At 75.1% G+C, this 57,671-nt stretch carries 46 protein-coding genes and 1 pseudogene (2 of these 47 cut by a window edge); 24 read left to right on the top strand and 23 right to left on the bottom strand.

The window, feature by feature from the left end:
• The 11 genes from ACZ501_RS12600 to ACZ501_RS12550 form a co-directional block, all read right to left on the bottom strand.
• Positions 1-861 carry the beginning of a TOMM precursor leader peptide-binding protein gene (locus ACZ501_RS12600; protein WP_468794676.1) on the bottom strand. It extends 1,104 nt beyond the left edge of the window, so 861 of the gene's 1,965 nt are visible here — the first part of the coding sequence; it begins with the start codon at positions 859-861; its stop codon lies beyond the left edge, outside the window.
• Positions 858-1,613 (bottom strand): ABC transporter permease, encoded by a 756-nt coding sequence (locus tag ACZ501_RS12595; protein WP_361608991.1) that lies wholly within the window; start codon positions 1,611-1,613, stop codon positions 858-860. The genes ACZ501_RS12600 and ACZ501_RS12595 overlap by 4 nt, the downstream gene beginning before the upstream one ends.
• The gene (locus tag ACZ501_RS12590; protein ID WP_468794673.1) at positions 1,610-2,578 is read right to left on the bottom strand and encodes an ABC transporter ATP-binding protein; all 969 of its coding nucleotides are present in this window, start codon (positions 2,576-2,578) and stop codon (positions 1,610-1,612) included. The genes ACZ501_RS12595 and ACZ501_RS12590 overlap by 4 nt, the downstream gene beginning before the upstream one ends.
• Positions 2,579-2,706: 128 nt before the next feature.
• Entirely contained in the window at positions 2,707-3,813 is a 1,107-nt protein-coding gene (locus ACZ501_RS12585; RefSeq protein WP_468794670.1) for a peptidase M50, read from the bottom strand.
• Positions 3,810-4,838: a lantibiotic dehydratase C-terminal domain-containing protein gene (locus tag ACZ501_RS12580; RefSeq protein ID WP_361609003.1), complete on the bottom strand. Its 1,029-nt coding sequence runs from the start codon at positions 4,836-4,838 to the stop codon at positions 3,810-3,812. The genes ACZ501_RS12585 and ACZ501_RS12580 overlap by 4 nt, the downstream gene beginning before the upstream one ends.
• Before the next feature lie 26 nt (positions 4,839-4,864).
• Positions 4,865-7,627, bottom strand: coding sequence for a lantibiotic dehydratase (locus ACZ501_RS12575; protein WP_468794667.1), 2,763 nt, complete (start codon positions 7,625-7,627; stop codon positions 4,865-4,867).
• Positions 7,628-7,657: 30 nt separating this feature from the next.
• The gene (locus ACZ501_RS12570; RefSeq protein WP_361608999.1) at positions 7,658-9,202 is read right to left on the bottom strand and encodes a SagB family peptide dehydrogenase; all 1,545 of its coding nucleotides are present in this window, start codon (positions 9,200-9,202) and stop codon (positions 7,658-7,660) included.
• 48 nt (positions 9,203-9,250) lie between these two features.
• Positions 9,251-11,149, bottom strand: coding sequence for a TOMM precursor leader peptide-binding protein (locus ACZ501_RS12565; RefSeq protein ID WP_468794664.1), 1,899 nt, complete (start codon positions 11,147-11,149; stop codon positions 9,251-9,253).
• A complete protein-coding gene (locus ACZ501_RS12560) occupies positions 11,139-13,337 on the bottom strand; it encodes a TOMM precursor leader peptide-binding protein (protein WP_468794661.1) in 2,199 nt (732 codons plus the stop codon). Before ACZ501_RS12560 ends, ACZ501_RS12565 begins: the two co-directional genes overlap by 11 nt.
• 75 nt (positions 13,338-13,412) lie before the next feature.
• Positions 13,413-15,125: an AfsR/SARP family transcriptional regulator gene (locus ACZ501_RS12555; protein WP_468794658.1), complete on the bottom strand. Its 1,713-nt coding sequence runs from the start codon at positions 15,123-15,125 to the stop codon at positions 13,413-13,415.
• Between the two features lie 237 nt (positions 15,126-15,362).
• Entirely contained in the window at positions 15,363-15,983 is a 621-nt protein-coding gene (locus tag ACZ501_RS12550; protein ID WP_361611159.1) for an L-threonylcarbamoyladenylate synthase, read from the bottom strand.
• Positions 15,984-16,162: 179 nt separating this feature from the next.
• Here ACZ501_RS12550 and ACZ501_RS12545 point away from each other — a divergent pair, with 179 nt between their 5' ends.
• From ACZ501_RS12545 to ACZ501_RS12535, 3 genes are read left to right on the top strand one after another with little or no spacing between them, the layout of a single operon-like run.
• Positions 16,163-17,575 carry a L,D-transpeptidase gene (locus ACZ501_RS12545; RefSeq protein WP_362459645.1) on the top strand — a complete coding sequence of 471 codons (1,413 nt, stop codon included), beginning with the start codon at positions 16,163-16,165 and terminating at the stop codon, positions 17,573-17,575.
• Positions 17,576-17,588: 13 nt separating this feature from the next.
• Entirely contained in the window at positions 17,589-18,902 is a 1,314-nt protein-coding gene (locus tag ACZ501_RS12540; protein WP_468794655.1) for an MFS transporter, read from the top strand.
• A complete protein-coding gene (locus tag ACZ501_RS12535) occupies positions 18,899-20,083 on the top strand; it encodes an anhydro-N-acetylmuramic acid kinase (protein ID WP_468794652.1) in 1,185 nt (394 codons plus the stop codon). Before ACZ501_RS12540 ends, ACZ501_RS12535 begins: the two co-directional genes overlap by 4 nt.
• A gap of 3 nt (positions 20,084-20,086) precedes the next feature.
• Here ACZ501_RS12535 and ACZ501_RS12530 read toward each other — a convergent pair whose 3' ends face one another.
• Entirely contained in the window at positions 20,087-22,024 is a 1,938-nt protein-coding gene (locus tag ACZ501_RS12530; protein WP_468794649.1) for a glycoside hydrolase family 15 protein, read from the bottom strand.
• A gap of 471 nt (positions 22,025-22,495) precedes the next feature.
• Here ACZ501_RS12530 and ACZ501_RS12525 point away from each other — a divergent pair, with 471 nt between their 5' ends.
• The 6 genes from ACZ501_RS12525 (at position 22,496) to ACZ501_RS12500 (ending at position 31,471) form a co-directional block, all read left to right on the top strand.
• Positions 22,496-23,965: a multicopper oxidase family protein gene (locus tag ACZ501_RS12525; RefSeq protein WP_361608532.1), complete on the top strand. Its 1,470-nt coding sequence runs from the start codon at positions 22,496-22,498 to the stop codon at positions 23,963-23,965.
• 114 nt (positions 23,966-24,079) lie between these two features.
• Positions 24,080-27,274: an amidohydrolase family protein gene (locus ACZ501_RS12520; protein ID WP_468794646.1), complete on the top strand. Its 3,195-nt coding sequence runs from the start codon at positions 24,080-24,082 to the stop codon at positions 27,272-27,274.
• Between the two features lie 72 nt (positions 27,275-27,346).
• Positions 27,347-28,861: an alpha/beta hydrolase gene (locus ACZ501_RS12515; RefSeq protein WP_468794643.1), complete on the top strand. Its 1,515-nt coding sequence runs from the start codon at positions 27,347-27,349 to the stop codon at positions 28,859-28,861.
• Positions 28,862-29,008: 147 nt separating this feature from the next.
• The gene (locus ACZ501_RS12510; RefSeq protein ID WP_468794640.1) at positions 29,009-29,815 is read left to right on the top strand and encodes an MBL fold metallo-hydrolase; all 807 of its coding nucleotides are present in this window, start codon (positions 29,009-29,011) and stop codon (positions 29,813-29,815) included.
• Between the two features lie 112 nt (positions 29,816-29,927).
• On the top strand, positions 29,928-30,587 hold the full coding sequence (locus ACZ501_RS12505) for a DUF2278 family protein (RefSeq protein WP_362459626.1): 660 nt from the start codon (positions 29,928-29,930) through the stop codon (positions 30,585-30,587).
• A gap of 11 nt (positions 30,588-30,598) precedes the next feature.
• Positions 30,599-31,471, top strand: coding sequence for a class I SAM-dependent methyltransferase (locus tag ACZ501_RS12500; protein WP_468794637.1), 873 nt, complete (start codon positions 30,599-30,601; stop codon positions 31,469-31,471).
• Here ACZ501_RS12500 and ACZ501_RS12495 read toward each other — a convergent pair.
• Positions 31,374-32,435: an N-acetylmuramoyl-L-alanine amidase gene (locus tag ACZ501_RS12495; RefSeq protein WP_468794635.1), complete on the bottom strand. Its 1,062-nt coding sequence runs from the start codon at positions 32,433-32,435 to the stop codon at positions 31,374-31,376. The genes ACZ501_RS12500 and ACZ501_RS12495 overlap by 98 nt on opposite strands.
• Before the next feature lie 235 nt (positions 32,436-32,670).
• Positions 32,671-33,105 carry a CBS domain-containing protein gene (locus tag ACZ501_RS12490; protein ID WP_361611193.1) on the bottom strand — a complete coding sequence of 145 codons (435 nt, stop codon included), beginning with the start codon at positions 33,103-33,105 and terminating at the stop codon, positions 32,671-32,673.
• A gap of 181 nt (positions 33,106-33,286) precedes the next feature.
• Here ACZ501_RS12490 and ACZ501_RS12485 point away from each other — a divergent pair, with 181 nt between their 5' ends.
• Positions 33,287-33,871 (top strand): TetR/AcrR family transcriptional regulator, encoded by a 585-nt coding sequence (locus tag ACZ501_RS12485; RefSeq protein ID WP_361611194.1) that lies wholly within the window; start codon positions 33,287-33,289, stop codon positions 33,869-33,871.
• 115 nt (positions 33,872-33,986) lie between these two features.
• Complete coding sequence (locus tag ACZ501_RS12480) at positions 33,987-34,745, top strand: SDR family NAD(P)-dependent oxidoreductase (protein ID WP_468794632.1); 759 nt, start codon at positions 33,987-33,989, stop codon at positions 34,743-34,745.
• On the opposite strand, the gene ACZ501_RS12475 is transcribed toward ACZ501_RS12480, so the two are convergent.
• The 3 genes from ACZ501_RS12475 to ACZ501_RS12465 all read right to left on the bottom strand — a co-directional run bounded on the left by ACZ501_RS12475 (position 34,673) and on the right by ACZ501_RS12465 (position 37,791).
• Entirely contained in the window at positions 34,673-36,310 is a 1,638-nt protein-coding gene (locus ACZ501_RS12475) for an alpha/beta hydrolase (RefSeq protein ID WP_468794629.1), read from the bottom strand. The two genes, ACZ501_RS12480 and ACZ501_RS12475, sit on opposite strands and share 73 nt — an antisense overlap.
• 116 nt (positions 36,311-36,426) lie before the next feature.
• Positions 36,427-37,008: a heme-binding beta-barrel domain-containing protein gene (locus ACZ501_RS12470; RefSeq protein ID WP_361609924.1), complete on the bottom strand. Its 582-nt coding sequence runs from the start codon at positions 37,006-37,008 to the stop codon at positions 36,427-36,429.
• Between the two features lie 108 nt (positions 37,009-37,116).
• Entirely contained in the window at positions 37,117-37,791 is a 675-nt protein-coding gene (locus tag ACZ501_RS12465) for a hypothetical protein (RefSeq protein ID WP_361609925.1), read from the bottom strand.
• Positions 37,792-37,994: 203 nt separating this feature from the next.
• On the opposite strand from ACZ501_RS12465, the gene ACZ501_RS12460 reads away from it, so the two are divergent.
• Positions 37,995-38,546 carry a hypothetical protein gene (locus tag ACZ501_RS12460; RefSeq protein ID WP_468794626.1) on the top strand — a complete coding sequence of 184 codons (552 nt, stop codon included), beginning with the start codon at positions 37,995-37,997 and terminating at the stop codon, positions 38,544-38,546.
• A 253-nt stretch (positions 38,547-38,799) separates the two neighbouring features.
• Positions 38,800-39,876: a cation diffusion facilitator family transporter gene (locus tag ACZ501_RS12455; protein ID WP_468794623.1), complete on the top strand. Its 1,077-nt coding sequence runs from the start codon at positions 38,800-38,802 to the stop codon at positions 39,874-39,876.
• On the opposite strand, the gene ACZ501_RS12450 is transcribed toward ACZ501_RS12455, so the two are convergent.
• Entirely contained in the window at positions 39,873-40,841 is a 969-nt protein-coding gene (locus ACZ501_RS12450; protein WP_468794620.1) for an alpha/beta fold hydrolase, read from the bottom strand. The two genes, ACZ501_RS12455 and ACZ501_RS12450, sit on opposite strands and share 4 nt — an antisense overlap.
• Positions 40,842-41,018: 177 nt before the next feature.
• On the opposite strand from ACZ501_RS12450, the gene ACZ501_RS12445 reads away from it, so the two are divergent.
• The gene (locus tag ACZ501_RS12445; RefSeq protein WP_361609929.1) at positions 41,019-41,489 is read left to right on the top strand and encodes a hypothetical protein; all 471 of its coding nucleotides are present in this window, start codon (positions 41,019-41,021) and stop codon (positions 41,487-41,489) included.
• Positions 41,490-41,625: 136 nt separating this feature from the next.
• The gene (locus tag ACZ501_RS12440; RefSeq protein WP_361609930.1) at positions 41,626-42,480 is read left to right on the top strand and encodes an SDR family NAD(P)-dependent oxidoreductase; all 855 of its coding nucleotides are present in this window, start codon (positions 41,626-41,628) and stop codon (positions 42,478-42,480) included.
• A 21-nt stretch (positions 42,481-42,501) separates the two neighbouring features.
• Here the strand turns inward: ACZ501_RS12440 and ACZ501_RS12435 are convergent, their stop codons facing one another.
• On the bottom strand, positions 42,502-43,611 hold the full coding sequence (locus tag ACZ501_RS12435; RefSeq protein ID WP_361609931.1) for a mechanosensitive ion channel family protein: 1,110 nt from the start codon (positions 43,609-43,611) through the stop codon (positions 42,502-42,504).
• Positions 43,612-43,997: 386 nt separating this feature from the next.
• Between ACZ501_RS12435 and ACZ501_RS12430 the strand changes: the two genes are divergently transcribed.
• Entirely contained in the window at positions 43,998-44,906 is a 909-nt protein-coding gene (locus ACZ501_RS12430) for a hypothetical protein (RefSeq protein WP_468794617.1), read from the top strand.
• 60 nt (positions 44,907-44,966) lie between these two features.
• Here the strand turns inward: ACZ501_RS12430 and ACZ501_RS12425 are convergent, their stop codons facing one another.
• Positions 44,967-45,740, bottom strand: a complete 774-nt coding sequence (locus ACZ501_RS12425) for a polysaccharide deacetylase family protein (protein WP_361609745.1) — start codon at positions 45,738-45,740, stop codon at positions 44,967-44,969.
• Positions 45,741-46,046: 306 nt separating this feature from the next.
• Between ACZ501_RS12425 and ACZ501_RS12420 the strand changes: the two genes are divergently transcribed.
• The gene (locus ACZ501_RS12420; protein WP_361609757.1) at positions 46,047-46,679 is read left to right on the top strand and encodes an NADPH-dependent FMN reductase; all 633 of its coding nucleotides are present in this window, start codon (positions 46,047-46,049) and stop codon (positions 46,677-46,679) included.
• A 24-nt stretch (positions 46,680-46,703) separates the two neighbouring features.
• Here ACZ501_RS12420 and ACZ501_RS12415 read toward each other — a convergent pair whose 3' ends face one another.
• Positions 46,704-47,135, bottom strand: coding sequence for a VOC family protein (locus ACZ501_RS12415; protein ID WP_361609747.1), 432 nt, complete (start codon positions 47,133-47,135; stop codon positions 46,704-46,706).
• A gap of 501 nt (positions 47,136-47,636) precedes the next feature.
• On the opposite strand from ACZ501_RS12415, the gene ACZ501_RS12410 reads away from it, so the two are divergent.
• A complete protein-coding gene (locus ACZ501_RS12410; RefSeq protein WP_361609749.1) occupies positions 47,637-48,215 on the top strand; it encodes an RNA polymerase sigma factor in 579 nt (192 codons plus the stop codon).
• 920 nt (positions 48,216-49,135) lie between these two features.
• Positions 49,136-49,852: pseudogene (locus tag ACZ501_RS12405) on the top strand (IclR family transcriptional regulator domain-containing protein); the annotation flags it as partial.
• 202 nt (positions 49,853-50,054) lie between these two features.
• Here the strand turns inward: ACZ501_RS12405 and ACZ501_RS12400 are convergent.
• Positions 50,055-50,999, bottom strand: coding sequence for a nucleoside hydrolase (locus ACZ501_RS12400; protein WP_361609751.1), 945 nt, complete (start codon positions 50,997-50,999; stop codon positions 50,055-50,057).
• Between the two features lie 245 nt (positions 51,000-51,244).
• Here ACZ501_RS12400 and ACZ501_RS12395 point away from each other — a divergent pair, with 245 nt between their 5' ends.
• Positions 51,245-51,907 carry a DUF4360 domain-containing protein gene (locus ACZ501_RS12395; RefSeq protein WP_468794614.1) on the top strand — a complete coding sequence of 221 codons (663 nt, stop codon included), beginning with the start codon at positions 51,245-51,247 and terminating at the stop codon, positions 51,905-51,907.
• 635 nt (positions 51,908-52,542) lie between these two features.
• Complete coding sequence (locus ACZ501_RS12390; protein ID WP_468794611.1) at positions 52,543-53,973, top strand: nucleobase:cation symporter-2 family protein; 1,431 nt, start codon at positions 52,543-52,545, stop codon at positions 53,971-53,973.
• A gap of 90 nt (positions 53,974-54,063) precedes the next feature.
• Here ACZ501_RS12390 and ACZ501_RS12385 read toward each other — a convergent pair whose 3' ends face one another.
• A complete protein-coding gene (locus ACZ501_RS12385) occupies positions 54,064-54,735 on the bottom strand; it encodes a transcriptional regulator (protein ID WP_361606925.1) in 672 nt (223 codons plus the stop codon).
• Between the two features lie 741 nt (positions 54,736-55,476).
• Here ACZ501_RS12385 and ACZ501_RS12380 point away from each other — a divergent pair.
• The 3 genes in view from ACZ501_RS12380 to ACZ501_RS12370 are tightly spaced (at most 7 nt apart) and all read left to right on the top strand, a layout consistent with a single transcriptional unit that may run on beyond the window.
• Positions 55,477-56,265 carry an ABC transporter substrate-binding protein gene (locus tag ACZ501_RS12380; protein WP_468795490.1) on the top strand — a complete coding sequence of 263 codons (789 nt, stop codon included), beginning with the start codon at positions 55,477-55,479 and terminating at the stop codon, positions 56,263-56,265.
• Complete coding sequence (locus tag ACZ501_RS12375) at positions 56,262-57,062, top strand: amino acid ABC transporter permease (RefSeq protein WP_361606922.1); 801 nt, start codon at positions 56,262-56,264, stop codon at positions 57,060-57,062. The genes ACZ501_RS12380 and ACZ501_RS12375 overlap by 4 nt, the downstream gene beginning before the upstream one ends.
• A gap of 7 nt (positions 57,063-57,069) precedes the next feature.
• Positions 57,070-57,671 carry the 5' portion of an amino acid ABC transporter ATP-binding protein gene (locus ACZ501_RS12370; RefSeq protein ID WP_361606919.1) on the top strand. Its footprint extends 220 nt past the window's final position, so 602 of the gene's 822 nt are visible here — the first part of the coding sequence; the start codon lies at positions 57,070-57,072; its stop codon lies off the right edge, out of view.

Here is a 57,671-nt window from a genome sequence, read left to right as displayed (position 1 = left end):
CCGCTCCAGCCCCTCCAGGAAGGCGAGGTCGCGGCTGGCGGAGAAGCTGTTGGCCTGCCCGCTCCAGGTGACGTCCGTCAGCCCCGCGTAGCCCCGCATGAAGACGCTGCCCGCCACCGGAGCGGTGGTCGGCGAGGTCACGTTGATCCAGGTGCCCCCGCCGAGCACCCCCGTCACCGGGTTGGCCAGCGCCTCCCGCGGCACCGGGTACGAGGACGCCCCGCGCAGCCGCTGGGCGTCCGGGGCCGGCTTGGGCCGGGAGGCCGGGGTGAAGGGCCGCGGGGCCTCGGCGGTGCGCGGCCCGCAGTCGGGGCAGAGCGGGTCGGCGGCCAGCGGGTACGTGCGTACCTGGAGGGTCTCCAGGTCCAGGCGGGTCACCTGCGGCAGGGCCCGGTCGGCGGCCGCCTCGCCCGGCGCCCGCGCCTCACCGCCGGCCAGGGCCGTGTGCAGCGCCGCCACCGCGTCCAGTACGTACGGGGAGAGCCGGGGCCAGTGCGCCGAGACGGGGGTGCGCGGCCCGGTGCCGGTCTCCAGCGCGTCCCGTTCGCTCTTGCTGCGCAGCCGCTGCCAGCGCATGGCCAGGCACTGCCCGCAGGCGGGGGCGCTGCCGTCACCGCCCCAGGGCCCCAGCAGGACGGCCTGCGCGCCGAGGTGGACGCCGGCGGCGGGGCGGACCGCCGCGAAGGGGTCGCCGGTGCGCGGCCCGAGGGCGTCGTGCACCCCGAGCGTGACCACGTACGGGGCCGCCCCGGCGGGAGCCGCGGCGGCCAGCGCCCGCTCCAGCTGCCGGCGGGCCGCCTCCAGCGGGGTGCCGTCGGGGGCCGCGGCCGCCCGTACGGTCTCCACTGCGGTGCCGGTCATGACTGGTTGCTCCAGCGGAAGGTCTTCAGCCCGATCCCGCCGAACAGCAGCGCGAAGCCCGCCAGCACCGCGCAGCCGGTCCCGATCGTGGCGAGGGAGCCGGAGCCGGTGAGCGCCCCCGAGGCGGCGTCGTTGAGGTAGCGCAACGGCAGCACCCGGGAGACCGAGCGCAGCCAGCCGGGCATCATGTCGAGCGGCAGGAAGGAGCCCGACAGGAACGCCATGGGCACCATCAGGCAGTTGGCGATCGCGGCGACGGCCTCGGGCGTCCTGGCGTAGTTGCCGACGATCACCCCGATCGCCATGAAGGCGGTGATGCCGAAAACCAGCGCGGGTAGCACCAGCGGCCAGCGCCCGGCCGGTACGAGCCCGAACCCCGGCAGCATGGCCACGGCGACGAACACCGCGGCCTGCACCACGCCGACCACCAGGGCCAGTCCGTAGCGCGAGGCCAGCACCGTGGTCAGGGGCGTCGGGCTGAGCCGGATCAGCCGCAGCAGGTCGTCGCGGCGCCACTGCATCAGGGTGAAGGCGATCCCGAAGACGGCGGCGTTGGCGACGCCCCACGACATCACGCCCGGCGCGATGTACGAGATGTAGGGGCGGCCGCTCTCCTCGACGTCCTGGCCGCTGAAGATCAGGCCGAAGACCACGAGGAACAGCAGCGGGAAGGCGAAGGTGAAGAAGAGGGTGGCCTTGTCCCGGACCTGGGCCCGGTATCCGGCGGCGGTCAGTGCCGTGTAGGCGCTCATGCGCGGGACTCCAGGGTGTGTGCGGGGGTGTGGCCGCCGGCCTCGGTGCGGCCGGTCAGCTCCAGGTAGACGTCCTCCAGGGTGGCCGTGCGGGTCATCACCCCGTCGAGCCCGGTGAGCGCGTCGAGGGCCTGGAGCACCTTGCCGGGGACCGAGGTCTCCAGCACCAGTGAGCCGCCCTGTTCGACGACCTGCTCCACCCCGTCCAGGGCGGCCGCCTCGGCCCGGCCGATCCGCCCCGCGGGAACCAGCAGCCGGGTCCGGGCCCCGGCGGAGGTGATCAGCCGGTGGGGGGAGTCCAGCGCGGCGATGCGGCCGCCGACCAGGATGGCCACCCGGTCGCACAGGGCCTCGGCCTCGTCGAGGTGGTGGGTCGTGTAGACGATGGTGCGGCCCTCGCCCTTGAGGGCGCGCAGCACCTGCCACAGGTCGCGGCGGGCCTGCGGGTCCAGTGCGGCGGTCGGCTCGTCGAGGAAGATCAGCTCGGGGTCGTGGACCAGGGCGGAGGCGATGGCCAGCCGCTGGCGCTGGCCGCCGGAGAGGTTCTCCACGAGGACGTCGCGCTGCTCGGTCAGCCCGACCGTCGCCAGCGTGCGGTCCGCGGCGGCCGCGTCCTTGCGGTACAGCCCGGCGACGGTGGCGAGGTGCTCGCGCGCGGTCTGCCGGACGAAGAAGGCGGAGGCCTGCGTCTGGACGCCGATCCGTGGCAGCAGGGCCGTGTTCCGCGGCCAGGGGCTGTGCCCGAGGACCTCGACCGTGCCCGAGTCGGCCTGGCGCAGGCCCTCGACGATCTCGATGAAGGTGGTCTTGCCCGCGCCGTTGGGGCCGAGCAGGCCGAAGAACTCGCCGCGGCGCACGTCGAGGGAGAGCCCGTCCACGGCCGGGCGGTCACCGTAGCGCTTGCGGACCTCCCGGACGGCGACGGCCACGGGGGCGTCGGGCGGGGGAGTGCGGTCAGTTGTCATGGGCGTGCGGTTCCCTCGGTGTGGGTCGGAATCGGGTGGGAGGAAGGCCGTTCAGGGGCGGACGGGGTGACGCGGACGGTGGTCCGGGGTGGACGGTCAGGGGGCGGGGGAGCGGGGCGGACGGCGGGTCAGGAGCGGAGGACGTGCACGACGGCGGCCGCGAGCAGCCCGGCCAGCAGCACGACCAGCACGGCCGAGCCGATCCCGTAGCCGAGGTAGAGCCGCCGGGCCCGTACCGGGTACGCGGCCGCCGCGCCGCGGTCGCGCATCCGCAGCCGCAGGTAGGCCGAGCTGGCGGGCGCCAGGCGGGTCACGCGCAGGGCGTGCCCGAGCAGGGTGTAGCCGTCCAGCGGCGGCAGCGGGACCAGGTTGACCAGGGCCTGGGCGCTGCCGAGCAGCAGCAGCGCGCCCAGCACTCGGCCGGTGGGGTCGCCCGCGGGCAGCGCCGCCCACCAGGCGCAGAAGGGCAGCAGGAAGAGGAGGTTGGCGAAGGCGCCCGCACCGGCGACGGCCAGCTGGTCCCTGCGCCGGGGCAGGTACCGGTAGGTGTCGACCCGGCAGTACATGATCACCATCGGCAGCCGCCAGCGCAGCCCGATCTCCCCGACCCTGCCGCCCACGTGCCGGGCGGCGATCCCGTGGGCGAACTCGTGCAGGGCCGTGCTCAGCCACAGCAGCGTCGCCACGGCCAGCAGCGGTGCCGGGCGGGCCAGCAGCCAGCGCAGGTCGCCGAGCAGCTCGCCGGCCGAAGCCGCGAGCCACCCCTCCATGGCGAGGAACACGAGGAGCAGAGCGCCGAGCACCGCCGGCCGCAGCGCCGGCCGCAGGACGCGGTGCAGCCGCGCGGTCGTGGCGTCGGCGTCCGCGACCAGCCGCAGGGTGCCGCGCAGCAGGGTCCCGGTCCGCTGCGGCCCGGGACCGGCCTGCGGCTGCGGGGCCGGGCCGCCCGCCAGCAGCCGGCGGGTCCCGAGCAGCCCCAGCAGCTGCTGCCAGTTCCGCTCTCCCAGCCGGCGCCCGAAGGCCCGCCCGTACGCCTCGCCGATCTCCGCGAGGCTCCGCGAGCCGTCGAGGCGCGAGACGAGGAAGTACTCCTTCGGCCCGATCTCGAACGCCGCCCCGGACACCGGGTCCTTGACCAGGTGCACGACGGCGGGGCCGTTCAGCAGCGGCGGCGACAGCAGGATCCCGGGCCGCAGCGCCGGCCGGAGCGCCGACATCCCCGGGGGCGCGGTCACGGCCCGACCGCCCCGGCCGCCGGCACGCCCTCGGCGGCGCCCTCGCGCAGCACCCGCCCCAGCAGGTGCGCCAGGTAGGCCTCGTCCCGGATCGTCACGTGCAGCCGGTTGTTGGTCATGTGCATGTACGGGGACAGCAGCAGCGGCAGCGCCACCGCCGGGTCGGTCACCCGCTCGTCGCGGCTCCCGTCCCACGACCGGAACACCAGCTCCCCGCCCACGGCCAGGGCCTCCGCGCGCCGCCGCAGCTCCCGGCAGTGCTCGGCCCACCCGGCGAGGAACCCGGGCAGCCGGCCGGTCTCGCCCGAGCCGAGCGCCTCCAGCACCGCGCCGAACCGGCGGCCGAGCCCGGGGCCGGTCTGCTCGTACGTGCGGTCGTACTCGGCGGAGCCGATGAAACCGGTGCCGGGGAAGGCCCGGTGCCAGAACCGGTAGTAGCTGTCCAGGTACCTCCCCAGCTCCTCCCGGTCGGGCAGGAACACCCCGGCCATCACCATCATCAGCTGCGCGGAGGTGCCCAGCAGCACCGTCCGCAGGTGCAGGTTCATCGAGCCGAGGGCGTCCATGACGAGGTCGCTGGAGTGCGCGAAGTGCCACTCCGCCAGCTCCACCCCGGCCGGGCCGCCGTACTTCCCGTACTCCGGCTCGTACGGCTCGTAGGAGAAGGAGTTGTTGGGCCGCAGGTTCATCCGGCCGTCCTCGCCCATGAAGGCGGCCCGGTCCCCTTCGGGGAACTCGATGTCGAACAGGGTGTTGTAGAACTCGTTGAGGAAACCGGAGTCCACCTGGTACAGCGCGGGTCTGGCCTTCAGGAAGGCCCCCACCGCCTCCTCGGTACGCCGGCGCACCTCCTGCTCCGCCGCCGGGCTCGCCGGCCGCAGCCGCAGCCGCACGTGCGGGCCCTCCAGCCAGTAGTTGATGAAGAAGTGCCCCGCCAGCAGCCCGTCCGCCGTGAGGGAGGCGATCAGCGGCCGCACGCACTGCACCAGCAGCGGCTGCGGGTTGGCGGCGTAGAAGACGTGCATGGCCTGCCAGGCGCCACGCGTCGGGGTCAGCTCTGACACCGGGTTGCTCCCTCCGGGGTCGGGACGGTCGTGGTGAAGGTCTCGACGGCGAGTTCGGCGACGTGCGCCCCCCGCGCCGAGCGGGTGTGCAGGCCCCCGGGGTCCGGGAGCATCTCGCGGAAGACGACCCGGTGGCCGCCCTCCCGCAGCAGCGGCTCGAACGCCGCCAGCGACAGCAGGCTGGAGAAGTCCACGTACTGCGGTTTGGCCCCCAGCGCGGACGGGCCCGCCGACACGGTCGCGAACACCCGCTCCGGCAGCCCGTGCGCCCGGCGCCACCGCTGCCACTCCAGGAAGTGCCCGGCCTCCCGCGCACCGCGCACCGGCAGTTCGCCCGCCGTGGTGCTCCAGCTGCGCCGGCTCAGCACCAGGTCCCCGTGCACCACCCGCGGACGGGCCGTCACCCCGCCCTGCGGCGCGCCCTCCGGCACTCCCGCCCAGACGTCCAGCGGCGACATGGAGGAGGGCGAGAGCAGCAGCAGGGTGCGCGGTACGGCGGGCAGCGCGAGCGGCACCAGGTACCCCAGGTAGACCGGGATCACCTGCAGGCCCAGGCGGCGCGAGCGCAGCACCACCCGGCCCGTGGCGGGGACGTGCTCCGCGTAGAGGTCGTCCAGCCGCAGCAGCCGGTCCTCGGGCAGGGTCCCGCTCTCGCCCGGGCAGACGATCTCGTACTCGGTGAGCCGGCCGTGCAGGTTCAGGTTGGTGGTGACCGCCCCGCCCGTGACCTCGGCGAACACCGCGCCCGCAGGGGTCACTTCGGCGGCTGTCGCGCGCAGCTGCCCCTCCAGGGCGGCCGGCTCCGGGTAGAGGTGGGTGAACCGGCTGAACGGGAAGGAGAGCCCGCCGTACGAGCGGTTGAGCACGGTCAGCTCCGCACCCGTGCGGGGGTCCCGCGCGAACTGGAGGTGGTGGCAGCGCGGCGCGAAGCCGGGCACCACCGGGTCCAGCTCCCGCGCCACCGCCTCGACGTCCTCCCCGGAGAGCCGCAGGTCGCCGCCGGCGCCCCGCTCCTCGTACGCCGCCCAGCGCGCCCGCATCCGGCCCGTGAAGGCCCGCCGTGCCGCGTCCAGGGCCCGGATCCCGGCCAGGCCCAGCCAGTTCTCCTCCGGCACGTACTCGCCGCGCGCGTCGAAGGGCGTGCGCCGGGCGGTGAAGGACAGGTACTGGTCGAAGAAGTCCTCGTGGAAGTCGTGCACCAGGCCCAGCAGGTCCTCGCACCGTCCGCCCCGGCCGTAGCGGGCCGTGAAGAACCCCTCGAAGGTGATGCGCTGGGCCAGCGTCAGGTCGAAGGCGGGCAGGATCCGCTCGACCGAGCGCAGCGCGCCGCCGCCCGCCCCCGGCTCCGCCCAGGCCGGGCGCGGCGCCTCGAGGTCCCGGCCCGCGCTCGTGTCCTCGTACACCAGTGTCTGGGGCAGCGGCGCGTCCGGCGGCGCGCCCAGTTCCTCCTGTGCCCGGCGCAGCGCGGCGCGCAGGCCGGCCAGCAGCTCGCGGCGCTCGGCGCGTCCGGCGAGCGGGTAGCGCTCCAGCAGCCGGGCGGGCTCCTCCAGCAGCTCGGCCAGGCCGTCGGCCCAGGGCCGCTCCAGGCCGCGCAGGGCCCGCTGGAAGGCGCGTACCGGATCACCGCTGTGCACGCCGGTGTCCAGGCACGGCACCCGCACCATGCCGAGCTGGAGCAGCGCGCCGATGTACGCCTCGCACTCCGCCGGAGCCGCCCCGTGCTCGGCGGCCAGCCAGTCGGCCAGCTCGTGGTGGCGCAGCTCGGGCTCGCCCCCGCCCCCGGCCGCCCGCCCGGCGAACAGGGCGAGCAGCCGGTCCAGGGTGCCGCTGCGGCGCAGGAAGAACAGCCGGTCCTTGACCGCGTCGAAGGTGACGGCGGCCGTGTCGTCGCCGGCCGTGACCGAGCGGCGCACGTACCGGATCCGGTCGTCCTCCCGGCCCCAGCCCGGGGCCGGGCGCAGCGGCAGGTCCCGCCGGCGCACCGGGTCGGCGAGGACCAGCTCGGCGAGGCGCGCCAGCACCACCACGTTCAGCCGGACGTGGCTGCTCCAGGTGTCCTCCACCCGGATCCCGTCCGGGCCGGCCTCCGCGGTGAACCGGCCGGTCGCCACCCCCGTGAAGGTGCTGAAGGGACTGGTCTTGCAGGCGGTGCGGTAGAGGTACGAGAGCACCGAACGCTCGGCCTTGCGCGCCCGGCCCCCCGGCTCCCCGCCGTCGGCCGTGGCCGCCGTGTACGCGTCGAGCTGCCCCTCCAGCACCGGCGAGGCCAGCAGCAGCCCGTGCCGCAGCCGGTCGTCCTCCAGCAGCTCGCGCAGCGCGGCCCGGCCCCGCCCCAGATCGGCGGCGAGCAGCGGCTCGCCCTCGGCCAGCAGCTTCTCCAGCTCGCCGGACCGCTCCAGCCAGAGCGCCAGCCGCCCGCCCGCCGCCTCCCCCAGACCCTCGACCGCACGCAGGGCGGCCCCGGGTTCGGAGGGCACGCGCCCGTTGTGGATCTGGCGGCGCAGCCGCAGCAGTTCGCGCCGGTGCGCGGCGCCCGGCCCGCCCGGCTCGGGGTCGGTCGCGCCGACCGCCCGGTGCAGTGCCTCGCTCAGCCACTGCGCGTCCGCCCGCAGCGCGTCCTCGGCCGCGAGGACGTCGGCCGCCCAGCGCCCGGTGTCCGCGCAGCGCAGCGCGTCGGCCGCGGCCAGGGGCAGGCCGGCGACGCGCAGCATGAAGCGCTCGCCGGTGTGCCATGAGGTGGTGGTGTCCATCCTGGTCCCCCTGCTTCTCTCGTCGCCCGCTCAGGCGATCTCGTGGCGGAAGTCGGCGGGCCGCGGCCGCTCGTGGCCGAGCAGCATGATCAGCAGCGGTGCCTCGTCGGTGCCGGTCAGCCCCAGCTGCTCGGCGTACGAGACGTTGTCGAAGCCCAGCGCCACGCCCGCGCCCAGCCCGTGGGCGGCGGCGGTGGTGTAGAAGGTCTGCGCGACCGCGCCGACGGCCGCCCCCACGAGGCGGTAGCCCCGGTCGCCGACCGCGTCGAGGACCGCGGTGGTCCGCACGGTCGGCACCAGCACGGCGCCCGCCTGCTCCAGGTTGTAGTTGGACAGGAAGTAGTTCGCCTGGAGGAAGGGCCCGGGCGGCCCCGGCACCACCAGCCGCAGCGCGTGCGCCGCCGGGTCGTAGGCGTAGCTGCCCGGTTCGATCCCCTCGACGTGGTTGACGAAGGCGTACAGGGCGGTCAGCGGCGGCCCGTCGGGCCGTTCCGCCTCGCTCCCGGGCCGGGTCGCCGCGCAGTCCGCCAGCGCCGCCGCCAGCTGCTGCGCCGTCACCGCCCGGGTGGCGTCGAACCGGCCGAAGCTGCTGCGCCGGGCCCGCAGCGCGGCCGCCGGCTCCAGCGGGGGCGCCGCCGGGGCGGGCAGCGGGACCGGCCCCCCGCCCCGCGGCGGGTACGCCGCCGCCGCGTCCAGCGCGCCGGGCGCGGGGCGGTCGCCGGCCCGGCCGAGGGTGGCCGCGTGGATCCGCTCCAGGGTCTCGAAGGCCAGCACGGTGCGGGAGCGCTCGGCGTCGCGGTGGCGGACCCCGGCGCCCGTCGACGGCGCCCCGGCCGGCGGCTGCCCCCCGCCCTCCCACTCCAGGGGGAGCACCGCGAAGACGCCCTCCTCCTCCGGGGCCACGCCGAGCAGCCGGGCCAGCCGCTCCTCGTCGAACCACAGCGCGGGGGCGATCCGCAGCCCGTACGCCCGGGCCCACAGCCGCCAGGTCTGCACCAGCGCGCCCACGTCCATGCTGACGGCGTGGAAGGAGAAGCTGTTGTACTTGAAGGAGTTCTGCCAGTACTTGACGCTCAGCACCAGGTACTGCGTGCGGTCCCCGCCCGGGCCGCCGCCCAGCGCCTCCCGCACGTCACCGGTGACGTCACCGGCCAGCAGCCGCCGCAGCCCGTGCTGGTGCGGCGCGTAGTGGTACAGGCCCGGGGTGAGGGGCCCGCCCGCACCGGCCGCCCAGTACACGCCGACCGGGTACAGGCCGCCGCCCGAGGCGGTGCCGCGCGACCAGTTGGCCTGCGTGTAGTGGGGGAGTGCCGCCAGGTCGGTGTTGGCCTGCACGGCCAGGCGCCGGCCGGTCAGCCCGTACGACTCCTGGAGCATCCCGGACAGCAGCGGCAGGGTGAACCCCGGCGCGGGGTACGGCTCGGCCGCCGGCTCCGGCAGCGGAAGGGTCTCCGCCTGCGGGTAGTACTTCGCCTTGCGGGGGCGGTCGGCCCAGTCGGGTACGAAGTCGACGGGCTCCATGGGCACCCGGCCCCGGTACATGATGGCGCTGGCGTAGTCATGGGCGTAGCCCACGGGTCCTCCTCGGTTCGTGCGGCCGTGCCGGGCGCGCCGGCGGCGAGATCAGGGGAAGGGGTGGGGGGCCGGGTTGAGGTCGGCGGGCTCCAGATCGCGCTCGCGCAGCCCCGCCTCGCGCAGGGCCGTGCGCATGCGCGGCATGCCCAGCGCGCGCTGGCGCGACCACCCGAAGTCGATCGGCAGCAGCCCCGGCACCAGCACGCTCACGGTGTGCAGGCCCAGCGCCCGCTGCTCCGGCAGCGTCTGGTCGACCACCACCACGTCGAACCCCCGGGCCGCGACCGCCTCGACGCACCGCGCCAGGTCCTCCCGCACGTCGTCCGACACCGCGGGGCCCCGCAGCGCCGACACCGGCCGCAGCGGCCCCCGCGAGGGCCCGCGCAGCAGGAAGTCCGCGTGGCGGCCCATCTCCGGCACCCCGTACACCAGCGGATGGTCGTGCAGCGCGGTGACCAGGTCGAAGTCGGCCGCCATCGCACGCAGCCGCTCCTCGTCCCGCTCGGTGCGCCCGGGCAGGTTCACGGCGTCCGTGGCGATCTCGCACAGCGCCGAGTCCAGCGCCGACTCCGGGTCCAGCCCGGCCCCGGCCCCGAAGCACATCCGCCCGGTGCCGCCGTCGAACCGCTCGGCGACGGCGGTCACCACCGGGATCGGGAAGCTGATCCGCGTGTCGAAGAACCGCGCCCGGTAGCCGTACAGGGCGAGCCGGTCGACCATCGCCCGCGTCGAGGCCCGGTCGCTGGTGGCCGGGTCGATCTCGGGCAGCGGCTGGCGCCCGTACCAGGTGAGCAGGAAGGCGTCCCGCTCCACGACCTCCATCAGCCCGAAGTAGGCGGCCTCGGCCAGGCTCCCGCCCGAGGCGCAGCCGTTGGAGCTCTCCTGCACGAACCGGTTCTCCAGACCCGGCGCGTGGTAGTACGTCAGCACCTCGGGCACCAGCCTCGGCTGCCGATCGCGCAGCGACCACCCCCACACCCACGGGATCTCCCGGTCCGGGTCGAAGGGCCGCACCCTGGGGTTCTCCCGGTAGAACGCCTCGCCGTACAGGCCCACCCGCCGCGGGTCGACGGCGTCGGCCCCGAACCCGTTCAGCGAGCCGGTGACGCTGGTCGTACGCGAGCGGGAGCGCATGCCCGCGTACCGCTCCAGCCCCTCCAGCACCCCGACGCGGGCGCTGCGGTCGAAGGAGTCCGTGTGCCCGCCCCAGAAGGTCTCCCGCAGGTACTCGCCCGAGCGCATCGAGAAGCAGCCGATGGTCGCGGAGGTGGTGGTCGAGGAGACGTCCTGGACCAGCGAGGGACCCAGCGCCCCGCACAGCGGATTCGCGAACGCCGCCACGTCGATGGCGTACGCCTCCACCGGCCGCGTACGGAACGCCCCCGGCCGGTACTTGGGCGCCGGCCCCGGATCCAGCGCCCGGGCCGTGTCCTCCTCGGGCGTCCCGCACACCGGGCACTCCGGATCGGGCACCAGCGGGTACCCTCGCACGGTCCCGCTCCGCAGGTCCAGCACCCACACCCGCGGGAACACCCCGGACGTCTCCCCGGAGCCCGCCGAGACCACCAGCGCGGCCACCGCGTCGGCGGCGAAGGCGTGCGCGTACGGCGAGCCACCCGCAGCCCGGGTCCGCCCGCCCAGCTCCAGGGCGTCCCGCAGCGCGACCGACCGCACGGCCTGCCAGCGCCGCTCCAGGCACCGCGCGCAGCCCGCCCCCTCCGCCGGGAGGGGGCCGACCACGGCCTGGTGGCCGTAGAGCGCCACCGGCACGGCGCCCGCCGGGACCTCCCGCCCGGCGGCGGCGAAAGCGTCCCGCAGCCCCAGCGCCACCACGGCCACCGGGGGCCCGCCCAGCGCGGCCACCGCACGCTCCAGCAGGGCGGTGAACCGCCCGGCGGCCTCCTGCCCGAGCCCGTCCGCCGGCGCGGCGGAGCCACTACGCGTCATCGCCGGGCTCCCGGACCGCCGCCGAGGCCAGCAGCACCCGTACGGTGTGGATGCCCACCCCGGCCAGCTCCGCCGACCCGGTCGGCACCGCGTACGCGTCGAGCCCCGCCCCGGCCAGCCGCTCCAGCACCTGCTCCCAGGAGGTGCCCGGCCCCGCCGCCAGGGGGGCGGCCGCCGCGTCCGACACCGCCAGCGCGCGCGGGTCCAGGTCCCGCAGCAGGGGATCGCGGCCCGCGTCGGCCGAGGCCGCCCCGTACTGGGCCGCGCCCAGCAGCTCCCGCAGGGCCGCGACCGCCGCCGTCCGCCGGTCCAGGCCCTCGCCCAGCGCCCAGCGCTCCCCGGCGCGCGCCAGCAGCACCTGCACCCCGGATCGCGGGCCCTCACCGAGGTCCAGCAGCTCCGGCTCCAGCCCCAGCCGGTCCGCCGACCGCAGCAGGAAGACCAGTTCCGCGTCCTCACCGTCGCGCTCCGGCAGCGGCACCCGGTCCGAGGCCGCGCCGCGCACGGCCCGCAGCAGCGCCGCGTGCCCGAGGGCCGACAGCAGCCCGGCCGCCGCCGCGTCGGCGGGGGAGGGGCCGGCCCCGGCCCCGGCGCGGGTCCGCTCGAAGAGCCGCTCCGCGTTGTGCGGGCCGAACGGCCGCACCGCGCCCGCCGGGACCAGCACGGGCTCCTTCGTCAGCAGGGACACCGCCCGCTGGTACGCCGTAGCCGCGCCCGGCAGCCCGGAGGCCGTCGCCAGCCGCGCCGCGGCCACCGCGCCCGGCTCCCCGGCGCCGCCGACCACGTCCCGGGCGGGCACCACGTGCTCCGCGTACACCAGGGCCGCCGCGTCCAGGGCGCGCATCCGCGCCCCCGCCACGTGGTGGACGTCGAACGCGGCCACCGTGCGGGTCTCCCCGTGCCCGAGGCCCAGCTCCACCACCCCCGCCTTCAGCGGGATCTGGGTGAGCTCCTCGTCCGCGTACCGGGTGAACACCCCCGCGTACGGGCGCACCACGGCCGAACGCCGGTTCAGCTCCTCGACCAGCTCGTCCGCGTCCCGGGCGGTCTCCAGCGTCGGCAGCGCCGGCGTGCCCGAGGCGCCGGCGGCGGACAGGTCCAGGGGCGCCGCCTCCGGCTCCGCGGGCGCGCAGAACGGGCAGCGCGGGTGCGGGAAGAGCGGCTCGGCGGTCACGTCCAGCGAGGCCGTGTCCTGGACGAGCAGCCGCCCGGCCGTCTCGGCCGGCAGCGAGCCGGAGGTCACGCGGAACACCTCGTAGCCCAGCAGGTTGCCGATCATCGCGGCCAGCGGCCGCCCCGGCACCGGGCCCGCCGCTAGGGCGGCCTCCGGCAGCGCCAGGGCGCTCCACAGCTCGGCCGCCGCGGCGCCCCCGCGCGCCGCGCCCAGCCGCAGGGCCGCGCAGGACCAGCAGCCGGCGGTGCCGTGCGCCATGAGCGGGCCGACGACGGCGTCGTTCCCGTACGACCATGCGGGCAGCAGGGTGCGCCCCTCGGGTACGCCCGCGCGCAGCAGCGGCAGCAGCCGCGCCGGCGCCTGCGCGCCACCGGTCACCACGACGACGTCGTACGACCCCAGCCCGGCCCAGTCGAGGGGGCCCTCGGGCAGGGTGCGGATCTCCACCGGGCAGCCGTCGGTGACGGCCTCGGCCGCCTCGGCCCGCACCCCGCCGGCGTCCGCCCCCGGCAGCACGCCGACGACGGCGCAGCCGTTGCGCACCAGGCTCAGCGCGCACCAGCGGGCCACCGCGTCCTCGCCCAGGACGGCGACCTTGGTGTCGCGGAAGCGCAGGAAGCGGGCCTCGGCGTCATCGGCGTAGTGGTCGGCGTAGGCGATCTGCGGTGCGTATCTGCGCGCCACGTCCGGCGGCGGGGCCGCGGCCCGCCGCACCGGCCCGGGCACGGGGCCGGCGACGGAACGGGCGAAGTCCCGTTCGTAGAGGGTCTTGACGAGTTCGCCGACCATCGCGCGCTGTGCGTCGCCGAGGCCCCGGCAGAGCTCGGTGACGGTGTGCTCGCCCGTCAGGTGCGGGACGATCAGGGTGGCGAACCGGTACGCGGTCCGGGCGGTGAGGCGGAAGCCCCCGTCGGAGTTGTGGAACAGCACCCCGTCGGGCGTCTCGGTGAAGAGCACGTCCCGGCGGATCCTGGGGCGGGTCGCGGCGACGTGCTGGTAGCTGTCCAGGGACATGGAACACCTCTGGTTGCGGTCTGGTGGGGACGAAGGCGTGAGGTGGGAGATGTCGGGGAGGCGGTCGGGGCCGCCTCAGCGGGGCAGGAGGGCCGCGGCGCCGTCGCGGCCCTGGGCCAGCCACCGCGCGTAGACACGGAGGAAGGCGTGGATCCGGTAGGGCTCGCCGGGCGGCCCGTCCTCGAGCATCCCGGCCTCCACGAGCTGTTCGAGCACGCTCTCGCTCCCGGCTGTGGCCGGACCGGAGTGCGGCTCGAGCGAGCCCAGCCGAAGGAACGCCTCCCGCAGCGCGGGCGGCAGCGCCGCGACGGCCTGCCCGAACACCTCCGGCACCGACAGCCGGGGATCCTCGGCGAGGGCCAGCCTGCCCGGCGGGTCCTCCGCCAGCCAGGCGGCGCAGTCGGCGACGGACAGGCCCGGCCGGGTCAGCAGCCGCCCGGCGGCGATGCGCAGGGCGAGCGGGAAGTGGCCGCACACGCCGGCCAGTTCGCGGACGGCCGGCTCCTCGGCGGCGATCCGCCCGGCTCCGATGAGCCCGGCGAGCAGCTCGCGGGCGTCGGCCGGGGTGAGGACGTCGAGCCGGTGCACGAAGCCGCCGTGCGTGGCGACCGCCGCCGCGAGCCCGCGCCGGCTGGTCACCAGGACCACCGCGCCGCCGGTCTCCGGCAGCAGCGGCAGGACCTGCCCGGCCCCCGCCGCGTCGTCGAGGATCAGCAGCCGCCGGCCGCCGCCGCCGGGCTCGGGCAGCAGCTTGCGGGCCTCCTCGTGGTCGAGGGGGCTCCCGTCCGGCCGGGCCAGGCCGATGCCGAACACCCCTCCGGGGAAGGCCCGCCGCACCTCGTACGCGCTCTGGTGCGCGAGCGCCGACTTGCCGATCCCGGGAGCTCCGGAGACGACCAGCAGCCGGGGCCCGTCGGGGTCCGTGAGGCGCAGGGCCAGGGCCCGCAGGTCCGCCCCGCGCCCGGCGAACCCGGGCACCGGCGGTGGCCCGGCGGGTTCGGGGGCACGGCCGGAGGGGGCCGGCGCGGGACGCGGCGGGGCCGGCGCGAGGTCTCCGGCGCGGGTGGCCGGTCCCAGCTCCTCGGCGCGCAGGATCGACAGTTCCAGGCGCCGCAGCCCCGGCCCGGGGTCCACGCCCAGCTCCTCGCGCAGCCGTTCGCGGACGGTGCGGTACTCGGCGAGCGCCTCGGCCTGCCGTCCGGTGCGGTAGAGGGCCTCGACGAGCTGCTCGGTGAAGCGCTCGCGGACGGGATGGCGGCGGGCGCTCTCGTAGAGGTCGACCAGGACCTGATGGCAGTTCCCGGCGGCCAGTTCGAGATCGCACACCCGCTCCAGCACCCGCAGCCGCTCCTGTTCGAGGGCGGGTACCGCGTCCCGCTGGAGCATGCGCGAGGCCACGTTGGCCAGGGGCTGCCCCTGCCAGAGCGAGAGCGCCTCCCGCAGCCGGTAGAGCTCCTCGGCGGTCCCGGCGGCGGCCCGGGCCCGCGCGGTCAGCGAGCGGAACTGCGCGAGGTCGAGCGTCCCGGTGTCGTTGCGCATCCGGTAACCGCCCGGCACCGCCTCGATGGTGGTCGCGGAGATGCCGTACTTCGCGAACAGCCTGCGCAGCCGCAGCACACAGGTCTGGAGCGCGGCCCGGGCGGTCGCGGGCGGCTCCTCGTCCCATACGGCGCGCAGCAGGTAGCCGGTGGAGACCACGGCGCCCGGGTGGAGCAGGAGGGCGGCGAGGAGACTCGTCGGTTTGGACGGTTTGAGCACTACAGTCTCGGGGCCGTGGGCAATGCTCAAGGGCCCCAGAAGCTGGAACCGCATGGATGGTTCCCCCGTGTCGGATCGCGTGTGTCGCAGATGGGCGTGACGGGGGCGTCGTGCCCACGAGCCGCCGCACCGGTTCCGGCGCGCCGGGGGATCCCTTCCTCTCCGTCCCCCGGAATCCGTGCTGTTACCGCCGGTCCGCTCATTGTCTTCACACGTGGACGAGCCCCGATGGTCGGCCGCTCGAGGATCGCCGGAGGACCCGTTCCCCTATTCGAAGCGCGTGGTGTCGCCCGCCCCCCGGCGCAGGATCTCCGCCTCGCCGCCGGAGAAGTCGATGACGGTGGTCGGCCGGGTGCCACAGTCCCCGGAGTCGACCACCGCGTCCACCACGTGGTCGAGCCGCTCCTTGATCTCCCAGCCCTGCGTCATCGGCTCCTCCTCGCCCGGCAGGAGCAGGGTGCTGGAGAGCAGCGGCTCGCCCAGCTCGGTGAGCAGGGCCTGGGTGACCAGGTGGTCGGGGATGCGGACCCCGACCGTCTTCTTCTTCGGGTGCAGCAGCTGGCGCGGCACCTCCGAGGTGGCCTTGAGGATGAAGGTGTAGGGGCCCGGCGTCGCCGCCTTGACGGCCCGGAACACGTCGTTGTCCACGTGGACGAACTGCCCCAGCTGGGCGAAGTTCTGGCACACGAGGGTGAAGTGGTGCCGGTCGTCCAGGTTGCGGATCGACCGGATCCGCGTGATGCCGTCACGGTTGCCCAGCTGGCACCCCAGAGCGAAACAGGAGTCGGTGGGGTACGCGATGAGCGCGCCGGAGCGGATGCTGTCCGCCACGCTGGTGAGGGTGCGCCGCTGCGGGTTCTCGGGGTGCACGTCGAAGTATTTCGCCATCCGCCGAGCCTACGGGACCGGACCGCTGCGCTCCGCCCTCCCGCCCGTGCCCGGTGCCGTACTCCGTCCGGGTTCACTTGGGGTGCCCGTTCGGAGGCAGAGCCGAGTTTATGATCATCGTTTCGGCTTCCGGTCCTCTTTGATGCTGCCATCCGGCGTGGGACGACTGGGAGGGCTGCGTGGCGAAGTCACGGACGAAGGCGTGGAGTGCGGTCGCCGCGGTGACGGGGGCCGCGCTGGCCCTCGCCACCGCACCGGGCCGCACGGCCGAGGCGGTGGCGGCCCCCGGCCCCGCCCCCGAGGCGGCGGTCACCCTGCTGGTGGGCCACGCCGTGGAGGGGGGCGGCGGCGCGGACGCCGCCACGTGGTGCGCCGCCGGGGCCTTCCGCGGCGGCCGCTGCGGCACCTGGCAGCAGCAGCGGGTGCTCGCCACCGCGCGCGGCGGCTCCGTCCTGTGGGACCCGGCCCTCGGCGAGGCCGGCGAACTCCCCACGGACGCGGGCGCGCCGCTGGAGATCGCCCTCGCCCGCCCGGAGGCCGGCCGCCTCACCGACGTGACCGTCACCGACGGCCGCGGCCGCCACCTCGCCGGCGCCCTCGGCCCCGGCGGCGGACACTGGCGCAACACCGAACCGCTGCGCGCGGGGCAGGCCTACACCGTCCGGGTCGGCGCCCAGGACGGCGCCGGCGCCCCCGTCGGCGTGAGCCTGCTGTTCAGGACCGCACCGCCCGACGACGGGGGCAGGCTCACCGCCGAGTTCGGCCCCCGCCCCGGGACGTACGGCGCCGGCGAGATCGTCACCGCCGACCTCAGCCACCCCGTCCCCGCCGACGCCCCCGAGGCCCGCGCCCGCGTGGAGCAGGCGCTCCAGGTGACCTCGCAGCCCCACACCGAGGGAGCCTGGCACTGGGTCGACGACTCGACCCTGCACTACCGGCCCCGCACGTACTGGCCCGCCCACACCGTCGTCCGCGTCCGCAGCGGCCTCGACGGGGTCGAACTCGGCGAACACGGCTACGGCGGACCCTCCGAACCCCTCGAGTTCACCGTCGGCGACCGGATCGAGGCCGTCACCGACTCCGCCGCCCACGTGATGACCGTACGCCGCAACGGACGCGTCATCAGGACCATCCCGGTCACCACCGGCAAGGAGGGCTTCCGCACCCGCAGCGGGGTCAAGGTCGTCCTGGGCAAGGAGTACAAGGTCCGCATGCGCGGCGACACCGTCGGCATCCAGAAGGGCACCAAGGAGTTCTACGACCTCCCCGTCTTCTACGCGACGCGGGTCACCTGGAGCGGCGAGTACGTCCACGCCGCGCCCTGGTCGGTCGAGGCGCAGGGCGAGGAGAACGTCAGCCACGGCTGCACCGGCATGTCCACCGCCGACGCCGCCTGGTTCTTCGACACCGTCCGCGAGGGCGACATCGTCGAGGTGGTCAACAGCGGCGGCGAGAAGATGCCCCCCTTCGGCAACGGCATCGGCGACTGGAACCTGGACTGGCGCACCTGGCTCTCCGGCAGCGCCCTGACGCCCGCCGCCGCCCCGCACCAGCCGCCGGGCGGCCCCTCCCGCCTCGACCCGACGACATGAGGACCTGAGAGCGGTGGCCCCCCTCGCGGTGCGCCCCGCCCCGCCGGCCGCCGCGGGCCCGCGCCGGGTGCTGCTGGCGGGCGCCGCCGGGAACTTCACCGAGTGGTACGAGTTCGGCGTCTACGGGGCCTTCGCCACGGTCATCGCCGACCGGTTCTTCACCCCCTCGGCGGCGGCCGGCCAGGGCGGTGCCGGCCCGCTGCTCGCCACGTACGCCTCCTTCGCGGTGGCCTTCTTCTTCCGCCCCGCCGGAGCCCTCCTCTTCGGCCGCCTCGGCGACCGGACCGGCCGCCGGCCCGCCCTGGTCCTCGTCATCGCCCTGATGACCCTGGCCACCACCCTGATCGGCCTCCTCCCGTCCCGGGACACGCTGGGGGTCGCGGCCCCGTGGCTGCTCACCCTGCTCCGCGTCGTCCAGGGGCTGTGCGCGGGAGGGGAGTTCGGCGGCGCGGTGGCCCTGCTGACGGAATCCGCGCCCCCGGGCCGCCGCGGCCGCCACGGTGCCTGGCAGTCCTTCACCGTGGCCCTCGGCCTGCTCGCCGGCGCGGGCGCCGCCGCCCTCCTGGCCGCCCTGCTCTCCCCGGCGGCCCTGTACGCCTGGGGCTGGCGGATCCCGTTCCTGCTGGCCCTGCCGCTCGGGCTGGCCGCGCTCCGGCTGCGCCGGGGACTGCCCGACGCACCGCCGCCCGCGCCGCCCGCACCCCCGCCACCGGGAGCCGGCCCGCCCGCCGCAGCCGTCACCGCGCGGACCGTCGTCCTCGGCGTCGGGCGGCTCATGGGCTGGTCCGCGGCCGGGTACACCTTCCTCGTGGTGCTGCCCTCCTACCTCCAGGCCACCCTCGGCGCCTCCTTCCGGCAGGCCCTGCTCGCGACCACCCTCGCCAACCTCGGCTTCGCCGCCGCGATCCTGCCCGCCGGCATCCTCAGCGACCGCGTCGGCCGCCGCCCCGTCATGCTCGCCGGCGCCCTCACCGTCACCTTCTGCGCGCTCCCGCTCCTCCACCTCCTCCAGGACCCCGCCGCCCCCGCCCCCGCCCGGGCCGCCGCCGTCCTCGGCGCGGGCGCGGCCGTCGGCCTGCTCGCGGGCCCCGGACCCGCCATGCTCGCCGAGATGTTCCCCGCCCGGGTGCGCTGCACCGGCCTGGGACTGGCGTACGCCCTCACCGGCGCCGTGTTCTCCGGCTGCGCGGGCCTCGTCATCACCGCCCTGACCGCCGCCACCGGGGACCGCGACATCCCCGCCTACTACGCCGCCGGCACCTGCGCCCTCAGCGCCCTGGCCCTGTCCGGCCCGCGCGGGGACGACCACCGGAAGCCCCTGCGGTGAACGTGATCGGCCTGATGTCGGGCACCTCGTACGACGCGGTCGACGCGGCCGCCGCCCACCTCACGCTCGAGGACGGCGGCGAGACCCTTCGGCTGCTGCCGCTCGGCACGCTCAGCACCCCGTACGAGCCCGCCCTGCGCGACGCCCTCGCGGCGGCCCTGCCGCCCGCGCCCACCACCCTGGCCGACGTGTGCCTCCTCGACACCCGCATCGGCCAGGCCTTCGCGGCCCTCGCGGCCCGCGCCGACCGCGACCTGTGCGCGGGCCGCGCCGAACTGATCGCCTCGCACGGCCAGACCGTCTACCACTGGACGTCCGCCGGGCAGGTCCACGGCACCCTCCAACTCGGCAGCCCCGCCTGGATCGCCGAGACCACCGGCCGCCCCGTCGTCGCCGACTTCCGCCCCCGCGACATCGCGGCCGGGGGCCAGGGCGCCCCCCTCGTCAGCCTCGTCGACCTGATGCTGCTGCGCGGCCGCCCCGGCACGCCCGCCGCCCTGAACATCGGCGGCATCGCCAACCTCACCGCCGTACCCCCGGCCGGCCCGCCCGTGGCGTTCGACACCGGCCCCGGCAACGCCCTGATGGACGCCGCCGTACGCGAAGCCACCGGCGGGCGGCTGGCGTACGACGAGGACGGTGCCCTCGCCGCCGCCGGCCGGGTCCACGAACCGCTCCTGCGGCGCCTGCTCGCCGAGCCCTACTACCGGCTGCCCGCCCCCAAGACCACCGGCAAGGAGCTGTTCCACGCCGGCCACCTGCGCACCGCCCTCGCCGGCTGCGCCGCCCTCCCGCCGCAGGACCTCCTCGCCACCCTCGCCCGGCTCACCGCCCGCACCGTCGCCGACGCCCTGCGCCCGCTGCGCGTCACCGAGGTCATCGCCTCCGGAGGCGGCACCCGCAACCCGGCCCTGATGGCCATGCTCCGCGAGGAACTGCCCGCGCGCACCGCCCTGCTGGACTCGGCGGCGCTGGGCCTGCCCGCCGCCGCGAAGGAGGCGTACGCCTTCGCCGTCCTCGGCTTCCTCACCCTGCACGGCCTGCCCGGCAACGCCCCCGCCTGCACCGGGGCCCTGGGACCCCGGGTCCTCGGCTCCCTCACCCCGGGGCACGGGCCGCTGCGGCTGCCGCCCCGGCCGTCCCGTCCCCCGCTGCGGCTCGCCGTCGGCCCGCGGCCCTGAGCGTCACCGCGCCGCCCCGTCCGAGCTCCCCGCGGTACGAGGGGCCGGCGGCGTCGGCAGCGGAGCGCCCTCCTGCTGTACGAGGGCCAGCAGGACCAGCGCGTCGGTCCAGCCGAGGGGCGCGACGGCCTTCGGCAGGCCCTGCGCGTCCACCGTTTCGGGCAGTTCACCGAGGACGTTGCGCTGCGCCAGCACCCAGTCGAGCACCGCGCCGCCCTTCTCGCGCTCGCCCGTGGCCGACCAGGCGAGCGCGAAGAACGAGGTGCTCGCCGTCCACGTGATGTTCCCCCACCCCGCGTCCGGGTCACTGCCCGGCACCAGCCCGCCGTTGGACCGCAGCAGGGCCCGGTACGTCGTGTCGAGCGCCTGCGGCAGATCGGCCGGAGCCGTGTTGAACGGGGGCGCCATGAACGCGGCCGCGCTGTCATAACCGTGCCGCCCGTCGACGGTGCGCTGGTAGCCGAGCGGCGCGAACCGCCGGGCGATGCCCTGCTCCAGCCGCCCCGCGGCCGCCGTCCAGCGTGCGGCGTCCTGCGTCCGCCCGAGCCCGGAGGCGAGGTCGGCGGCGGCCCGCAGCCCCGACAGCAGCGGCGCCGCGGTGCCGATGTTCGCGGTGGTCGTGGGCAGCTCCCAGTAGTCGGGGGAGGCGGGCGGCAGCCCGTCGTCGTCCAGCGAGGCCGCCGTGTAGTCGGCCGCCTTCACGATCGCCGGGTACAGCGCGCGCAGCCGCTCCTCCCGGTCCGCCCGGGGAGCCGTGCGGTACCACTGCCAGGTCGCCCAGGGCACCCAGCCGTTCGCGTCCAGCTGCCACTGCCGGGAGTCCGGCGGCCCCGAGCCGTCCAGCAGCGTACGGGCCTCCCACGTGCCGTCGGGCCGCTGCGTGCGCGCGCTGTAGCGCAGGATCCGGTAGGCCTCCTCGTCGTGCCCGGTGTGCGCGAACGCGGCCGCCGCGAAGGCCGAGTCACGCGGCCACGAGTAGTCCCAGAAGGTGGACCACGCCGCGGCGAACGCCCCGTTCGGCCGCAGCAGCGCCCGCAGCGACAGCAGCGCCCGCTCCGCGGCCTCGCGCCGCTCCCGCGCCGCCCCGGGCACCAGCCCCTGCTCCAGCCACCGCCGCGAGGCGGCGATCTGCGCCAGCGCGCCCGCGTCCCCGGCCTCGACCACCCGGGACTTCGCCGCGCCCTCCGGCAGGTAGCGCCAGCGGCCCGACGGCAGCGCCAGCACGTTGCTGCCCTCCACGTAGCGGGCGCCGACCGCGAAGGGCGGGTCGACGGACTCCACCGCCTGCCCGTTGGACAGCAGCCCGGCCGTCCGGCCGGGCCGCAGCGAAACCGGCACGAAGCAGGCCTCGGTCTCCCCGCACCGCTCGGAGCCGGCCGGGTTCACGTAGAACGCCAGCCGGCCCGTGCCCGTCTGCCACCCGCCCCGCTCCCGGTCGTACGGCGCGCCCGCCGGCGAGCCGGCCGCGACGGCCCGGGTGCCGTGCCAGGTGACCGCCTTGTCCTCGGCGGCGGAGGCCTGAGCGAACAGGTAGTAGCGGGCGCCGGGCCGCAGCGCGGCCGTCAGCGGGACCTCGACCCAGCCCGTGCCCGGTCCGCCCAGGGCGGCCAGGTCGACGCTGCCCGAGGCGATGGCGGAGCCGGCGTCGTCCCGGGCGGTGCGCACCTGCACGTTCAGCCTCCCGGCCGCCGCCCCGCTGCTGAGGAACAGCGAGACCCGCGAGAGCCGGTCGTCGTCGGTGCTGAACTCCTGGGCGGCCGCGCGTCCGGCGCTCCCCGCACCCGTGATCCCGTACAGGGCCACATCGTGCCCCGCCTGCCCGTCGTACGCCGCCCGCCCGCCGGGGGAGCGGGATCCGCTCGCGGCGGCCACCCCGTCCGCCGTGTGCAACAGCGTCGCGAGCAGGGCGGTGGCCACCAGAACGGACCGTGTGCGCATCACGCATTGCCTCCACTGTGATGAAGCGTCAAGAAGCCTGGCAGAGCGCGTGGGCGGCGCTATTCATCCAATATCCCCGGCCGTGCCGCCCTGGAAGGGGACGCGATCGCTCCTGCCGCGCATGACACCCCGAACGCCGCCCGGATGGTCCAACGTCCGCTCACCAGCCGGGGTAACGGTCCAGCCCGTACGGGTCCCGGCCGTCCGCGTACCCGCTGCCGCCCGGGGGCCCCCGCCGCGCTCCGACAGCCAGGGCCCGCCCCACCTCCCCTCGCCCCGGAGCGAAGCCGCCGCGTACAGCCCCCCCAGGAAGAGCGGCGCACGCCGACGGCCCGGGCGCCTCACCGTCCCTCCACAGCCGCACCAGCGCGACACCACCGCATGCGAACAGGCTCTCCCCGTCCACCAACGCGCACACGCGCCCACCCGAACCGACCGGCACACGAGGCGCCGGGCCAGACCCACGGGGGAACAGTGATCACTCGACGGACCGCACTCCGGGCAGGCGTCGCCGCCACCAGCATCGTCGGCACCGGCGGCATGCTGCTGCCCGTCGTGAACGCCGTCGCGACCGAGCCGGCCGGCACCGCCGCGGCCGAGCTCGACGCCGCGTCCATAGCCAAGTTCACCCAGAGGATGCCGCTGCCCCCGGTCCTCCAGCCCTACCTGAACACGGGCACCACCAGCTACTACCGCATGACCCTGAAGGAAGCCTCCAAGGAGATCGTGCCGGGCCTGAGAACCCCCCTGCGCACCTTCAACGGCTCCTTCCCCGGCCCCGTCATCAAGGCCGAGTCGGGCCGGCGCGTCGTGGTCAAGCAGACCAACTCCCTCTCGGTCCCCACCTCGATCCACCTCCACGGTGCCCACGTCCCCCAGGACAGCGACGGCTCCCCGATGGACCTGATCGCGGCCGGCGGCGGTACCAAGACGTACACGTACCCCAACACCCAGCCGCACGCGAACCTGTGGTTCCACGACCACGCCCACCACATGGAGTCGGAGAACGTCTTCCGCGGGATGACGGGCACCTACATCCTCACGGACGACACCGAGCGCCGCCTCGGCCTGCCCTCCGGCCAGTACGACGTGCCGGTCTCGCTGCGCGACGCCCGCTTCCTCGAGAGCGGCGAGCTCGTGTACGCGATGGGCGACTTCATGAAGCGCAACGTCGTCCTCGCCAACGGCAAGGCCTGGCCGTTCTTCGAGGTCGCGGCGCGCAAGTACCGCTTCCGCCTCACCAACACCGCCAACCAGCGCTTCTTCGACCTCCACCTCGCCGACGACTCCGAGCTCGTCCAGATCGGCACCGACGGCGGGCTCCTCCCCGCCCCGCACCGCACGAACGTGGTGTCCATCAGCCCCGGCGAGCGGGCCGACGTCGTCATCGACTTCTCCCGCTACCCCGTCGGCACCGTCATCGAGCTGCGGAACAAGGAGGTCGCGCCCTTCGAGTCCGCGGACGTGGTCGGCCGGGTGCTCCAGTTCCGGGTCACCCGCACCGCGCAGGACCGCAGCGTCGTCCCGGACCGGCTGCGGACCCTGCCCGTGCTCGGCCAGGCCACCGTCAACCGCGAGTTCGACATGCGGATGGACGAGGCTCCCGGCGGCAGCGCGTACATCAACGGCAAGACGTACGAGATGGACCGCATCGACACCGAGATCGCCTACGGTGCCACCGAGATCTGGACCGTGACGAACAGCAACAAGGTCGCCCCGCACAACTTCCACATGCACCTGGTGCAGTTCCGGGTGCTGGAGCGCAACGGCAAGCCGGTCACCTCCGGCCCCGAGACCGGTCTGAAGGACACCGTGCCCCTCAAGCCGGGCGAGACCGTGAAGCTCCAGGCGACCTTCGACGGCTACCGCGGCACCTACGTCTACCACTGCCACCTGTTCGACCACGGCGCCATGGGCATGATGGCGAACATGCGCATCTCCTGACCCCCGCCCCCGCTCCGCCCCGGCCCCCCGTTGCCGAACCCGGGCCGTGATCGTTTGGCCGTCCGACGGGCGGTCGGGCAGGAACGACACACGAGACGGGTGGCCGGGGTGCGGATGAGGCGCAGGACGGTTCTGCGGGCGGCTTCGGCCGGAGCGCTGACGGCGGCCACCGGGCTGCGGCCCCCGTCCGGGGCGGCGGCCGCCCCGCCGGCCGGTCCGCCCGCCGGGCCGGAGGCGGGGGAGCGGGCCGTGCTGCGCTTCACCCGCGCGACCAACGGCGCGGCCACCGCCACCGCCGACGGGCAGCGCGTCGTCGCCGAGGTGCAGAACGTCCTGTGGGCGCTGCCCGCGGACGGCTCCCCCGCCACCGCGCTCACCCCGCCCGACCTGGAACCCGGCCGCCCCGTCTTCTCCCCGGACGGGCGCCGCGTGGCCATGAGCGCCTACCGCGGCGGCACCTTCCACATCTGGGTGATGCACGCCGACGGCTCCGGCCTGCGCCGGCTCACCGACGGCCCCCACGACCACCGGGCACCCGCCTGGTCCCCCGACGGCCGCACCCTCGCCTTCTGCTCCGAACGCGGCGGCGACCCCGTCGCCGGCAGCCCGTACCGGATCTGGACCGTCTCCCTCGCCGACGGAGGCCTGCGCCGCCTCACCGGACTGCCCGGCCAGGCCGGACCCTGCCAGGACGGCCCGTGGGAGGACCTCGACCCGGTCTTCGCGCCCGACGGCAGCCGCGTACTGTTCCTGCGCGCCACCCTGACCGGCGAGACCCTGACCGCCCGCACCCTCGCCTCCGTCGCCGCCGGCGCGGCGGGCCCCGTACGGACCGAACACACCGTCACCGGCGGCAGCCTGCTGGCCCCCGCCCTCTCCCCGTCCGGCCGCACCGCCTGGCTGTCCGCCGCCCCCGGACCCCGCAAGGCCGAGAAGCTGACCCTGTACGCCGACGGCCGCCCGGTCGCCCTCGCCGGCGACCTCGCCCCCGCACCCCCGCGCTGGATCGGCGACGACCGCCTCCTGATCACCCTCGACGGCCGCTTCCGGGTGGTCCGCCCGCACCGCGAGGACGGCCCCGGCCACGAGATCCCCCTCGACGCCACCCTCGAAGTGGCCCGCCCCCGCTACCGGGTCAAGGAGTACGACCTGGAGGCCGAACGGCCCCGCCCCGTCCGCGGCGTCCACCTGCCCGCCCTCTCGCCGGACGCCCGCAGCGTCGCCTTCGCCGCGCTGGGCGCCCTCTGGGTCGCCCCGGTCGCCGGGGGAGCCCCGCGCAGGATCCTCCAGGCCCCCGCCACCGCCTACGTCCAGGGCCCGGTGTGGACCCCGGACGGCCGCGCCCTGGTCTACACCGACGACCGCGACGGGCTGAACACCGTACGCCGCAGGGAACTCGCCGACGGCCGCGAGAGCGTGCTCTCCCCGCCCGGCCGCGTCTACGGCTCCCTCTCCCGGGACGGCACCCGCCTCGCCGCCCTCGACCTCGCCGGGCGGCTGATCGTCCGCGACCTCGCCGCCGCCGCCGACACCCCGCTCGTGCCGGCCCTGGGCGGCGGCGGCCTGCCCGGCCCGCCCAGCTGGTCCCCCGACGGCCGCCACATCGCCCTCTGCGACCGCAACCGGCTCAGCCTCCGCTTCCGCGAGGGCTACAACCTCATCCGGATCGTCGACACCGCCACCGGCACCGCCCGCCTCCACGCCCTCGCCCCGCACACCTCCCTCTCCGACCGCTACGCCAGCGGCCCGGTCTGGTCCCCCGACGGCCGCTTCCTGGCCTGCGTCGCCGAATCGGCCCTCTGGCTGCTCCCCGTCACCCCCGACGGCACCCCCGCGGGCCCCGCCCGCCGCCTCACCGGCGAACCGGCCGACCACCCCTCCTGGTCCGCCGACTCCCGCACCCTGCTCTACCAGTCCAACGCCCGCCTGCGCCTGCTCGCCCTGCGCGCCGACGGCACCCCCGACGGAGCCCCCCGCACCGTCCCGGTCTCCCTGTCCTACCGGCGCCCCGAGCCCGTCGACACCGTCGTGCACGCCGGACTGCTGTGGGACGCCACCGGAACCGCGCCCCGCGCCGACGTCGACGTCCTCATCAGCGGCGGCCGCATCACCGCCGTCGAACCGCACCGCCCCCGCCGCCGCACCGCCCGCACGATCGACGCCTCCGGCGGCACCGTCCTGCCCGGCCTGTGGGACTCCCACGTCCACCCGTACCCCTACACCTACGGGGCCCGCCAGGGCGCCCTGCTGCTGGCCTACGGGATCACCACCGCCGTCTCCCTCGGCGGCTCCGCCTACGAACAGGCCCGGCTGCGCGAGGACGTCCGCTCCGGCCGGCTCGCCTCCCCCCGGCTGCTGGCCGGCGGCGAGCTCCTCGACGGCTCCCGCGTCGCCTACAGCATGGGCCGCGCCCACCGCACCCACGAGGGACTCGCCCGCTCGCTGGCCCGCGCCGAAGCCCTCGACTGGGACGTCGTCAAGACCTACGTCCGCGCCCCGTACGCCTTCATGGAAGAGGCCGCCCGCTTCGCCCGCGAACGGCTCGGCGTCCGCACCGGCTCCCACCTGTGCGCCCCCGGCATCCAGTCCGGGCAGGACCTCACCACCCACCTCGTCGCCACCGAACGCGCCGAGTACGGGCACGGCGCGACCCCCGCCGGCCACACCCACCAGGACACCCTGGAGGTCTACACCCGTGGCGGCTTCGACCTCGTCGCCACCCCCTTCACCGCCCTGCCCCTGATCGGCACCGACCCGGCGCTCGCCGCCGAACCGCGCGTCACGGCGATGATGCCGCCCTGGGACGCGGCCACCGTCCGGGCCGCGGCCGCCCACCCGCCGACCCCCGACCAGGACACCGCCCTGGAGCGGGAGGTGGCCGTCTACCGCAGCGTCCTCACCGGCGGCGGCCGCGTCGCACTCGGCACCGACGCCCCCCTCACCCCCGTCGGGCTCCACCTCCACCTCGCCCTGCGCGCGCTGCACCGCCACGGCCTGTCACCCGCCGAGGCCCTCACCACCGCCACCCGCACCCCCGCCCGCGTCTTCGGCGCCGAAGACCGGCTCGGCACCGCCGAACCGGGCAAGCTCGCCGACCTCACCCTCGTCGACGGCGACCCCTTCACCGACTTCGCCGACCTCGTCCGCGTCCGGGCCGTGCTGCGCGCCGGCACCCTGTACGAACGCGCCGCGCTGGAAGCCGCCTTCCCCCGCCCCGCCGGCCCCGCCCGCTCCTGGCGCCCCGTCCTGCACCAGCTGCACGGCGACTCCTGCTGCACCGCCCACCCGGTCAACGGGCGACTCCTGTAGGGGGGTTACCCCCACCCCGGGCGGCAGGCGTACCGGATGGGCTCCCGGGGCGGGTTCGACCAGGCTTGCCCCATGACCACTCCACTGAACAAGGCCCTCCTGCTCACCCTCTCCGCCGCGGCCGCCGCCACCGCCCTCACCGGCACCGCCCTCCCCGCCCAGGCGGCCGGCGGCCCCCGCCCGCAGACCCCCGCGCTCAGCTGGCACCCCTGCGCCAAGCCGGGCGGCCCCGCCACCCAGGAGTGCGCCGACCTCCCCGTACCGCTCGACTACGACGACCCCGACGGCCCGCAGATCACCGTGGCCGTCTCCCGCGTCCGCAGCGACCGCCCGCAGGCCCGGCGCGGCACCCTCGTCGTCATCCCCGGCGGACCGGGCGGCTCCGGCGTACAGCGCCTGACGCAGAAGGGCGCCGCACTCCAGCAGCAGCTCGCAGGCGCCTACGACCTCGTCGCCTTCGACCCGCGCGGGGTCGGCGGCTCCACCACCGCCACCTGCGGCCTCGCCCCCGGCGACCGCTACCTCACCAGCCTGCGCTCCTGGCCCGGCCCGGACGGGGACGTCACCGAGAACCTCGCCCGCTCCCGGCGCACCGCCGAGGCCTGCGCCCGCAACGGCGGACCCGTGCTGCGCAGCTTCACCACCCTCAACCAGGTCCGCGACATGGACCGCCTGCGCGAGGTGCTGGGGGAGCGCAAGCTCTCCGCCTGGGGAGTCTCGTACGGGACCTACGTGGGCGCCGTGTACGCGCAGACGTACCCCGGGCGCACCGACCGCTGGGTCCTCGACAGCAGCGGCGACCCGGACCCCAAGCGCGTCGCCCGCGGCTGGCTCGCCAACATGGGGCAGGGCGCCGACGACCGCTTCCCCGACTTCGCCGCCTGGGCGGCCCACCCCGACCGCGACAGGGACGGCCTCCGGCTGGCGCAGCGCCCCGAGGAGGTGGAACCCCTCCTGCTCTCGCTCTTCGCCTCCCTCGACCGCGCACCCCGCCCGTCCACCACCCCGGGCGTGCCCCTGACCGGCAACGGCCTGCGCCAGGCCCTGCAGAACACCCTCTACAGCGACTCCGCCTTCCCCGGCTTCGCCCGGCTCGTCGCCGCCCTGCGCGACCCGGCCCACACCCCCGCCCTCCCGCCGGAGCTGGCCCGGCCGCTGCGCGACGAGGACGCCGCCCAGCTGGTCGCGGTCCTGTGCAACGACGTCACCTGGCCCGCCGGCTCCGCGGCCGACTACCGGCGCGCCGTCGACGAGGACCGGGCCCGCCACCCGCTGACGGCCGGGATGCCGGTCAACGTGTCCCCGTGCTCCTTCTGGAAGGACGCCCCCGAGCACAAGCCCGTCAAGATCACCGGCCACGGCCCCTCCGGCATCCTGATGATCCAGAGCCGCCGCGACCCGTCCACGCCCCACTCCAAGAGCCTGAAGATGCGCCAGGCCCTCGGGGACCGGGCCGTACTCGTCACCGTCGAGCAGGGCGGCCACGGCGTCTACCTCGGCAACGGCAACGCCTGCGGCGACCGCACCGTCACCCGGTTCCTCACCACCGGCCGGCGCCCCGCCCAGGACACCAGCTGCGCGAACTGAGCGCCCGGGCCGCGCGGCGCGCGGGCGCCCCCGTACGGCGTCACGATGGAACGAGGGCATGTCCTTCCCGGAGGTCCCCTTGCCACCCGCAGGTCCCCTTGCCACCCGCGGGTCCCCCTTCCTACCCGCAGGGCCGTGGAGATCATCATGAGCACGCACCAGGTGGGCTCCGACACCACCGTTCTCGCCGACTGCCTGGAAGTCCCCGGAATCGGCTTCGTCCCCGTCAACGCCTTCGTCCTGCACGCCCGGGAGCCGGTCGTCGTCGACACCGGCCTGGGCCTGCCCGACCGGGACTTCCTGGCCGCCCTCGCCGGAGCGGTCGACCCGGCCGACGTGCGCTGGATCTGGCTGACCCACCCCGACCGCGACCACACCGGAGGCCTCTTCGCCCTCCTGGAGGCAGCGCCCCGGGCGCGCGTGGTCTCCACGTTCCTCGGCGTCGGGATCATGTCCACCGAGCACCCGCTGCCCCAGGACCGCGTGTTCCTGCTCAACCCCGGCCAGAGCCTGGACGTCGGAGACCGCACACTGCACGCCTTCCGGCCGCCGCTGTACGACAACCCCGCCACCGTCGGGTTCTTCGACGACCGCACCGGCACCTGCTTCAGCTCCGACTGCTTCGGCGCCCCGCTGCCCACGGCCGACCTCGCCACCTGCGACGACGTCTCCGACGTGGGGGCCGAGGACCTGAAGGCCGCCCAGCTGCTCTGGGCGAGCGTGGACAGCCCCTGGGCCCAGGTGGCGGACCGCGACGCCTTCCTCGCCACGGCCGACCCGCTGCGCTCCGCCGACCCGCGGACCATCTTCTCCACCCACCTGCCGCCGGCCTCCGGCCTCACCCCGCGCTTCCTCGACACCCTCACCGCGGTCCCCGGCCTGACCCCCTTCACCGGCCCGGACCAGGCCGCCCTGGAGCAGATGCTCGCCGCCTTCGCGCCGGGCCCCCGGTAGGACCGGCCGCGCGACCCCCGGTGACGGACACCGGTAGGGCCGCCCGAGGGTCCGGGCGCCGGACCCCCGCGCGTCACACCACCGCGCCCGCGGGCGGTGGTTGACTGGCCGCATGCCGCTCGACGCCTACGGGGTGCTGTCAGGGACGCTGCACCGCCACTTCCGCGACCAGCCCGACACCCAGGGGCGCTGGTTCCACGTCAACCTGGAGGTGGACGCGCCCGCCGGCCGCCACCGGTGCGCCGTCGACGTGGACAGCAAGCAGTCCACGACCGGCGTCCAGTGGAAGGTGTTCACCCTCGCCGCCTCCGTGCTCGACCCGGTGCCCTCCCTGGACCCCGGCTACCACGACCTTTCGGCCTCCCCGGGCTCCGGAGCCCTCGACTACCTCCGCCACCCCGGCCTCCAGCACCGCCCCGGCTGCGCCGGCGTCATCCGGCCGCCCGCACGGCTCCGGGAGCTCCTGAACCGGCTGAACCCGCCCCGCCCCTGGACCTCCGGCTCCAACCTCGACGCCGCGCAGGCGCTGGAGCCGTTGCTCGTGCCCGGCCGGGAGATCCTGGTCTTCGGCGAGCCCTTCGACCACGGGCTCGGCATGCACAACATCCACCAGAACCAGGGCGATCCGTACGGCAGCCAGTGGTGGGACGACAACGGCACCTGGCAGGACGGCGCCACCCTCACCCGCCGGCCGGACGGCCACTACGACGTCTTCCTCAACAAGTTCTCCAGCCAGGCCGGCCACACCGGGCCCGACGGCCACCCGGCATAGGCGGCCGCCGCGTGGAGGAACGCTTCGACACCTGGGCGGCCGGGGACGGTTACGAGCGGTACATGGGCCGCTGGAGCCGGCTGGTCGCCGACGCCTTCGCGGCCTCGCTGGACGTGGGCCCCGGGGCCCGCTGGATCGACGCCGGGTGCGGTACGGGCGCGCTCGCCGGGGCGGTGGCGGCCCGGTGCCGGCCACGGCTGGTGCTGGGCGTGGACCGGTCCGCGGCCTTCGTGGCCGCGGCCCGCGCCACCGCGCCCGGCACGGCGGCCTTCGCGGTGGCCGACGCCCAGGCGCTGCCGGTGCGCGACGGGGCATGCGACGCCGTCGTCAGCGGCCTCGCCCTCAACTTCCTGCCCGCGCCGGGAGCGGCGGCCGTCGAGGCGGCCCGGGCGGTGCGGCCGGGCGGGCTGGTCGCCGCGTACGTGTGGGACTACGCGGAGGGCATGGGGCTGCTGCGCCGGTTCTGGGACGCGGCCGCCGCCGTGGACCCGTCGGCGGCCGCCCTGGACGAGGGCCGCCGCTTCCCCCTGTGCCGCCCGGAGCCGCTGCGCGCGCTGTGGACGGGGGCGGGCCTGACGGCGGTGGAGGTCGTCCCGGTCGAGGTGCCCACCGTGTTCACGGGCTTCGCGGACGTGTGGGATCCCTTCCTGGCCGGGCAGGGCCCCGCACCCGGCTACGTCGCCTCCCTAGCCCCCGCGGCCCGGCGGCGGCTGCGCGACACCCTGGCCGGGTCCCTGCCGGCACGGCGCGACGGGTCCATCGCGCTGACGGCCCGCGCCTGGGCCGTCAGCGGCCGCCGAACAGGCCGCCGAACGGGCCCGTCGCCAGCTTGCGGACGGCGGGGAGCTGCCGGTGCAGGGCCGTCCCCGGGCACTCGGTGCTGAACACGTCGCGGTGGCCGGAGATCCGCTGCACCGTGACCCGCTCCCCGGCCTTGAAGCGCCCGTTGTCCAAGGAGGCGCTGAGGGTGACGGTGCCGGCCGGGTCGTAGCCGTAGCGGCCCAGCGCCCAGGCGGCCAGCCGCGCGACGGCCGCCACCGCCCCGGGCGGCGCCTGGCGGTCGGAGTACCGGCCGATGACCGCGACGCCCAGGGTGCCGGTGTTGAAGCCGAGGGTGTGCGCTCCGGTGACCGGCCGGCCGGAGCCGCCGGCACGGCCCTCGAAGACCGTGCCGCACTTGTCGACCACGTAGTTGTAGCCGAGGTCCTTCCAGCCGTTGACCCGCTGGTGGAGGGCCTGCAGACCGCGTACGACCGCCGGGGAGTCCGCGCAGTCGTAGTCGTTGCTCTGAGCGGTGTGGTGGACGAACACGGCCCGCACGTCCCGGCCGTACACCACCGGCTCGGCGGGATCCTCCGTCGCGCCCCAGCGGGCGCGCGGGACGATCCGGGGCCGGGAGGCCGGCCCGCCCGCCCCCTCGTAGGCGGCCGGCTCCGCCGCGCCCGCCCGCCCGGGGCCCGGGTCGACCAGGTCCAGGCGCAGCCCGGCCGGCAGCCGGGCCCCGGCGCGGCCCGCGCGCACCTCCACCGCGTCGGACGGCCCCGCCCACCACGGCTCCCCGGCCTCCACCTCCGTCCAGGGGGTCCAGGCCCCGGAGCCCCGCTGCCGGGCGCGGACCCGGTACGCCCCGCCCGGCCCGTCGGGGCCGCCGGCGGGCGCGGTGACGGCGAGCATGCTGAAGGGGGCCCGGTCGTCCGCGAGGACGGCGGCGGCGCCGGCCGAGGTGAGGGTGACGGCATGCGGCGGCGGGGGAGGCCCGGCCGGTGCGCCGCCGCTCGCGGCGAGGGTGACGAGCGCACAGGTGAGGGCGGCGGTGAGGGGCGTCAGCGGGATCCCGCGGGTGCGCACTCGGCTCTCTCCTGGATCCCGGTCGGCGGACGGAGGACGACGGGAACCGGAACCAGTGGCTTCTGCGGCGGGCCCCGAGCCGTTCCCCGGCCCCGAGGACACAAGGCGCCGGCCGGACTGGAAGTGCCCGGCCGGCGCTCTGCGTACTTCGCTGACCGCCCCCTTCAACGAGCCCGGGGCCCGTCGGTCACGGGTGGCGGCCGGCGGCTCGTGCCCCCGGGGGCGGATGAGCGGTTCAGTTGGCGGCGTACACGCGGACCGCGAACTCCGCGATGTCCTCGTCCGAGAGGTTCTTCGCCAGATCGGCCTCGGTGATCATGCCGATGAGGCGCCGGCCGCCGGCCATGTCGATGACGGGCAGCCGCTTGATCTGGTGGACCTCCATGGTGTCCAGCGCCTCCTGGGCGTTGCTGTCGGCGTCCACCCAGTGCAGGGTGCCGGCGAGTTCCCCGGCCCGGACCGTCGCCGGGTCCCTGCCCTCGGCGCAGCACTTGACGACGATGTCGCGGTCGGTGATCAGCCCCTGGAGCCGCTCGTCGTCCCCGCAGATCGGCAGACAGCCGACGTTCATGTCGCGCATCATCCGCGCCGCGTCCTGAAGGGACTGGTCCTCGCGGATGCACTGCACGCCCTTGCTCATGATGTCCCGGGCCCGCAGGTTCCTGTTCATGGTGCCTCCTCGGCTTTCCGAGTGCGTTCCGAAACCCTCCCGTGCCCTCCTCCGCCCCTCCATGCCCTCCCCCTACGAGGACAGCACGGATGGACGGGCGGGGCGCGTCGGGCGGTCCCCCTGGGGCGGGACGCCGAAACGTAGTTGACCGTTCGTTCCAGATAGCCTTACGATCTTCGGCATGGCCAGGACCAGGGAATTCGATCCGGACGCCGTGCTCCAGTCGGCCCTCGAGCTGTTCTGGCGGCGCGGCTACGAAGCGACGTCGGTCGCCGACCTCGTCGAGCACCTCGGCATCGGCCGGGCCAGCATCTACGCGACCTTCGGCAGCAAGCACGAGCTCTACCTGAAGGCCCTGGACCGGTACGCGGAGGCGCACCACCCGCTGCTCCTGGCCGAGCTCTCCGCGCCGGGACCGGCGCTGCCCGCCGTGCGGGCCGTGGTGCGCCGCTTCGCCGCGGAGGCCGCGTCCCCGGGAGTGCGGCGCAGCGGCTGCTTCGTCACCAACACGGCGGCCGAGCTGGCCCCGCACGACCCGGCGGCCGCCCGCCGGGTCGAGGTGAGCTGGGACCGCCTCGAGACGCTGCTCCACTCGGCGCTCGTACGGGCCCAGGGGCAGGGGGAGCTGGACGCCGGCCGTGATCCGCGCGCGCTGGCCCGGATGCTGCTGGTCCTGCTCCAGGGCGTCCGCGTCGTCGGCAAGGCCTCGGACGACCCCGCGCGGGTGCGGGACGCGGCCGAGCAGGCGCTGGCGCTGCTGGCCTGACGGCGCCGGCCCGTACCACCCCGCCCATGCCCTCCTGCGGGCCTTTTCACAGGCCCGCATACTGAACCGTTCGTTCCAATATGGGGTTCACCGCCCCGCGAGGGAGTCACCGAAGATGAACCGCTTCACCGGCAAGACCGTCCTGGTGACCGGTGCGGGCTCCGGCCTCGGCCGGGCCATCGCGCTCGCCTTCGCCGCCGAGGGAGCCCGTGTCGTGGCCGCGGGCCGCACCGCCGCCACCCTGGACGAGACGGTCGCCCTCATCGGGGCGGCCGGCGGCACCGCCGCGGCCGTCACCGCCGACGTCACGGACTCGGCCCGGCTCCGGGACCTCGTCCGCGAGAGCGCCGCCCGCTTCGGCGGACTCGACGTCGCGGTCAACAACGCGGGCATACTCCGCGGCACCGGACCGGCCGGCGACATCGCCGAACAGGACTGGGAGGCGGTCCTGCGCACCAACGTCACCGGCGTCTGGCTGGCGATGAAGCACCAGATCGCGCACATGCGGGAGAACGGCGGCGGCGCCATCGTCAACATCTCCTCCAACCTCGGCGCGCACCTGCGGATCCCGAACGCCGCCGCCTACATCACCTCGAAGGCGGCCGTCTCCGCCCTCACCCGCGCCGCCGCCCTCGACCACATCCACGAGGGGATCCGCATCAACGCCGTCAGCCCCGGCGCCGCGGCCGGGCCCATGTCGCTGGGGCCGGGCGAGACCGAGGCGGACCGCGCCGAGCGGATGAAGTCGCAGAACCCGCTCGGCCGCGTCGCGGAGGCCGAAGAAGTGGCCGCCGCCGTGCTCTACCTCGCCTCGCCCGCCGCCGGTTCGGTGGTCGGGACCGACCTGGTCATCGACAGCGGCTCCTCCGCCTGAGCGCCCGGCTGCCCGCCCCCGGCGCCCCGCGCGGCCGGATCCGGCAGCGGCTTGCCCGCACAGGAGGCGTCCGCCTGCGGCATCCGGCCGTCGAGCAGGAAGTCCTCGACGTAGCGGTCCACACAGGCGTTCTTCGCCTGGTAGGTGCCGTGGTCACCGCCCCCGACCGTGATCAGGCGCGATCCCGGCAGCCGCTCGTGGGCCCGTACGGCTCCCTCGTAGTACGTCGCCGGATCGTGCCGCGAGTTGAGCATCAGGACGGGCGGCAGTTCCGCGGCGGCCACCTCGGCGCGCGGAGCCCCGGAGCGGGGCCAGGCGGCGCAGACCGAGGCGTAGGCCAGCTCGCGCGCGCCGGCCAGCGGGTGGGCCCGGCTGTCCGCCGCGCTCCTGCGCACCCAGTACGCGCGGCCGCGCGTCCAGGGCGTGTCCTGGCAGACCACGGAGAAGAAGTCCGCGGCGAACGCCGCCCCCAGAGGGTGCTTCAGCTTCTGCGCCAGGGCCCGACGGGCGGCGGCCGGCACGCTCGCGGGGTCGTCCAGGACACCGAGCAGCGCGGCCAGGTCCGGGAACCGGTCACCGCTGTAGATCATGCCCGTCGCGGCCGCGTCCAGGTGGTCCGGCAGGACGCGCGTCCCCTCCAGCTCCAGCGGGCGCTCGCGCAGCGAGGCGCGCAGCCGCTCGTACGAGGCCTTGGCCTCCTCCGGGGTCCCGCCCCGGTGGTAGGTCGCGTCGTTCGCCGCCAGCCACGGCAGGAAGTCCTGCTCGAACCGGCGCTGGAAGCTCATCGGCTGGCCCGTCATGAACTCCTGCCAGCTGCCGCCGAAGTCGATGCTGCTGTCGAGCACCACCCGTTCGACGCGGTGCGGGAAGCGGGTCGCGTAGCGGGCGCCGAGGTAGGTGGCGTAGGAGGGGCCGTAGTACGACACCGTGCCGGCGCCGAGGAGCGCCCGGTACAGGTCCATGTCGTGCACGGCCTGGTCGGTGGTGATGTAGGGCAGCAGGTCCCCCGAGTTGCGACGGCAGTCGCGTACGAAGTCCCGTGCGCGTTCCACCGTGGCGCGTACGGCCTGCTCCGAGCGGTCGCGCAGATCGCCGCCGCCGAACAGGGCGTCCACCTTCTCCTGGCCGGAGCACACCACGTTCGTGCTCGCCCCGACACCGCGCTGGTCGAAGCTCACGATGTCGTACGCGGCGGCCAGCTTCGGCGCGTACGAGGCCAGTCCCGCCGGCCGCCCCAGGCCCGAGGCCCCGGGCCCGCCGGCCGCCATCATCAGGACCCCGCGCCGGGCGGCGGGATCCGGCGCGCGGTGCCGGGACACGGCCACGGTGAGGTCCGGCCCCCGGCCGGGGTGGTACCAGTCGCGCGGTACCGCCATGGAGGCGCACTCCAGCGGGCCGGATGCGCAGGGCCGCCAGTCGAGGCGCTGGTCCGCGTACCGGCCGGGTATGGCCGGTGCCCCGGGCGCCGTGGCGGCGTTCGCCGGGGCCGCGGGCAGCGCCGCCACGGCGAGCAGCCCGCAGGCGGCGGATGCGACCCGGCGCGCGGTCTTCCTGAACAGGTGCATGTGGGGTGGTCCTCCCTCGTCGCGGTGATCGGTCGTGTCGATCCTCCGCGAACGGCGGGCCCGCGACGATCCCCCCACGACCCGTGTCCGTGGTGGTGCGGGCGCCACCCCCGCCGTCACCCGCGGCGGCGCAGACGCGTCGTCAGGTGGTGCTGGAGGGGCTGCCCCACGGCGGCCATGTCGTGGACGACCGTCAGGCCGGCGCCGTCGAGGGTGTAGTGGCGGCGGGTGCCGGTGACCTCCTTGGCCAGCGGGGTCAGCGACACGTCCTTCGTCTCGATCTCGGCCTCCAGGACCGCCGTACCGCCGGTGGCCGCCTCCGCGCCGGCCCCCGTGCCCCACACCCGGCCGGTGTACGTCTCGACGATGCCGGTCGGATGGGCCAGCACCACCTCCAGGGACGCGTCGGGCGTCACCCGCCACCACCCGGCCTCCCGCCCCGCCGGGCGCACCGGCGCACCGGCCTCGTCGATCAGCCACGCGCGGGCCTCGTAGCGCAGGAAGGGCCGGCCGTCGTGGCTGAAGGTGATCTCCTGCTCGTACCGGAAGTCCTGCGCCAGCGTCGGGTACGCGCCACGCCCCCGCCCGTGCCAGCGCCCCAGGAGGGGGAGTACCGGCGCGAGCAGCGGATGCGGGGCGGGCCCCTGGCCGAGGACGTGGCTGTCGGGGTACGGATTCTCCTGCGCCGGCTCGAACATGGTCACCTTGCCCGTCTGTGGTCGTCCCCCGCGAGCGTGCAGCGTAGCGCGCGGGGCGGAGCCGTTCCGAGGCCGTCCGCGAGCCGGACACCGCACCCCGGACACCCCCTAGACGACGAACTCCTCGTCGCCGTAGCGGACCTCGACGGAGTTCCAGTCGACCCCGAGCCGGGCCGTGAACTTCCGGGCGAGCTGCAGGTCGGCGAGCGGCGCGACGAGGATCAGCCGGCCGTCGAGGGCGACCGAGCCGCCGCCGAGCCGGCTGCGCGCCTCGGCGTCCGCGAGCAGCGCTTCGCGCAGCCGGGTGGCGGTGACCCCCTGCGCCTGGATCTCGACGGCGTCGGTCTCCGGCGACGTGCGCGGCAGGCAGCGGAAGGTCAGCACCGACTCCTGCCGGTACTGCTTGCGGACCACGTCGGCGATGTGGTGCAGCCCGTCCGCGTCGACCCGCTCCACGTCGAACTCGCGCGAGCGCTCGTAGGTGGCCTGCTGCTCCTCCTCGGACCAGAACACCCCGTCCAGCAGGGTGGAGGACCCCGGCCGGGCCCCGTGCGCACGGATGATCTCACGCACCTCGCGGTCGAAGCGCTTCAGCCGCTTCTTGAGCCGGGTGTCGGCCGGGTCCGTGATGACCGCGGTGTTGTCGGTGGCGTAGATCTCCGCGGCCGGGCAGCCGGTGGAGCCGGACGCGGGGGGCCGCGGGTCGGCCTGCGCGGCGGTGCCCGTCCCCGCGGACGCCAGTGCCAGGACCCCGACCGCGACCAGTGCGCGCAACCGCTTCATTCCTCAACTCCCTGCCTGTGGGCCAGAACCGCGGCCCGCCCGGGGCCGCAGCGGGCCTCATCCTAGGAGCCGCGCGGGGGCCCGACGGGGCATCGCACCCCATATGGCGGATGGCGGACGGTGGCTACTTGGGTGCCGCCCGGTTGACGGCGTTAGGCGGCGCCCCCGACGGGTATGGCCCCACGGGGGGAGGGGGTGCGGTGGTGCGGGGTGGTGCACGGAAGGCGGTCCGGGGCGCGGCCGCACTCGGAGCGGCGGCGACGCTCGTCCTCGCCGCCTGGCTGGTCTGGCTCCTGCCCGGACCGCAACTGGCCGCCGTACTCGGCTTCGGGCCCGTGGACGGCGTCGTGACCATCTCGGAGTGCTACGACGCCGCCGACGCGGAGGGCTATGCGGGCGGCACCGAATGCAAGGGCCGCTACGTGCCGCGCGGCAGGGGCGGGGGAGCGCCGGAGGAGATCCTGCTGGAGACGGCCGCCGAGGAGCACCGGCCGGGCTCCGAGGTGGAGGTCCGCACCGCCCGCGGCAGGGCGTACGAGCTGTCCGGCCACGCCGTGGGGAACATCGGCGTCGCGACCGGATGGCTCCTCGTCCCCTTCCTCACCCTCGCGGCCTGGCTGTCCGCCTGCGCCCGCCACGGCGGCGCGGTGGACGGGGGCGGCTTCGTACTCGCGGCGCTGGCCGCGATGGTGGCCGTCGTCGTGCTGGGCCTGACGGCCGCCGTCCTCGTCGGGATCCTCACGGCCGTCCTCTGACCGCGGTCGCCGCACGTCCCACCTCGCCGCGCGCGGGACGGGGGGCCTGTACCGGGAGTACGGCTTCACCGACGCCGACGGCACACAGCCGGACTTCGCCTCCCACCGGGCGAAGGAGCCGGAGGAGGAGCACGGGCCGCTGGGAGAGCCGCTCCGGCCCTGGGGGCGGGCGTAGGTGCGAGGCCTTCGCACCTGGTCACGGCACGTATGACGGCTGTAGCCGCAATGGTCTCCCTGTGCCAACGTAGGCTCCATGGACGGCATTCGGGGCAGCAGCCGCAGCACTCCCGCAGACGGACACGCGCACGAACACGAGGCGCAGGAACACGAACACGGCCACGCCACCGGCCACGAGCACGGGCCGGGCCATCACCACCGGGGAGGGCGCCGGCGGATCGCGCACCTGCTCACCCCGCACCGCCACGAAGCCGGCGACAAGGTCGACGCGGCCATGGAGGCCTCCCGCGACGGCATGCGCACCCTGTGGGTCTCCCTCGCGGTCCTGGGGGCGACCGCGGCCGCCCAGGCCGTGACCGTCGCCCTGTCCGGGTCCGTCGCGCTGCTCGGCGACACGGTCCACAACACCGCCGACGCGCTGACCTCCGTACCGCTGGGCATCGCCTTCGTCCTCGGCCGGCGGGCGGCCAACCGCCGCTACACCTACGGGTACGGCCGCGCCGAGGACCTGGCGGGGGTGCTCATCGTGGCAGTCATCGCCGCGTCCGCCGCCCTCGCCGCCTGGGCGGCCGTCGACCGGCTCCTGCACCCCCGGGAGGTCACCCACCTCGGGGCGGTGTGCGCGGCGGCGCTGACCGGATTCGCCGGCAACGAGTGGGTGGCGCGCCTGCGCATCCGCACCGGCCGGCGGATCGGCTCCGCGGCCCTGGTCGCCGACGGCCTGCACGCCCGTGCCGACGGCTTCACCTCGCTGGCCGTGCTCCTCGGGGCGGCCGGCTCCGCCGCGGGCCTGCGGGCCGCCGACCCCGTCGTCGGCCTGCTGATCACCCTCGCCATCCTGCTGGTCCTGAAGGACGCCGCCCGCGAGGTCTACCGCCGTCTGATGGACTGCGTCGATCCCGCCCTCGTGGACACCGCCGAGCGCGCCCTGCGGGAGGTGGCCGGGGTGCTCGGCGTAGGGCAGCTGCGCATGCGCTGGATCGGCCACACCCTGCGCGCCGAGGCCGACATCGTGGTCGGCGCCCACCTGAGCGTCGTCCAGGCCCACGATCTGGCCGTCGCCGCCGAACACGCCCTGATCCGTGCGGTCCCCAGGATGACGGCCGCCACCGTCCACACCGACCACACGGCCGGCCGGGTCCGGACGGCCTAGGGTCGTGCCGTCACAGTTCCTCCCGGCTGGTGGGGCTCCTCGGACGACACTCCCCAGCGGCCGCCGCGTGACGCCTCCGTGCGGTGGACCAGGTCCGTGATCAGGGCGGCGATCTCCGGCCACAGGTCGCGGGGCAGGTCGTGGCCCATCCCGGGGAAGACCGCCAGCTCGGCTCCCGGGACGGCCTCGGCCGTGGCCCGGCCGCCGCTGACGTCGCACATCGGGTCATCGGCGCCGTGGATCACCAGCGTGGGCAGCCGAAGGGACCGCAGCAGCGCCGTGCGGTCCCCCGACGCCACCGAGGCCACCGCCTGCCGGGCGACGCCGAGCGGATCGTAGGACCGGTCGAAGGCGCGCCCGGCGCGCTCGCGCGCCGCCGCCTCGTCGAACGCGTACCCCGGCGAGCCGAGCACCCGCACGGCGTTGACCGTCCGGTCGACCACCTCCTCGCGGCTCTTCGGCGGCGGCCCGGCCAGCGCGCTCAGGGCCGCGGTGTCCGGCAGGCCGACCGTCCGGTCGCCCGTCGTGGACATCAGCGAGGTCAGCGACCGGACCCGGCCCGGGTGTTCGATCGCCATCGTCTGCGCGATCGCCCCTCCCAGCGACAGGCCGACCACATGGGCGCTGTCCAGACCGAGCGCGTCCAGCAGGCCCACCGCGTCCGCCGCCATGTCGGACAGCGTGTACGACGCCGAGGAGAGGTCGCCGGCGAGCGCCGCCGGCACATCGGGCACGGGCGCGTCGGGAAAGTGCGAGGACAGCCCCGCGTCCCGGTTGTCGAACCGGATCAGCTGGACGCCGCGCCCCGTCAGCTCCGCGCAGAAGCCGTCCGGCCAGCCGTGCATCTGGAGGGCGATGCCCATGATCAGCAGGACGGGCGGCGCCTGCCCGTCCCCCCACCGCTCGTAGGCGACCTCGATGCCCGCCGGTCCCACGTTCACGGCCTTCTCCTCGGTCACCGTCACGCCGTCTCCTCCTGCGATGGGCCAGAGGCCGAACATACCGGTGGGGAACGGGCCTGGACGTCGTTGCCGTTCCGGGGGATGCGAGACTGCTCGATCGTGGACGGAACGAGAAGGGCGGACGGGATCGTGCGTGCGGGGCGGGGACGGGGACGGCGACGGGGAGGGCGCCCGGGGCGCATGGGGCTGGTCGCGCTGGTCCTGATGACGGCCGGGGCCTGCGCGCATCCGCTTCAGGACCTGGGGCCGCTGCCGCCGCGCTTCTCCGGGCCGCCGCTGCCGCCGGACGCGGTGGTGGCGGACCTGACCTCCGCGATGGCGGAGCAGGGGGTCGAGCTGAAGCGGAACCCGCCGGACATGCAGCTGATCGACTGCCAGGAGGTCCTGACGGCCCAGGCGCCGACGGCGACGGCCGACGCGGCGCTGAAGGGCGCCTTCGCCCGAGCCCGTTCGGGTCTCGGCTGGCAGCCCGGCCCGGACCTGGGCGCGCAGGTCCTCAGCATCCGCAAGAACAACTGGACGGCGACCGCCACCCTCACCGGAGGCACCCGGGTGTCCGACCAGCCCACCACGCCCGTCCTGATCAGCGTGCTCTGCTACGGGGGCCACTCCAAGCCCCTGCCCTCCGCCCCGGCGCCGACCGGGTCCTGAGCGCCCCGGGGGCCGGACCGTCCGCGCCCGGAACCTGCCGCACCGTCGGGGCCGCGGGCCGCGACCGGCTCGCTCCGGCCGTCCGGCCACGGCATCTTGGGGTGTGCAGACAGCCCCCAGACCCCCGGAGCTTCCCATGAGCACCACCGGTACCCCGCAGACCGTCCTGATCACCGGCACCTCCTCCGGCATCGGCCTCGCAGCCGCCGTCCGCGCGGCGCAGGCCGGCCGGCAGGTCGTCGCCACCATGCGCGACACCGCGAAGGCCGGGCCGCTGCGCCGGGCCGCGGCGGAGGCAGGCGTCGAGGACCTCGTCCAGGTCAAGCGCCTCGACGTGGTCGACGCCGGCTCGATCGCCGCCTGCCTGGACGAGGTGCTGACCGAGTACGGGCGGCTCGACGCGGTGGTCAACAACGCCGGCGCCGGCCGGGTCGGCACGATCGAGCAGGGCACCGTCGAGGACGTCCGCTCCACCATGGAGGTGAACTTCTTCGGAGTCGTCCAGGTCACCCGGGCCGCCATGCCGCACCTGCGCGCCGCGCGGGGCCGCCTGATCACGGTCACCAGCGTCGGCGGTGTGATCGGCCAGCCCTTCAACGAGGCGTACTGCGCGGCGAAGTTCGCCGTCGAGGGGTTCATGGAGTCGCTCGCGCCCGTCGCCGCGACCGTCGGCGTCGCCGTCACCGTGGTGGAGCCGGGCGCGGTGGCGAGCGAGTTCGTCGACACCATCGGCGTGGACGTCCCCGCGATGCTCAGCGCGGCGGGCCCCTACGCGCCGGCGCTCGGGACGTACATCGAGCGCACGGTCGCGTCCTTCGCCCAGGCGCAGACCCCGGCGGAGGCGGCCGCACCGATCATCGAGGCCCTGACCGCCGAGAAGCCGGCCTTCCGGGTGCAGACCTCGGACTGGGCCCGCGACTTCACCGGCCGCAAGCTCTCCGACCTGGACGGCTCGGCCGTCCAGGCCATGACGGCGGCCTGGGTGGGCTGACGGGCCGGCCCCCGGGGCCCGCTACCGCCGCCGGTCCGCCAGCACCTCGGACGAGGCGTCCCGCTGGTGCGGGACCGGCGGGGCCGACAGCGGCGCCCGCGCCTCGTCCTGCTGGAGGGAGACCGTGCGGGCGGGCGCCGGGATCGAGATGCCCTCCGCCCGGAAGCGCCGGTGCAGGCGCTTGATGAACTCGTGCTTGATCCGGTACTGGTCGCTGAACTCGCCGACGCCGAGGATCACCGTGAAGTTGATCCGGGAGTCCGCGAAGGTGTGGAAGCGGACCGCGGCCTCGTGGTCGGGGACCCCGCCGCTGATGTCGGCCATGACCCCGTCCACGACGTCGAGGGTCACCCGCTCGACGTGCTCCAGGTCGCTGTCGTAGCCGACCCCGGCCTGGACCAGGATCGACAGCTTCTGCTCGGGCTGGGTGTAGTTGGTCATGTTCGTCCGCGCGAGACGGCCGTTGGGGATGATCACCAGGTTGTTCGACAGGTTGCGCACCACGCTGTTGCGCCAGTTGATGTCGACCACGTAGCCCTCCTCGCCGCTGCTCAGCCGGATGTAGTCACCCGGCTGGACCGTCTTCGAGGCGAGGATGTGCACACCCGCGAAGAGGTTGGCGAGGGTGTCCTGCAACGCCAGCGCGACCGCGAGACCGCCCACCCCGAGAGCGGTGACCAGCGGGGCGATCGACACCCCGAGGGTCTCCAGGGCCACCAGGACGCCCATCGTCAGCACCACGATCCGCGTGATGTTGACGAAGATGGTCGCGGACGCCGCGACCCCGGTACGGGACGCGGCCACCGACTGGACCAGACCCGCCACCACCCGGGCCGCGCTGAGCGTGGCGATGACGATGAGCAGCGCCGTCAGCGACCGGCTGACCACACCCCCGACCCGCGCGGTCAGCGGCAGCGCCGAAGCCGCCACCGCGGTCCCGGCGATCACGGCCGCCCAGGGGACGATGGTCCGCAGCGCGTCGACGATGACGTCGTCGCCGCTCCACTTGGTCCGGCCGGCGTGCTTGGCCAGCCACTTCATCAGCGCCCGCAGCACCAGACCGGCCACGCCGCCGCAGGCCAGCGCGATGCCGGCCACCACCCAGTCGTGCAGGACGAGGTCGCGGGTCAACGCCTCGCCTCCCCACCGTGGAGGGCGGGGGAGGGAGCCGCCGCGGGCCGCCGTATGTGCTGTGTCGTCACCTTGTCACCTGTCAGGTCGTCGTGTACGCAGCCGCGTTGGAACGGACGTACGCATTCCGAACGGACTGCCATCCTGCCCCATGCGCCGCCGCCCCCACAGCCGGACCCTCCGCCCCGGCGGGTTGCTCCGGGTTGACGAACTCCTCACCTGCCCGGCCCACACCCCCGGCCCTGTCGGGGCGGCGGCGGAGACGGGGAGCGGTGGTATGTGCTGCGCGTGGAGAGGCGCCCGGGCCGCCCAACGGGTCACGGGGGCCCACGCACCCGTTCCCTCGCACTCCCGCGGCGGTCTCAGCGCCGGCGGGGAAGGAAGTCATGAACCTGAACGCTCACAAGGTGACCCCACGGCCCCGGACGCGCTCCCGGGTGCTGCTCGCCTCCCTCGCCGCGGCGGCGGCCCTGACCGGCCAGCTGGTGGCGATCGCCCCGGCGGCGTCCGCGGACGGCCCCGGGCCCTCGGACCAGAACGCGTCGTCGGCGCAGGACAAGCAGCGCAACCCGGACAAGGACAACGGCCAGGACCACCGCAAGAAGCGGCCGACGCAGTTCCCGCACGGCCTGCGGCAGTTCACCTCCGACAACACCTTCACCGTGCCGGCGGGCGTGACGACCGTCTTCGTCCAGGCCTGGGGCGCCGGTGGTGGCGGTGGCGGCGGCGGTGGCGCCTCGACCAGCGCCCTGGGCGCGGGCGGCGGCGGCGGTGGCGGAGGCGCCGGCGGCTTCACCTGGTGCACGCTCAACGTGACCCCGCTGGCCGACTACGGCGTGGACGTCGGCGCCCCGGGCACCTCCGGCACCGCTGGCACCCCCGGCGGAACGACGGGCGGGGCCGGCGGCGCCGGCGGTACGGGCGGCACCACCACCGTCGTCTCGGCGGCGACCAACACCGCGCTCGCCACCGCGGGCGGTGGCGGCGGTGGCGGTGGCGGCGGCGGTGGTACGGCCACCGCGGGTGCCGGCGGCGCCGGCGGTGCGGGCGGCACCGGCTCCTGCTCCACGGGCGGCGTGAACCTGTCGGGCGAACCGGGCGACGCCGGTGCGCCCGGCGGCACGGGCGGCGAGGGCGGCGAGGGCGGCGAGCCCGCCGACGGCATCGTCGGCCTCCCCACGCACTTCGGTGAGGGCGGCAACGGCGGCGCGGGCGGCCGTCCCACCCCTGAGAACGCCCGACCGGGCATCGCCGGCCAGCCGGGCGGCTCCGGTTACGTCGTCATCTGGTGGTAGCACCCTGACCCCCCGCTCCCGCCGCCCCCAGGGGCCGCGGGAGCGGGCGGTACCCCGTGCTCACCCGGCGGTGAGGAACGCGCGCAGGTCGACGATCTCGTACTCCTCCTCCAGGGCCGCGTCGATGATCCGGGGCAGGGCCTCGGCGTCCAGGACGACGCCGTCGCCCGCACCGCTGCCGACGTGCATCTGCAGGATGGCTCCGGGACCGAAGGCGTTCACCGCCCTGCGGACCGCCCCGTCCACCGTCATACCGCCCGCGGGCCCCAGGTAGCCGTTCGTGTCGTCGGTGAACTCGATCGCCGCGTATCCGAGGCCGTTCACGTCCTCGACCGCGTCCTGCGTGGTCGAGCTGTACGGGAACCGGAAGAACGGCAGCGGCTCGGCCCCGGACGCCGCCCGGATCGCCGCGTCGGCGGCGCGCACCTCGCGCGCCCGTTCGGCCGTACCGAGGTCGTCGAAGTACGGGTGGCTGTAGGAGTGGTTGCCGAGCCCGTGCACGGCGCCCATCGCCCGGACGGCCGCCGGATGCGCCTCGGCGAACCGGCCCGTCGGGAAGAAGGTGGCGGCCAGCCTCCGGCGCCGCAGCTCCGCCAGGACGGCGGCGAGGCCGCTCTCGTCCCAGGCGGCGTTGAAGGTCAGCGCCACCACCCTGCGGGACGTCGGCAGCCGGCGGATCTCCTGCCCCAGCAGGGAGGCCGGCGGTCGGGGTCCCGCCGCGACCGGGCCGGCCCCCTCCCGCACCGGCCCACCCGGCGCGGCCAGGGCGCTCCGCCCCGGCACCAGCCCCGCCGCCAGCAGCGCCGCCAGCGCGGCGCGTCGTCCCGCATCCACCACAGTCGCTCCTTCGCACCCGGCACCGCCCCGCGCGGCGCCGACACGACTATGCGCGGGCGCCGGACGCTGCGGCCGACCGCCGTGCCGGGCACCCGGGTGATCTCCGCCCGCCGCGCCGCCGCGGCCCGGTGCGCCCGGCCCGGGGCCGCGGGGGCGCCCCGTACAGTCCGCTGCGGGCACCTGGCCTCCGCCGCCGGAGGCGCCGCACCGGCAAGGGAGACAGCCGTGAACCCCAACGACCAGGACCGCTTCCCCCCGGACCCGGCCCGCCCCCACGACGAGGGCCTCACCGGACGGGCCTCGCTGCACGTGCTCGTGCTCTCGGGCTCCTCCCGGACCGGATCCGTCAACACCCGTCTGGCCACGCTCGTGGCGGGCCTGGTGGTCCGCGACGGGGCCACCGCCGAGCCCGTGACGATCGGCGACTTCCCGATGCCCCTGTACGACGGGGACCTGGAGGCCGAGGAAGGCGTTCCGCCGGGGGCGCTGGCCCTGCGCGAGCGGATCGAGGCGGCGCAGGCCGTGGTCATCGCCTCGCCCGAGTACAACGCCTCCGTCCCCGGCGTCGTCAAGAACGCCGTCGACTGGGTCTCGCGCATCCGGCCGCAGCCCTTCAAGGACAAGCAGGTCCTGCTGGTGTCGGCCTCGCCCTCGATGGTCGGCGGCAACCGCGGCCTGTGGGCGCTGCGCATCCCGCTGGAACACCTCGGGGCACGGGTCTACCCGGACATGTTCAGCCTGGCGGCGGCCCATCAGGAGTTCACCGAGGACGGCGCGCTCGCCGACCGGGGGCTCGGCGAGCGCCTGGCCTCCACGGTCGACGCCTTCCTGGACCTCGCCGAGGCCGACACCCGCTACCTGTGCCTGCAGCGCCGCTGGTACGAGTTCCTCGGTGACCGGACCGACGCCCCGGTCACCGCGCGCGCCCAGGACTGACGCGCCGCCGGAACCCGCCCCCCTTCAGCGCTGGGACAGTTCCGACGGCGCCTCCTGCACCACCCACCCGTTGCCGTCGGGGTCCCGGAAGGTCATGAACGAGTTCCAGGTGCCGCCCTTGCCGTCCTCCCAGCCGGCCTCCCCGAGGTGGCGCACCGGCGAGACGTCCACGCCCCGGCCCACCAGCTCCTCCCGGGCGGCCGCGATGTCGGTGACGCAGAGCTGGAGGCCGTGCAGCGTGCCCGGCGCCGTCACCTCCGTACCGGGAGCGGGCGGCATCCCCTGGAGCAGCGCCACCGAACACCGCGACCCGGGCGGGGTCAGCTGGATGATGCGCACGCCGGGGGCGACCTCGGCGTCGAGGTCCACCCCGAAGCCGATCGCGTCGGCGTAGAACTCCTTCGCCCGGTCCATGTCGGTGACGGGGACCGGGACGACTTCGAGCGTCCAGTTCACGCGGTGCCTCCTGGGCAGCGCCGGCGGACCGGCGGGACGGTGGGATCGGGTCTCCCGCAGGGGGAGACCCCCAGCTTGGGGCATGGACGGCGAACCGCTCCCCGGCGTGCCGCCGGCAGTGGGCGGACCAGCCCCGGGCGGGCGAGTGCGCGGGCGCCGCAACGCCGGGGGCGCGTACCCGCGGCAAGGGGCGCGCGCTGGCGCGAAGGGGCGTGCGGCGCGGCGGACGCCACTCTTCCGGAAGATTTCCGGGACCGGCTTGCACGATCGGGCGTGATTTCCGATGGGGTGGTGATGGGGGGCGCTTGCCGCTCCACGGCTGCCGCACACGGGGGCGGGCAGCCGGTCACCCCACACGCCACTTGGAAGGTTCCGCGCCGCAGTGAATGTTGCCGAGATCGTCGCCCTCGCGCTGATAGTCGCCACCACGGTCCGTGTTTTCTCGAGCGATGTGACACCCACCGCCCAGGAGGGCGGCGACGAACAACGGTGGGGGAGTGCATGAGCGAAGGCGAGTTCGACCCAGCCGGGGACCAGACGGTCTCCAGTGAACTGGCGGGCGTCCTGCCCGTGGAGTTCACCGCGTTCCACTCCCAGCAGCACCGCGCGTACCTGCGCTACGCCCACCTCCAGCTGGGCAACGCCAAGGACGCACAGGAAGTCGTCGACGACGTGTTCACCTTCCTGCTCAAGGTGTGGCGCCAGGCCCTGAAGGAGGCCAGCCTGCACGGCTTCGCCTGGGCCGTGCTGCGCGAACACGTCGAACGCCGCCTGGCCGCCCTCGGCCGCCAGGTGGCCATGGTGGAGACGGCGTGGTTCTCGGCGCTGCGCCGCTCGTCGAGGGAACGGCTCGAACTGCTGGAGTCCAAGCTCGGCCTGTACGCGGCGATCGCGGAGCTGTCCGAGCGGCAGTACGACGTGGTGCTGCTGGCCTTCCTGCTGGGCAACGACTTCGAGACGGTCGCCCGGATGATGGGGATCTCCCCAGCGACGGTCCGCTCGCACCTACGCGGCGCCCGCCGCACCCTGTCCCGCAAGCTCGGGGTGGACTGGATCCCCGGAGAGGAGAAGGACCAGTGAGCGACATGCCCGCTGACCGTGACATGCCGCTGCGCGAACTGGACGCGGCCCTGAAGGACGCCGCGGTCCTCGCAGAGGAGTACGCCGGCTACGACGAGGGCGCCGCCCGGCGCCGGATCGCCCGCCGGATCGTGGCCGACCGCTCCCGCTCGGCCATCGGCAGCGCCGCGGGGTGGGAGCCGCCCGCCCGGGGACACGCCGCGCCGGCCGAGCACGACGACCTCGTGCTGGACGCCGCCTGCCACGTCCGGGCGGCCCGCGCCCTGGACGACGTCACCTGGTCCCTGGTGGAGAGCCGGGACTTCGCGGAACTCGCCCTGCGCGCCGGAGCCTGGCCCCACGGTGTGGACTCCGCCCTGCTGTTCGGCTGCCTCCTCCACCTCACCGAACGGAGCGAGGGCGCCCGGTTCTGGTTCCAGTACGCGGCCGGCGCGGACTCCCGCACCGCCGCCCTGTGCCTCTACCTCCACCACCTCGCCCGCGCGGAGGTCCGTACCGCCCGGCACTGGAAGCAGCAGGCCCGCACCCTGCCGGCCGAAGAGCACCTGCCCCACCTGCCGCAGATCCCGGAGGACCTCGAAGAGGCCCTGACCGCCTCCGTGATCTGGGCCTCCCCGCCCATCACCACCCAGGACCTCACCTCCCTCACCACCGGGCCCGGCCGGGCCGCGCGGCCGCCCTACCGGCTGCCGGCACGGCTGCGCCAGGCCGTGGCGGCGGACCCCGGCAGGGAACACCCGGACCTGGGGGACGTGTTCACCCCCGGCCCGCCGGTCGCCGCGGCCGTCGCCCACCACGCGCGCCTCAACCCCCTGTACCTGACGGACGAGGCGAACACGTGGGCGTTCGAAGCGCTCAGGCAGCCGCAGCCGGCGCACGCCGCCCGCACGAACCCCGCGGGGCCGCCGGCACCCGCCGCGCTGGAATCCGTACACCAGGCGCTGCGCGTCCTGGAGGTCGTCAACCGGTACTCCGGCGGTGTGAGCCTCACCCAGATCGCCCGCGAGACGAAACTGCCGCAACTGGTGCTCGCCCGGGCCGTGGAACAGCTCGTCCGGGCCAGTCTGGCCGCCCCCACCGGACCGGACGCCTACATCGCCGGCGACGCCCTGCTGCTGGCCGACGCGGCGAACGGCGAAGGCCGCGGACACCTCGGGGAAACCCTCGCCTGGGTGCGGGACGCGGTCGGCGCCGCCGTGTACGTGGCCCGCTACACCGACGGCGAGGTGTCCATCACCCAGTACGCCGACGGGCCGGGCACACCGGTCGTGGAGGAGTGGGTCGACTTCAGAGCGGCCGCCCACGCCTCCGCCGTCGGCAAGGCCCTGCTCACCCAGCTCGACCACGGCGACCGCGAGGACCATCTGGACCGCCACCGGATGTCCCGGTTCACCCCCCACACCCTCGCCACCCGGGAGGCCCTCTTCCACCAGCTCGACACCCGCAGGCCCAACGCACCGCTGCTCGACTTCCAGGAATACGCCCTCGGGACGGTGTGCGCGGCGGTGCCGATCACCTCGGGACCGAACGCGGAATGCGTGGCCCTGTCCATTCCCGTCCCCGACGCCGGCCGGCTGCGCCAGGCCGCCCGGATCCTGCAGAGCGAGGCCGCCGCGGTCTTACTCGCACTGATCGTCGCCGGCAGTGACCAGCCCTCCCAGGCCCCGCCGCACGGCGATCCGGCCGCCCGGGGACCCCGGCGTCCGGGGGCCGCGGCGTCCGGAGCGGCGACGGCGCCCGGGCTGCACAGCCCGTTCCTCTCCACCACCGTCTAGAACGGCCGGCCCCGGCGACGGGGCCGGCCTCCGGCGCGGTGCACCGGTACGGCGACGCGGCGGCTCAGGCACCGCGGGAGCCGAGGCGGGCCACGGCGCCGACCATGCGGTCCCAGAACAGCCCGGTGTCGAGGGTGGTGGCGACCCGGGCGTTCACGGGGCGGCCCACGTAGTCGTAGAGGTCCACGACGGTGGCCCCGCGGGTGTAGCGGCCCTGGAGCTCCACCACGACGTTGGCGTCGACGCAGCCGACGATCGCCGGGTCGATGACCCGGGCCACCGCCACCGGGTCGTGCAGCGGCGGATGGGGCATGCCCCACAGCCGGCGGTACGCGGAGGCGTAGTAGGTGAGCAGTTCCACGCAGACGGTGCCCAGTTCGGTGCCGAGGGCCGCGAAGCGGGCCAGGACCTCGGGGGTGGCCGGCGCCTGGTGGGTGACGTCGAGCCCGCACATGGTCACCGGCACGCCGCTGCCGAAGACGACGGCGGCGGCCTCCGGGTCGGTGTACACGTTGAACTCGGCCGCCGGCGTGCGGTTGCCCGGCCCCACCGAGCCTCCCATCAGGACGATCTCGCGGATGCGGGCGGCGCACTCGGGGTGGCGGGTGAGCAGCACGGCGATGTTGGTCAGCGGGGCGGTGGGCACCAGGGTGACCGGTTCGGGGTGTTCCATGAGGATCCGGTGGATGAGGTCCACCGCATGCTCGGGCGCCAGGTCCACCGTGGGCGGCGGGAACCGGGGTCCGTCCAGCCCGGATTCGCCGTGCACGTCGGCGGCGACGGCCAGGGGCTGGAGCAGCGGCCGGTCACAGCCGGCGGCGACGGGCACGTCCGTCACGCCGGCGAGGGTCAGGACCCGGCGGGCGTTGAGGGTGGTCTTCTCCAGTGTCTGGTTGCCGGCGACGGTGGTGACGGCGAGCAGGTCGACGGCGGGATCCCCCGCCCCCAGCATGATCGCCAGGGCGTCGTCGTGTCCGGGGTCGCAGTCGATGATGATCGGGACGGGCACGCGCTGCTCCTCCTCCTGGGGGCGGAGCGTCCAGTCTGCCGCCGGAGGGCTTCGGCGGCCGCCTCTTCCCGGCCACAACACGGCGCGGTGGCGGACTTCGCCCGTGGGGGCGCGGGTGGCGGCCGCGCGGATTACCCCGGACGGGGGGCCTTCCGGGGTGGCGGGGACGGCGACGGCCGTGCCCGCGCGGGGAGTGTGGAACGGTTCGAGCCGATCACGCACAGCAGCGATCGGAAGGACTCCCCATGCTCAGAACGGTGTTCACTGCCGGCGCGGCCGCCGCGCTCGCCGCTGCCGCCCTCGCGCCCTCCGCCGGCGCCGCGACCTCCGCCCCGGCCCCCGCACCCCCCGGCCGGATCACCATCGACGTGGTCCAGGTCAACGGGTCCGGCTGTCGCCCCGGCACCGCCACCGTCGCCGTCTCCCCGGACAACACGGCCTTCACGGTGACGTACAGCGAGTACCTCGCCCAGGTCGGCAAAGACGCCAAGGCGACCGACTTCCGCAAGAACTGCCAGCTCGGCCTGAACGTGAACGTTCCCCAGGGCTACACCTACGCCATCGCCAAGGCCGACTACCGGGGCTTCGCCAGCCTCGCGCGCGGCGCGAGCGCCACCCAGAAGGCCGCCTACTACTTCCAGGGGATGTCCCAGACGGCCTACCGCAGCCACACCCTCCGCGGCCCCGCCCAGGGCAACTGGCAGGTGTCGGACACGGTGCCCGTCGAGGCCCTGGTCTTCCACCCCTGCGGCGCCAAGCGGAACCTGAACATCAACACCGAGCTGCTCACCCAGGCCGGCTCCTCCGACACGGCGACCACCACCAGCTTCCTCACCATGGACTCCACCGACGGCAGCCTCAACACCGTCTACCACTTCTCCTGGAAGACGTGCCCGCAGCGGCGCTGACACCGGCCGGACACCGAGGGGCCGTGGCCGGGGCAGTTCCCGCCACGGCCCCTGCCGTATGTCCCGGCCTGGTGTGAAGAGATGCCATAGGGGTCGTTCGGGTGGGAATGTCCCCGACCGGCAACCAGGCGCGGAGAGTGAGGAGTCATGACGTTCAGTGATGACCGATCTCCGGGAGGTTCGATGAGCACGAAGAACACCGCACCGGCGTACGGACTTTCCCCGCGGACGCCGCAGTGGGCGCTCGACCCCTACCGGTTCCCCGGCCTGCAGGACCTGGAGGAGCCCGAGACCCCCGCCGCGCCGGCCGGGGAGCCGGCCGACGATTCCGGGCCCCTCGCCGCGCAGGTCGCCTTAAGGAAACGGAAGCTCCGGTTACTCGCGAGGAAACCATGCCTTTGGCTATGGTGAGCGCCTTCCGGTCAAGGCCCCTTCGGATCCCATGCTCCGTCAGGGATCCGGATGGCGATCGAAGGACGTCCTGCCAATCCAGGACCCATTGCATACAGAGCGACGTGCTGTCGGCAACACCGCCCGGCGTCGGCTCCGTGCGAGCCGGCCTGCCCCCGCCCTGCCACCCAGGGCCCGAGGGCGGCGGTCTTCTCATTCACCTACCTCGCGAAGGCAAGGCAGAGATGGCAAGAGCCACCAGACACTCCTCCCGGCAGTCCTCGCGACAGGGCATACACCCCGTCGACGAACTTCTCCCCTTCCCCCAGCTCGCCCTGTACGGCTTCCAGCACGTGCTCGCGTTCTACGCGGCGGCGGTGATCGTCCCCGTCCTCCTCGGCAACGCCCTCGGACTCACCCGCCAAGAACTGGTCCACCTCATCAACGCGGACCTCCTGACCTGCGGCATAGCCTCGATCATCCAGGCGCTCGGCGTCTGGAAGGCCGGCGCCAGGCTCCCCCTCGTCCAGGGCGTCACCTTCACCGCGGTCTCACCCATGATCGCCATCGGCCTCGGCGCCGGCGGCGGAACCGCCGGCCTGCTCGTCGTCTACGGAGCGGTGATCACGGCCGGCATCGCGACCTTCGCCTTCGCCCCGCTCTTCAGCAAGCTGGTGAAGTACTTCCCGCCGGTCGTCATCGGCACGATCCTCACCATCATCGGCATCACCCTCATCCCCGTGGCCCTGCAGGACGCGGCCGGCGGCGCCCACCTCATCGGCACGCCCGCCTACGGTTCCGCGAAGAACCTCGCGTACGCGCTGGGCACCCTGCTCTTCATCCTCGCCCTGGTCCGCGTCGGCAAGCCGTTCCTCAGCAGCCTCGCCGTCCTGCTCGGACTCGTGGCCGGCACCGCCGTCGCCTGGCTCTTCGGGGACGTGGACTTCGGCGCCGTGGGACAGGCCGACTGGATCGGCGTCACCACGCCCTTCCACTACGGCATGCCGCGCTTCGAACTGCTGCCGATCGCCGCGATGCTCGTCGTCATGCTGATCACCATGGTGGAGACCACCGGCGACGTGTACGCCATCGGGGAGATCACCCGCAAGAGGGTCGACGCCGACACGGTCGCGCGCGCCCTGCGCGCCGACGGCATGGCGACCGTCCTCGGCGGCGTCCTCAACTCCTTCCCGTACGTGGCCTTCGCCGAGAACATCGGCATCGTCCGGATGTCGAGGGTCATGAGCCGCTACGTCGTCGTCGCGGCCGGCGTGTTCATGATCGCGCTCGGGCTGCTGCCCAAGGCCGGCAGCCTGGTCGCCTCGGTTCCCCACGCGGTGCTCGGCGGGGCGGCGGTGTCCATGTTCGGCATCGTCGCGGCCGTCGGCATCCAGATCCTGGGCAAGGCCGACCTGCGGGAGGAGCGCAACACGCTGATCCTCGCCGTCAGCCTCGGCGCGGCGCTGCTGCCGGCCACCGTCAAGCCCTTCTTCGAGCGCATGCCGGACGACGTCCGTGCCCTCCTCGACAGCGGGATCACGCTGGGGGCCCTCACCGCCATCGTCCTGAACCTGGCCTTCAACGTCTTCACCAGTCGCAGCACGATGGAGATCGACTGGGACGACATCGAGGACGGCGGTCCGCCCGGCCCGGAGGTCGCGGCGGCGGCCCGCTGACCGCCGCCCGGCCGACCTCCTGAACGCCCGGCGGGCCGGGCGGGGCACCCGTGCCCCGCCCGGCCCGCCCGGGGTGCCCGCGGCCCCGCGTCAGCCGCCCGCCGGAAGGTGGGGGGCCGCATCGCCCTGCTCGCCGATCAGGTCCCAGAAGTGGTCCACCAGCCGCCGCAGGTAGGCGGACCGCTCCGCCGCGATCTCCTTCAGCCGGGCGTCGTCGTTGCGGGCGACCAGGTGCCCCATGTACCGCTCGGAGAAGGCGGAGAGCTCCGCGTGCATGGTGTGCAGCGCGTCGCCCACGCTCGTCGCGTCCACGGCGACGATCTCCACCACGGGGTCGACATGTGCCTTCCACCGCCCGGCCACCGCCGACCGCAGGTGCTCCTCCAGCTCACCGTCGCGGCCGGTGATCGTGGTCAGTGCGCGCAGCGACAGGCCCAGGGCGTCCACCAGGACCCTCGTCTGCCAGGAGTCCCCGTACCACTGCCCGGTCGCCTCCGCGGCGAGGTAGTCCGACGGGTCCATGCCCAGCCGGTACGCCAGGCGTTCCACGCTGAGCCGCCGGGCCAGCCGGAACTCGGTGAGGGTCCTCGGCACCGTGCCCATCAGGGTGGCCGCATCGCACCACAGTACGTCGGCCAGGGCGAAGAGGTGCTGGTCGGAAGGGACATGGGAGCCCTGCTCCCATGCCGCGACCAGGGCGGGATGGACCGGGCTCCCGCAGGCCGCCATGGCGGCGGCCACCTGAGCCGTGCTCAAGCCCATGCGGGCGCGCGCGGATCTGGCCTGGGCGGGGGAAAACGGAGTGCTGTACACGTACACGCCACCTCGCGACAACCCTCGAACGCCCTGCGCCCGAGGGGAAACGGAATGATGAATGAACACCAAGCGCGGGCACAGTAACAGATGTTCGGAAGGTGAGAATCGTTTTTGCCCCTTCAATTTAAAGGCGTGAAGGGGTAATTGGCCGAGTGATCAACGCCTGCAAGTTTCTCGCCGCGGGTGAACCGGAATCTCAACTCCGGGTTCCCCTCGGCGGCCGGAAGGCGGCGCGGAACCCGAGGGTCGGGGCTGCGGCCCGCGCTCGACCCGTGGTCGAAGGCCGGTCGTTTCGTTCTGGGGTGGCGGCACAGGCGAAGTCCGCGCCGGCTCGCCCCGGTCCCCGCGCGCGCAGGCGTCCCCCGGCCGCCGGTTCACAGCGGTGCGGCAGGCCCCTCACCAGCGCGTTGTTCCCGCCACGCGCCGGAGTCGGCCCCCGGGCCACGGCGGGGGAGGGCTTCTTCCACCCGCGGTCCGGGGCGGTGGGACGCTTCGCGCCGCACTGCCCGTGGTCCCTTCCCGGCGCGCCGCCGGGGCTTACGATCACGACGGCGGTCTCCTCCCGCGATCGCCGCTCCCCCCGCACCGTGGAGGTCAACCGTGTACCGGACGGCCGAAGGACACCGCACTCACCGCGTCGGCGGTCACCACCACCCCACCCGCCGGCGCCTGCGCGCCGCGGCCGGCATGGCCGCCGCCGCGGGCCTGTTCCTCGCCGCCGGCTGCTCCTCCGGCGGCGACAGCGGACCCGGGGAGGCGGCAGGCGGCGTACGCGTCGTCGAGAAGGGCAAGCTGACCACCTGCACCCACCTGCCCTACCCGCCGTTCCAGTTCGAGCAGAACGGCAAGGTCGTCGGCTTCGACGTGGCCCTGATCGACCTCGTCGCCCAGAAGCTCGACGTCGAACAGAAGATCCTCGACACGCCGTTCGAGAACTTCAAGACGGGGGCCTTCCTCAACTCGGGCCAGTGCGACCTCGCCGCCGCCGGTATGACGATCACCGACGAGCGCAAGAAGAACGTCGACTTCTCCGTCCCCTACTTCGACGCCACCCAGGCGCTGCTGGCGACGAAGAAGAGCGGCATCACCTCGCTCGCCGACGTCAAGGCGAAGGCGAAGAAGCTGGGCGCGCAGGCCGAGACCACCGGCGAGAGCTACGCCAAGGCACAGGGCTTCGACCCCGTCGCCTTCGAGAGCTCGGACGCGGTGCTCAACGGGCTGCGCACCGGACAGGTGGACGCGGTCGTCATCGACTACCCGGTCGTGCAGGGCTGGCTCAAGGACTCCGCCAACGCCTCGGAGTTCGTCCTCGGGCAGAACATCGAGACGGGTGAGAAGTACGGGTTCTCCGTGAAGAAGGGCAACACCGCCCTCCTCGCCGCGATCGACAAGGCGGTCACCGACGCCAAGGCCGACGGCACCTACAAGAAGATCTACGAACAGTGGATCGGCCCGCTGCCCCAGGCGACGTCGTGACCTCACGGCTGACCCGGCGGCAGCGGCGCCGCGTCTGGCAGGGAGTCCAGTACGCGGTCTTCGTCGCCGTGCTGGTCCTGATCGGCGTGTTCGCCGACTGGGACCGGCTGCAGAACCAGTTCGCGCAGACGGACCTGGCCCTCAGGCTCTTCCCGAAGATCATCACCATCGCCCTGCGGAACACGGTGGTGTACACCCTCTCCGGGTTCCTGTTCGGCCTGGTCCTCGGTCTGGTCATCGCCATGATGAGGCTGTCCTCGGTGGCCCCCTACCGCTGGGTCGCCGGCGTCTACATCGAACTGTTCCGGGGCCTTCCCGCCCTGCTGATCTTCATCTTCGTCGGCGTGGCGGTCCCCCTGGCCTTTCCCGGGACCGCCATCCCCGGCGGCACCTACGGCAAGGTCGCACTCGGCCTCGGCCTGGTCGCCGCCGCCTACATGGCCGAGACGATCCGCGCCGGCATCCAGGCCGTACCCAGGGGACAGATGGAGGCGGCCCGCTCGCTGGGCTTCTCGCACGGCCGCGCCATGGTGTCGGTGATCATCCCCCAGGCGTTCCGCATCGTCATCCCGCCGCTCACCAACGAACTGGTCCTCCTCTTCAAGGACTCCTCGCTGGTGCTGTTCCTGGGCGTGACGCTCGACGAGCGGGAACTGACGAAGTTCGGCCGGGACCTCGCGAGCGAGACGGCGAACTCCACCCCCATCCTCGTCGCGGGCCTGTGCTACCTCCTCGTGACCGTGCCGCTGAGCTTCGTGGTGCGCCGGCTCGAGGCCCGCGCCGACAAGGCCACGTGAGGAACCGATGCCACACACCACCGCGACGAGCGGCCCGACGGGCACCGACCGCCCGGAGATCGAGATCAGGGGACTGCACAAGTCCTTCGGCGACAACCACGTCCTGCGGGGCATCGACCTGGACGTCGGACGCGGCGAGGTGGTGTGCGTCATCGGCCCCTCCGGCTCGGGCAAGTCCACCCTGCTGCGCTGCGTGAACCTGCTGGAGGAGCCGGACGGGGGCCGGGTCTTCGTCGGCGGTACGGAACTCACCGACCCCGACGTCGACATCGACGCGGCACGCCGGCGCATCGGCATGGTCTTCCAGCAGTTCAACCTCTTCCCGCACATCAGCGTCACCGGGAACCTCACCCTCCCGCAGCGGCGGGTCCTCGGCACGGACAAGGAGAAGGCCGCCGCCGTCGCCCGCCACAACCTCGAACGGGTCGGCCTCGCGGCGAAGGCGGACGCCTACCCGGCCCAGCTGTCCGGCGGCCAGCAGCAGCGGGTGGCGATCGCCCGGGCGCTGTCCATGGGCCCCGAGGTGATGCTCTTCGACGAGCCGACCTCCGCGCTCGACCCGGAACTCGTCGGCGAGGTGCTGTCGGTGATGCGCGTCCTGGCGGGGGA

The organism is Streptomyces sp. NPDC034085 (genome assembly GCF_055575555.1).
The sequence above is the reverse complement of the archived record's forward strand: the minus strand, read 5'-3'. Positions and strand labels throughout refer to the sequence as shown.

What these genes read in the sequence shown, in the direction of transcription:
- ACZ501_RS12480 (WP_468794632.1), top strand. Translation starts at nt 33,987, where the DNA reads ATGAACCGCTTCACCGGCAAGACCGTCCTGGTGACCGGTGCGGGCTCC.
- ACZ501_RS12490 (WP_361611193.1), bottom strand. Translation starts at nt 33,105, where the DNA reads ATGAACAGGAACCTGCGGGCCCGGGACATCATGAGCAAGGGCGTGCAG.
- ACZ501_RS12380 (WP_468795490.1), top strand. Translation starts at nt 55,477, where the DNA reads ATGGCCGCCGCCGCGGGCCTGTTCCTCGCCGCCGGCTGCTCCTCCGGC.
- ACZ501_RS12575 (WP_468794667.1), bottom strand. Translation starts at nt 7,627, where the DNA reads ATGGACACCACCACCTCATGGCACACCGGCGAGCGCTTCATGCTGCGC.
- ACZ501_RS12590 (WP_468794673.1), bottom strand. Translation starts at nt 2,578, where the DNA reads ATGACAACTGACCGCACTCCCCCGCCCGACGCCCCCGTGGCCGTCGCC.
- ACZ501_RS12510 (WP_468794640.1), top strand. Translation starts at nt 29,009, where the DNA reads ATGAGCACGCACCAGGTGGGCTCCGACACCACCGTTCTCGCCGACTGC.
- ACZ501_RS12565 (WP_468794664.1), bottom strand. Translation starts at nt 11,149, where the DNA reads ATGACGCGTAGTGGCTCCGCCGCGCCGGCGGACGGGCTCGGGCAGGAG.
- ACZ501_RS12520 (WP_468794646.1), top strand. Translation starts at nt 24,080, where the DNA reads ATGAGGCGCAGGACGGTTCTGCGGGCGGCTTCGGCCGGAGCGCTGACG.
- ACZ501_RS12410 (WP_361609749.1), top strand. Translation starts at nt 47,637, where the DNA reads ATGAGCGAAGGCGAGTTCGACCCAGCCGGGGACCAGACGGTCTCCAGT.
- ACZ501_RS12580 (WP_361609003.1), bottom strand. Translation starts at nt 4,838, where the DNA reads ATGCACGTCTTCTACGCCGCCAACCCGCAGCCGCTGCTGGTGCAGTGC.
- ACZ501_RS12445 (WP_361609929.1), top strand. Translation starts at nt 41,019, where the DNA reads ATGGGGCTGGTCGCGCTGGTCCTGATGACGGCCGGGGCCTGCGCGCAT.
- ACZ501_RS12595 (WP_361608991.1), bottom strand. Translation starts at nt 1,613, where the DNA reads ATGAGCGCCTACACGGCACTGACCGCCGCCGGATACCGGGCCCAGGTC.
- ACZ501_RS12505 (WP_362459626.1), top strand. Translation starts at nt 29,928, where the DNA reads ATGCCGCTCGACGCCTACGGGGTGCTGTCAGGGACGCTGCACCGCCAC.
- ACZ501_RS12475 (WP_468794629.1), bottom strand. Translation starts at nt 36,310, where the DNA reads ATGCACCTGTTCAGGAAGACCGCGCGCCGGGTCGCATCCGCCGCCTGC.
- ACZ501_RS12395 (WP_468794614.1), top strand. Translation starts at nt 51,245, where the DNA reads ATGCTCAGAACGGTGTTCACTGCCGGCGCGGCCGCCGCGCTCGCCGCT.
- ACZ501_RS12390 (WP_468794611.1), top strand. Translation starts at nt 52,543, where the DNA reads ATGGCAAGAGCCACCAGACACTCCTCCCGGCAGTCCTCGCGACAGGGC.
- ACZ501_RS12455 (WP_468794623.1), top strand. Translation starts at nt 38,800, where the DNA reads ATGGACGGCATTCGGGGCAGCAGCCGCAGCACTCCCGCAGACGGACAC.
- ACZ501_RS12440 (WP_361609930.1), top strand. Translation starts at nt 41,626, where the DNA reads ATGAGCACCACCGGTACCCCGCAGACCGTCCTGATCACCGGCACCTCC.
- ACZ501_RS12515 (WP_468794643.1), top strand. Translation starts at nt 27,347, where the DNA reads ATGACCACTCCACTGAACAAGGCCCTCCTGCTCACCCTCTCCGCCGCG.
- ACZ501_RS12465 (WP_361609925.1), bottom strand. Translation starts at nt 37,791, where the DNA reads ATGAAGCGGTTGCGCGCACTGGTCGCGGTCGGGGTCCTGGCACTGGCG.
- ACZ501_RS12485 (WP_361611194.1), top strand. Translation starts at nt 33,287, where the DNA reads ATGGCCAGGACCAGGGAATTCGATCCGGACGCCGTGCTCCAGTCGGCC.
- ACZ501_RS12550 (WP_361611159.1), bottom strand. Translation starts at nt 15,983, where the DNA reads ATGGCGAAATACTTCGACGTGCACCCCGAGAACCCGCAGCGGCGCACC.
- ACZ501_RS12385 (WP_361606925.1), bottom strand. Translation starts at nt 54,735, where the DNA reads ATGGGCTTGAGCACGGCTCAGGTGGCCGCCGCCATGGCGGCCTGCGGG.
- ACZ501_RS12470 (WP_361609924.1), bottom strand. Translation starts at nt 37,008, where the DNA reads ATGTTCGAGCCGGCGCAGGAGAATCCGTACCCCGACAGCCACGTCCTC.
- ACZ501_RS12430 (WP_468794617.1), top strand. Translation starts at nt 43,998, where the DNA reads ATGAACCTGAACGCTCACAAGGTGACCCCACGGCCCCGGACGCGCTCC.
- ACZ501_RS12560 (WP_468794661.1), bottom strand. Translation starts at nt 13,337, where the DNA reads ATGTCCCTGGACAGCTACCAGCACGTCGCCGCGACCCGCCCCAGGATC.